General features: G+C 68.4%; 56 protein-coding genes, 4 tRNA genes, 9 pseudogenes and 1 riboswitch (1 of these 70 only partly in view). Of the genes and pseudogenes, 46 read left to right on the forward strand and 23 right to left on the reverse strand.

Features of this window, described 5'->3' with window-relative positions; translation table 11 throughout:
- Positions 1 to 764 precede the first annotated feature (764 nt).
- Positions 765 to 1,094 (forward strand): hypothetical protein, encoded by a 330-nt coding sequence (locus L1066_RS19180; RefSeq protein ID WP_235737804.1) that lies wholly within the window; start codon positions 765 to 767, stop codon positions 1,092 to 1,094.
- A gap of 472 nt (positions 1,095 to 1,566) precedes the next feature.
- On the opposite strand, the gene L1066_RS19185 is transcribed toward L1066_RS19180, so the two are convergent.
- Both L1066_RS19185 and L1066_RS19190 read right to left on the reverse strand, forming a co-directional pair.
- Positions 1,567 to 2,340 (reverse strand): SDR family oxidoreductase, encoded by a 774-nt coding sequence (locus tag L1066_RS19185; protein WP_235737805.1) that lies wholly within the window; start codon positions 2,338 to 2,340, stop codon positions 1,567 to 1,569.
- A 131-nt stretch (positions 2,341 to 2,471) separates the two neighbouring features.
- Positions 2,472 to 2,993, reverse strand: a complete 522-nt coding sequence (locus L1066_RS19190) for a DinB family protein (protein WP_235737806.1) — start codon at positions 2,991 to 2,993, stop codon at positions 2,472 to 2,474.
- Positions 2,994 to 3,098: 105 nt separating this feature from the next.
- Between L1066_RS19190 and L1066_RS19195 the strand changes: the two genes are divergently transcribed.
- From L1066_RS19195 to L1066_RS19220, 6 genes are all read left to right on the forward strand, one after another.
- The gene (locus L1066_RS19195) at positions 3,099 to 4,010 is read left to right on the forward strand and encodes an ECF transporter S component family protein (RefSeq protein WP_235737807.1); all 912 of its coding nucleotides are present in this window, start codon (positions 3,099 to 3,101) and stop codon (positions 4,008 to 4,010) included.
- 30 nt (positions 4,011 to 4,040) lie between these two features.
- Positions 4,041 to 4,568: a hypothetical protein gene (locus L1066_RS19200; protein WP_235737808.1), complete on the forward strand. Its 528-nt coding sequence runs from the start codon at positions 4,041 to 4,043 to the stop codon at positions 4,566 to 4,568.
- Between the two features lie 9 nt (positions 4,569 to 4,577).
- Positions 4,578 to 4,985, forward strand: coding sequence for an HIT family protein (locus L1066_RS19205; protein ID WP_235737809.1), 408 nt, complete (start codon positions 4,578 to 4,580; stop codon positions 4,983 to 4,985).
- A 41-nt stretch (positions 4,986 to 5,026) separates the two neighbouring features.
- Positions 5,027 to 5,797, forward strand: coding sequence for an SDR family NAD(P)-dependent oxidoreductase (locus L1066_RS19210; protein WP_235737810.1), 771 nt, complete (start codon positions 5,027 to 5,029; stop codon positions 5,795 to 5,797).
- A gap of 231 nt (positions 5,798 to 6,028) precedes the next feature.
- Positions 6,029 to 6,205: riboswitch (cyclic di-AMP (ydaO/yuaA leader) on the forward strand.
- A 1-nt stretch (position 6,206) separates the two neighbouring features.
- Complete coding sequence (locus tag L1066_RS19215; RefSeq protein ID WP_235737811.1) at positions 6,207 to 6,794, forward strand: C40 family peptidase; 588 nt, start codon at positions 6,207 to 6,209, stop codon at positions 6,792 to 6,794.
- Positions 6,795 to 6,904: 110 nt separating this feature from the next.
- Complete coding sequence (locus L1066_RS19220; RefSeq protein WP_235737812.1) at positions 6,905 to 7,915, forward strand: DUF3048 domain-containing protein; 1,011 nt, start codon at positions 6,905 to 6,907, stop codon at positions 7,913 to 7,915.
- 61 nt (positions 7,916 to 7,976) lie between these two features.
- Here the strand turns inward: L1066_RS19220 and L1066_RS19225 are convergent, their stop codons facing one another.
- Complete coding sequence (locus L1066_RS19225; RefSeq protein ID WP_235737813.1) at positions 7,977 to 8,660, reverse strand: TetR/AcrR family transcriptional regulator; 684 nt, start codon at positions 8,658 to 8,660, stop codon at positions 7,977 to 7,979.
- A 129-nt stretch (positions 8,661 to 8,789) separates the two neighbouring features.
- Here L1066_RS19225 and L1066_RS19230 point away from each other — a divergent pair, with 129 nt between their 5' ends.
- The 8 genes and pseudogenes from L1066_RS19230 to L1066_RS19260 all read left to right on the forward strand — a co-directional run bounded on the left by L1066_RS19230 (position 8,790) and on the right by L1066_RS19260 (position 14,197).
- Positions 8,790 to 9,314 carry a hypothetical protein gene (locus L1066_RS19230; protein WP_235737814.1) on the forward strand — a complete coding sequence of 175 codons (525 nt, stop codon included), beginning with the start codon at positions 8,790 to 8,792 and terminating at the stop codon, positions 9,312 to 9,314.
- Positions 9,315 to 9,366: 52 nt separating this feature from the next.
- On the forward strand, positions 9,367 to 9,939 hold the full coding sequence (locus L1066_RS19235; protein WP_235737815.1) for a YqgE/AlgH family protein: 573 nt from the start codon (positions 9,367 to 9,369) through the stop codon (positions 9,937 to 9,939).
- A 22-nt stretch (positions 9,940 to 9,961) separates the two neighbouring features.
- Positions 9,962 to 10,207, forward strand: coding sequence for a DUF3039 domain-containing protein (locus L1066_RS19240; protein ID WP_235737857.1), 246 nt, complete (start codon positions 9,962 to 9,964; stop codon positions 10,205 to 10,207).
- Positions 10,204 to 11,992, forward strand: a pseudogene (locus L1066_RS19245) (DEAD/DEAH box helicase). Before L1066_RS19240 ends, L1066_RS19245 begins: the two are co-directional and overlap by 4 nt.
- Positions 11,993 to 12,112: 120 nt before the next feature.
- Positions 12,113 to 12,403 (forward strand): annotated as a pseudogene (locus tag L1066_RS29210) (helix-turn-helix domain-containing protein); the annotation flags it as partial.
- Between the two features lie 139 nt (positions 12,404 to 12,542).
- The gene (locus L1066_RS27030) at positions 12,543 to 12,665 is read left to right on the forward strand and encodes a hypothetical protein (RefSeq protein WP_283095513.1); all 123 of its coding nucleotides are present in this window, start codon (positions 12,543 to 12,545) and stop codon (positions 12,663 to 12,665) included.
- Positions 12,666 to 12,798: 133 nt separating this feature from the next.
- The gene (locus L1066_RS19255; RefSeq protein WP_235737816.1) at positions 12,799 to 13,296 is read left to right on the forward strand and encodes a SigE family RNA polymerase sigma factor; all 498 of its coding nucleotides are present in this window, start codon (positions 12,799 to 12,801) and stop codon (positions 13,294 to 13,296) included.
- Positions 13,289 to 14,197: a hypothetical protein gene (locus L1066_RS19260; protein WP_235737817.1), complete on the forward strand. Its 909-nt coding sequence runs from the start codon at positions 13,289 to 13,291 to the stop codon at positions 14,195 to 14,197. The genes L1066_RS19255 and L1066_RS19260 overlap by 8 nt, the downstream gene beginning before the upstream one ends.
- A gap of 18 nt (positions 14,198 to 14,215) precedes the next feature.
- Here the strand turns inward: L1066_RS19260 and L1066_RS19265 are convergent, their stop codons facing one another.
- Positions 14,216 to 14,695, reverse strand: a complete 480-nt coding sequence (locus L1066_RS19265) for an Lrp/AsnC family transcriptional regulator (protein ID WP_235737818.1) — start codon at positions 14,693 to 14,695, stop codon at positions 14,216 to 14,218.
- An 82-nt stretch (positions 14,696 to 14,777) separates the two neighbouring features.
- Between L1066_RS19265 and hppD the strand changes: the two genes are divergently transcribed.
- Complete coding sequence (gene hppD, locus L1066_RS19270; protein ID WP_235737819.1) at positions 14,778 to 15,986, forward strand: 4-hydroxyphenylpyruvate dioxygenase; 1,209 nt, start codon at positions 14,778 to 14,780, stop codon at positions 15,984 to 15,986.
- 247 nt (positions 15,987 to 16,233) lie between these two features.
- On the forward strand, positions 16,234 to 16,812 hold the full coding sequence (locus L1066_RS19275) for a TMEM165/GDT1 family protein (RefSeq protein ID WP_235737820.1): 579 nt from the start codon (positions 16,234 to 16,236) through the stop codon (positions 16,810 to 16,812).
- Positions 16,813 to 16,881: 69 nt separating this feature from the next.
- Here the strand turns inward: L1066_RS19275 and L1066_RS19280 are convergent, their stop codons facing one another.
- The gene (locus tag L1066_RS19280) at positions 16,882 to 17,166 is read right to left on the reverse strand and encodes a DUF4873 domain-containing protein (RefSeq protein WP_235737821.1); all 285 of its coding nucleotides are present in this window, start codon (positions 17,164 to 17,166) and stop codon (positions 16,882 to 16,884) included.
- Positions 17,163 to 17,855 carry a TetR/AcrR family transcriptional regulator gene (locus L1066_RS19285; protein WP_235737822.1) on the reverse strand — a complete coding sequence of 231 codons (693 nt, stop codon included), beginning with the start codon at positions 17,853 to 17,855 and terminating at the stop codon, positions 17,163 to 17,165. The genes L1066_RS19280 and L1066_RS19285 overlap by 4 nt, the downstream gene beginning before the upstream one ends.
- 70 nt (positions 17,856 to 17,925) lie before the next feature.
- Between L1066_RS19285 and L1066_RS19290 the strand changes: the two genes are divergently transcribed.
- The 3 genes from L1066_RS19290 to L1066_RS19300 are packed head-to-tail and all read left to right on the forward strand — an operon-like array spanning position 17,926 to position 20,192.
- Complete coding sequence (locus tag L1066_RS19290; RefSeq protein WP_235737823.1) at positions 17,926 to 18,810, forward strand: AurF N-oxygenase family protein; 885 nt, start codon at positions 17,926 to 17,928, stop codon at positions 18,808 to 18,810.
- 33 nt (positions 18,811 to 18,843) lie between these two features.
- Complete coding sequence (locus L1066_RS19295) at positions 18,844 to 19,347, forward strand: DUF1697 domain-containing protein (protein WP_235737824.1); 504 nt, start codon at positions 18,844 to 18,846, stop codon at positions 19,345 to 19,347.
- 59 nt (positions 19,348 to 19,406) lie between these two features.
- Complete coding sequence (locus L1066_RS19300; protein ID WP_235737825.1) at positions 19,407 to 20,192, forward strand: enoyl-CoA hydratase; 786 nt, start codon at positions 19,407 to 19,409, stop codon at positions 20,190 to 20,192.
- A 40-nt stretch (positions 20,193 to 20,232) separates the two neighbouring features.
- Here the strand turns inward: L1066_RS19300 and L1066_RS19305 are convergent.
- Positions 20,233 to 20,816 (reverse strand): annotated as a pseudogene (locus tag L1066_RS19305) (isochorismatase family protein).
- Between the two features lie 105 nt (positions 20,817 to 20,921).
- On the opposite strand from L1066_RS19305, the gene L1066_RS19310 reads away from it, so the two are divergent.
- Positions 20,922 to 21,767 (forward strand): TrmH family RNA methyltransferase, encoded by an 846-nt coding sequence (locus tag L1066_RS19310; protein ID WP_235737826.1) that lies wholly within the window; start codon positions 20,922 to 20,924, stop codon positions 21,765 to 21,767.
- 19 nt (positions 21,768 to 21,786) lie between these two features.
- Here the strand turns inward: L1066_RS19310 and L1066_RS19315 are convergent.
- Positions 21,787 to 23,024 (reverse strand): annotated as a pseudogene (locus tag L1066_RS19315) (nicotinate phosphoribosyltransferase).
- A gap of 95 nt (positions 23,025 to 23,119) precedes the next feature.
- Between L1066_RS19315 and clpS the strand changes: the two are divergent.
- On the forward strand, positions 23,120 to 23,404 hold the full coding sequence (gene clpS, locus L1066_RS19320; protein ID WP_235737858.1) for an ATP-dependent Clp protease adapter ClpS: 285 nt from the start codon (positions 23,120 to 23,122) through the stop codon (positions 23,402 to 23,404).
- Positions 23,405 to 23,427: 23 nt separating this feature from the next.
- Positions 23,428 to 24,008: pseudogene (locus tag L1066_RS19325) on the forward strand (DUF2017 domain-containing protein).
- A gap of 108 nt (positions 24,009 to 24,116) precedes the next feature.
- Here L1066_RS19325 and gdhA read toward each other — a convergent pair.
- Complete coding sequence (gdhA, locus tag L1066_RS19330; RefSeq protein WP_235737827.1) at positions 24,117 to 25,463, reverse strand: NADP-specific glutamate dehydrogenase; 1,347 nt, start codon at positions 25,461 to 25,463, stop codon at positions 24,117 to 24,119.
- Between the two features lie 107 nt (positions 25,464 to 25,570).
- On the opposite strand from gdhA, the gene L1066_RS19335 reads away from it, so the two are divergent.
- The 6 genes from L1066_RS19335 (at position 25,571) to L1066_RS19360 (ending at position 28,866) form a co-directional block, all read left to right on the forward strand.
- Positions 25,571 to 25,999, forward strand: a complete 429-nt coding sequence (locus tag L1066_RS19335; protein WP_235737828.1) for a M67 family metallopeptidase — start codon at positions 25,571 to 25,573, stop codon at positions 25,997 to 25,999.
- 62 nt (positions 26,000 to 26,061) lie between these two features.
- Positions 26,062 to 26,340, forward strand: a complete 279-nt coding sequence (locus tag L1066_RS19340; protein ID WP_235737829.1) for a MoaD/ThiS family protein — start codon at positions 26,062 to 26,064, stop codon at positions 26,338 to 26,340.
- A 14-nt stretch (positions 26,341 to 26,354) separates the two neighbouring features.
- The gene (locus tag L1066_RS19345; protein ID WP_235737830.1) at positions 26,355 to 27,305 is read left to right on the forward strand and encodes a PLP-dependent cysteine synthase family protein; all 951 of its coding nucleotides are present in this window, start codon (positions 26,355 to 26,357) and stop codon (positions 27,303 to 27,305) included.
- Between the two features lie 3 nt (positions 27,306 to 27,308).
- Positions 27,309 to 28,109, forward strand: a complete 801-nt coding sequence (gene murI / locus L1066_RS19350; RefSeq protein ID WP_235737831.1) for a glutamate racemase — start codon at positions 27,309 to 27,311, stop codon at positions 28,107 to 28,109.
- Entirely contained in the window at positions 28,106 to 28,372 is a 267-nt protein-coding gene (locus L1066_RS19355) for an MBL fold metallo-hydrolase (protein ID WP_235737832.1), read from the forward strand. Before murI ends, L1066_RS19355 begins: the two co-directional genes overlap by 4 nt.
- Before the next feature lie 5 nt (positions 28,373 to 28,377).
- Complete coding sequence (locus L1066_RS19360; RefSeq protein WP_235737833.1) at positions 28,378 to 28,866, forward strand: MBL fold metallo-hydrolase; 489 nt, start codon at positions 28,378 to 28,380, stop codon at positions 28,864 to 28,866.
- Between the two features lie 123 nt (positions 28,867 to 28,989).
- Here the strand turns inward: L1066_RS19360 and L1066_RS19365 are convergent, their stop codons facing one another.
- A complete protein-coding gene (locus tag L1066_RS19365; RefSeq protein ID WP_312008283.1) occupies positions 28,990 to 29,667 on the reverse strand; it encodes a response regulator in 678 nt (225 codons plus the stop codon).
- Complete coding sequence (locus L1066_RS28005) at positions 29,664 to 30,839, reverse strand: sensor histidine kinase (protein ID WP_235737834.1); 1,176 nt, start codon at positions 30,837 to 30,839, stop codon at positions 29,664 to 29,666. Before L1066_RS28005 ends, L1066_RS19365 begins: the two co-directional genes overlap by 4 nt.
- A gap of 132 nt (positions 30,840 to 30,971) precedes the next feature.
- Here L1066_RS28005 and L1066_RS19375 point away from each other — a divergent pair, with 132 nt between their 5' ends.
- From L1066_RS19375 to rdgB, 4 genes and pseudogenes are all read left to right on the forward strand, one after another.
- The gene (locus L1066_RS19375) at positions 30,972 to 31,886 is read left to right on the forward strand and encodes an ABC transporter ATP-binding protein (RefSeq protein WP_235737835.1); all 915 of its coding nucleotides are present in this window, start codon (positions 30,972 to 30,974) and stop codon (positions 31,884 to 31,886) included.
- On the forward strand, positions 31,883 to 32,662 hold the full coding sequence (locus L1066_RS19380) for a hypothetical protein (RefSeq protein WP_235737836.1): 780 nt from the start codon (positions 31,883 to 31,885) through the stop codon (positions 32,660 to 32,662). Before L1066_RS19375 ends, L1066_RS19380 begins: the two co-directional genes overlap by 4 nt.
- 29 nt (positions 32,663 to 32,691) lie before the next feature.
- Positions 32,692 to 33,402: a ribonuclease PH gene (gene rph, locus L1066_RS19385; RefSeq protein ID WP_235737837.1), complete on the forward strand. Its 711-nt coding sequence runs from the start codon at positions 32,692 to 32,694 to the stop codon at positions 33,400 to 33,402.
- Positions 33,395 to 34,005: pseudogene (gene rdgB / locus L1066_RS19390) on the forward strand (RdgB/HAM1 family non-canonical purine NTP pyrophosphatase). Before rph ends, rdgB begins: the two are co-directional and overlap by 8 nt.
- Before the next feature lie 117 nt (positions 34,006 to 34,122).
- Here rdgB and L1066_RS19395 read toward each other — a convergent pair.
- The 3 genes from L1066_RS19395 to bcp form a co-directional block, all read right to left on the reverse strand.
- Entirely contained in the window at positions 34,123 to 35,082 is a 960-nt protein-coding gene (locus L1066_RS19395; protein ID WP_235737838.1) for a flagellar basal body-associated FliL family protein, read from the reverse strand.
- A 28-nt stretch (positions 35,083 to 35,110) separates the two neighbouring features.
- Positions 35,111 to 35,192: transfer RNA gene (locus L1066_RS19400), tRNA-Leu, on the reverse strand.
- Between the two features lie 57 nt (positions 35,193 to 35,249).
- Positions 35,250 to 35,726, reverse strand: a complete 477-nt coding sequence (bcp, locus tag L1066_RS19405; RefSeq protein ID WP_235737839.1) for a thioredoxin-dependent thiol peroxidase — start codon at positions 35,724 to 35,726, stop codon at positions 35,250 to 35,252.
- Between the two features lie 80 nt (positions 35,727 to 35,806).
- Between bcp and L1066_RS19410 the strand changes: the two genes are divergently transcribed.
- The 4 genes from L1066_RS19410 (at position 35,807) to L1066_RS19425 (ending at position 38,079) form a co-directional block, all read left to right on the forward strand.
- Positions 35,807 to 36,055 (forward strand): DUF3618 domain-containing protein, encoded by a 249-nt coding sequence (locus L1066_RS19410; protein WP_235737840.1) that lies wholly within the window; start codon positions 35,807 to 35,809, stop codon positions 36,053 to 36,055.
- Between the two features lie 32 nt (positions 36,056 to 36,087).
- Positions 36,088 to 36,387 (forward strand): GroES family chaperonin, encoded by a 300-nt coding sequence (locus L1066_RS19415; RefSeq protein ID WP_235737860.1) that lies wholly within the window; start codon positions 36,088 to 36,090, stop codon positions 36,385 to 36,387.
- Between the two features lie 64 nt (positions 36,388 to 36,451).
- Positions 36,452 to 36,524: transfer RNA gene (locus L1066_RS19420), tRNA-Lys, on the forward strand.
- Positions 36,525 to 36,645: 121 nt separating this feature from the next.
- Entirely contained in the window at positions 36,646 to 38,079 is a 1,434-nt protein-coding gene (locus L1066_RS19425; RefSeq protein WP_235737841.1) for an MFS transporter, read from the forward strand.
- Here L1066_RS19425 and L1066_RS28010 read toward each other — a convergent pair.
- The 4 genes and pseudogenes from L1066_RS28010 to L1066_RS19435 form a co-directional block, all read right to left on the reverse strand.
- The gene (locus tag L1066_RS28010; RefSeq protein WP_312008288.1) at positions 38,026 to 38,691 is read right to left on the reverse strand and encodes a phytoene desaturase family protein; all 666 of its coding nucleotides are present in this window, start codon (positions 38,689 to 38,691) and stop codon (positions 38,026 to 38,028) included. The two genes, L1066_RS19425 and L1066_RS28010, sit on opposite strands and share 54 nt — an antisense overlap.
- A 36-nt stretch (positions 38,692 to 38,727) precedes the next feature.
- Positions 38,728 to 38,886: pseudogene (locus tag L1066_RS28875) on the reverse strand (FAD-dependent oxidoreductase); the annotation flags it as partial.
- Between the two features lie 596 nt (positions 38,887 to 39,482).
- Positions 39,483 to 39,572, reverse strand: a pseudogene (locus L1066_RS28880) (FAD-dependent monooxygenase); the annotation flags it as partial.
- A gap of 68 nt (positions 39,573 to 39,640) precedes the next feature.
- Positions 39,641 to 41,029 (reverse strand): lipase family protein, encoded by a 1,389-nt coding sequence (locus L1066_RS19435; protein WP_235737842.1) that lies wholly within the window; start codon positions 41,027 to 41,029, stop codon positions 39,641 to 39,643.
- Between the two features lie 105 nt (positions 41,030 to 41,134).
- Between L1066_RS19435 and L1066_RS19440 the strand changes: the two genes are divergently transcribed.
- The gene (locus tag L1066_RS19440) at positions 41,135 to 41,437 is read left to right on the forward strand and encodes a hypothetical protein (RefSeq protein ID WP_235737843.1); all 303 of its coding nucleotides are present in this window, start codon (positions 41,135 to 41,137) and stop codon (positions 41,435 to 41,437) included.
- A 69-nt stretch (positions 41,438 to 41,506) separates the two neighbouring features.
- Here L1066_RS19440 and L1066_RS19445 read toward each other — a convergent pair.
- Together L1066_RS19445 and orn are read right to left on the reverse strand one after the other, a co-directional pair.
- Positions 41,507 to 41,582 (reverse strand) — tRNA-His (locus L1066_RS19445).
- 63 nt (positions 41,583 to 41,645) lie between these two features.
- Positions 41,646 to 42,230: pseudogene (orn, locus tag L1066_RS19450) on the reverse strand (oligoribonuclease); the annotation flags it as partial.
- A gap of 98 nt (positions 42,231 to 42,328) precedes the next feature.
- On the opposite strand from orn, the gene L1066_RS19455 reads away from it, so the two are divergent.
- From L1066_RS19455 to L1066_RS19470, 4 genes are read left to right on the forward strand one after another with little or no spacing between them, the layout of a single operon-like run.
- Positions 42,329 to 42,811, forward strand: coding sequence for a DoxX family protein (locus L1066_RS19455; protein ID WP_235737844.1), 483 nt, complete (start codon positions 42,329 to 42,331; stop codon positions 42,809 to 42,811).
- The gene (locus tag L1066_RS19460; protein ID WP_235737845.1) at positions 42,808 to 43,518 is read left to right on the forward strand and encodes a DsbA family protein; all 711 of its coding nucleotides are present in this window, start codon (positions 42,808 to 42,810) and stop codon (positions 43,516 to 43,518) included. The genes L1066_RS19455 and L1066_RS19460 overlap by 4 nt, the downstream gene beginning before the upstream one ends.
- 21 nt (positions 43,519 to 43,539) lie before the next feature.
- On the forward strand, positions 43,540 to 44,577 hold the full coding sequence (locus tag L1066_RS19465) for an adenosine deaminase (RefSeq protein ID WP_235737846.1): 1,038 nt from the start codon (positions 43,540 to 43,542) through the stop codon (positions 44,575 to 44,577).
- Between the two features lie 2 nt (positions 44,578 to 44,579).
- Complete coding sequence (locus tag L1066_RS19470) at positions 44,580 to 45,143, forward strand: DapH/DapD/GlmU-related protein (RefSeq protein ID WP_235737847.1); 564 nt, start codon at positions 44,580 to 44,582, stop codon at positions 45,141 to 45,143.
- A 244-nt stretch (positions 45,144 to 45,387) separates the two neighbouring features.
- Here the strand turns inward: L1066_RS19470 and L1066_RS19475 are convergent.
- From L1066_RS19475 to L1066_RS19485, 3 genes are all read right to left on the reverse strand, one after another.
- Positions 45,388 to 45,461: transfer RNA gene (locus tag L1066_RS19475), tRNA-Arg, on the reverse strand.
- Between the two features lie 66 nt (positions 45,462 to 45,527).
- Positions 45,528 to 47,243, reverse strand: coding sequence for a glycoside hydrolase family 13 protein (locus L1066_RS19480; protein ID WP_235737848.1), 1,716 nt, complete (start codon positions 47,241 to 47,243; stop codon positions 45,528 to 45,530).
- On the reverse strand, positions 47,240 to 49,165 hold the full coding sequence (locus L1066_RS19485) for an aminopeptidase P family protein (protein WP_235737849.1): 1,926 nt from the start codon (positions 49,163 to 49,165) through the stop codon (positions 47,240 to 47,242). The genes L1066_RS19480 and L1066_RS19485 overlap by 4 nt, the downstream gene beginning before the upstream one ends.
- 49 nt (positions 49,166 to 49,214) lie before the next feature.
- On the opposite strand from L1066_RS19485, the gene L1066_RS19490 reads away from it, so the two are divergent.
- The 4 genes from L1066_RS19490 to L1066_RS19505 all read left to right on the forward strand — a co-directional run.
- Positions 49,215 to 50,345: a PrsW family intramembrane metalloprotease gene (locus L1066_RS19490; RefSeq protein ID WP_235737850.1), complete on the forward strand. Its 1,131-nt coding sequence runs from the start codon at positions 49,215 to 49,217 to the stop codon at positions 50,343 to 50,345.
- A complete protein-coding gene (locus L1066_RS19495; RefSeq protein ID WP_235737851.1) occupies positions 50,342 to 52,072 on the forward strand; it encodes a GTPase family protein in 1,731 nt (576 codons plus the stop codon). Before L1066_RS19490 ends, L1066_RS19495 begins: the two co-directional genes overlap by 4 nt.
- A 94-nt stretch (positions 52,073 to 52,166) precedes the next feature.
- Positions 52,167 to 53,810 (forward strand): GTPase, encoded by a 1,644-nt coding sequence (locus L1066_RS19500; protein ID WP_235737852.1) that lies wholly within the window; start codon positions 52,167 to 52,169, stop codon positions 53,808 to 53,810.
- Between the two features lie 292 nt (positions 53,811 to 54,102).
- A protein-coding gene (locus L1066_RS19505) for a single-stranded DNA-binding protein (protein ID WP_235737853.1) crosses the window boundary here: on the forward strand, positions 54,103 to 54,465 show its 5' portion. The gene runs 150 nt beyond the window's last position; 363 of the gene's 513 nt are visible here — the first part of the coding sequence; it begins with the start codon at positions 54,103 to 54,105; the stop codon falls past the right edge of the window.

The raw sequence follows: 54,465 nt of genomic DNA on the forward strand, positions 1-54,465 counted from the left end.
AAGTTGGGAACGATATGGTCTTTCGCTGAACCTCGACCAACTTCCTCGGATTATCGACAAGGCCGATATCGTGGTCTGGTGCCGCCTTGCAGGAGAGGTCAACGAGTCCGCGGCTCGTGCTGAGAGCTTCGTCGGTACCCACGTTGAACTGGCCGGCTGGTCGACGGTCCGGGACTTGGTCGAACGGGGGCGCCCCGTTTGGCGCTCGCAACATAGGGCACAACTCTCAGTTGCTCCCGACGACTTGCGCCCGATGGGTGACCTCGACGGGCGGGGCCAGCTCGCTGGCATTCCACCATGGCCGCGGCACGGCAGCGCCGCGATGAAGGATCAATTGTCGTGCGGACACACAGGCTTCGGGGGCTTGTGTTGGGATTGCGAGTGGAACAAAAAGTTCGGCGCGCACGATAGATCCGCGGGTGACGTGCTGTTCTCTCACGGAGCCGCCCGGTACTTGCACGCGGCTTCAAGGTCCGCCGTGGTGAGGGCTCACGGACGATGGCCATTCAGCGCTTTCACCGAGGTTTGTCACATCACCCGCGAGATGCTGACGGCCCCCGTCTGCCATCTGTGTTTTCCGGACGGATGACCTCTGGTCGTCCATTACGATTCTGGTCAGATGGCCCTCGCCCGAGTTGTCCGGATCCGTTGGACAACGTACGGCTCCGCCGGGTTTGCGCCATCGACAGCGGGCACCCGAGGGTGGTTCCGGACCTGAAACACATGCCCCCAGACGAGAAAACCGGCTTGCCGAAGGAGCAGAGATGAACGAGTGGAACGTAGCGGAAGGAACGGGGTGGATCGACATTCTCGACTTCGGGCGCATCAACCCGCGCCGCGACAACGTGGCCGGCGGTAGGTACTTCTTTACGGCCATGACCTCCGGCGAGGGCTACGCAGCGGCCCGTGGGCCTCAGATCACCGAGGGTCCGGAGACTTGGCACTACGAGCCCGATCAGCCGTTCCACGTGCGGGACCCGGCTACCGGGAAGGTCCTCGAGATGACGATCTCGCTCCTTCCGGCGGGCCGCTACGCAGTCAAGTACCGGCCTGGCGAGTGGCCGAATGCGACGTCGGGCGGCGGCTGGGCGTAGGACCTCCCCAATTGGTCCAGTTTAGACAGCCTCTTTCGCTTGACGTTGCGTTCGGGCATTCGCGGTTTCTCCAGTCGGCGAGGCCGGACCGCGGGGCCGAACATTCTTTGTGTCCCACGGAGGACGTCCGTAACCTCACCCAGACCGGAGGGCAGGCCGTGATTGAGGCGGCTGGAAGTCCGGACGTCGAGCTGTAACTGAACGGTCATAGCCAGCGGGAGACGTGCCAGCGGTGGTCATGAGCCTTCGGCTGCGGACGCCGATGTTCCCAAGATTGCTGGAAGGCAATGCAGGCCGTGTGCACAGATCGCGTTCAGCGTGTGCACGAGGGGCTGCAGCGGCTCAACCTGGGTCCAGATTCAGGCGCAAATCGCCATTTCGGGGAAGCCCCCACGCCTCTCTCAAGCCTTGGGGCCCGACGTCTCCGGACGTCGGGCCCCAAGGCGTTGTCGTCCTCCACGCCGAGCGGTTGCTACCAGCCGACCGCGCCGGCAGCGTCGAAGAACGTGCCGGACGGTCCTTCGTCATCAAGGAGGGCTGCGGTGGCGATGATCTGGGCTGCCTCGTCGGCCGTGGTCGGCGCGGCAGCACGGTTGACCGGGCCACCAAGGTCGGTCTGCACCCAGCCGGGGCAGACCGAGTTCACCTTGACTGCCGAGTCTGCGAGCGCCTTCGACAGGGCGATGGTCAGCCCGTTCAGGGCGGCCTTCGAGGTCTGGTACGCCGGCAGGATCATGCCGAAGTACGGCGACTCCGGGTTGACCTGGTCTGACAGCGAGCCCATCGTGCTGGACACGTTGACGATGCGGCCGGCGTCCGAGGCGGTCAGCAGCGGCAGGAACGCCTGTGTGACGGCGACGGCGCCGAGGAGGTTCGTGCTGAGGGTGCGGGTGAACAGGCCCAGATCGAGGGGCTGATCTGCCTCGGGAGCGGTTGCCTCCGGCAGGATCCCTGCGTTGTTGACGAGGATGTCGAGCCGCCCGTGCTCGCGCGCGACGCGGTCGACTGCTTCCGCGATGCTGGCCGGGTCGTTGACGTCGACGTGGAGCGCGTTTGCGTAGATGTTCTCGCTGCGGAGGGCGACGACGGCCTCGTGGGACTGCACCTCGTCGCGTGCGGCGATGATGATGGTTGCTCCCGCTTGTCCGAGGAGCCGTGCGGTGGCGAGCCCCAGTCCGCGGTTTCCTCCGGTGATCAGGGCCACCTTGGTTGCGGTCGTGGTCACGTCTGCCGTGGTCGTTGTCATGGGGCCAGCGTGTCCGCTCCACCCATGAACTTCTGGCGAGAAACGGACGTCGCGTTGCCTTGGAACACAGCGGCAGAAAGGTGTCGCTCGGTGACACCTTGCTGCCGCTGTCTCGGCAGGGCGCTGGCACGTTACTGCCCGGCGCGACCGTCGATGCACTCCCGCACGAGATCAGCGTGTCCGCAGTGACGGGCATACTCCTCGATCATGTGGACGACGATGTCCCGCACCTCGGTCGGGATGCCGTCCACCTCGACGAGCGCATCCAGGTCGGCGTGGTCGAGGACATCGCGGGCATGGGCGATCTCGCTGCGCCACTGGGACCACGCGTCGGCCACCAGCGCCTGGTCGGCCTCGCCGGGCCAGCTGAACCCGGCGTCCGCCTCGTCGCCCGCGTGGAGGCGGCTGAGCTCCGTCCGTCCCTCGATCATCCGGCGGAACCAGTGATGCTCCACCCGGGCCAGGTGCCGGACCAGCCCGATCAACGAGAGGGAGGACGGCGGCACCGACCGGGTGCCCAGCTGCTCCGGCGTCAAGCCGTCACACTTGAGCTCCAGGGTCGTCCGGTAGGCCTCGAGATAGCCCACGAGCGTCTCGCGCTCGCCCCTGCTGGGTGCGTCCGCTGCGCGCGGGTCCTGCTCGGGGGAAGCCACATGCCGTTGAATCCTCGATCGGTCATGGAACCAGCCAAGCACCCGAGCAAGGGTGAACTGCACGAACCCGGGGTGGCTGTCGGGCCGATCTCCTAGAATCGGGCGGTGGTCGAGCACGTTGGAGAGTCGGGTGAGGCGTCCTACTGGGACCGTCTCGTCGAGCGCCTCCAACTGCTCCGCGAGCGTGCCGGCAACCCCAGCTACGGAGACATCGCCCAGCGCGTCAGTGTGCTGCGTGAGGGCACGGGCATGTCGGCCCATGCCGCGCGAGTGGCCCGCACCACGGTCTACGACTCCTTCCGGCTCGGTCGCTCCCGGCTCAACCTCGACCTCTACCGCGACACAGCCAAGGTGCTGGGCGCCACGGACGACGACGTCGACAGCTGGTTGCTCGAGTGTCGCGATCCGGTCCTGGCCCAAGAGCCGGAGCCGGTGCCCGAACCCAGTGCCCGGCAGGTGTGTCGAGTCATCCTCGGTTGCCTCCTGCTCAACATCGTGGGCCGTGAGGTGGTCGACTTCCTCCATCTGCCGATCTATCTCGACATGGTCGGCACGGCGATCGCAGCGATCGCGCTGGGGCCGTGGTTCGGGGCGCTGGTCGGTGGTGGCACCAACCTCCTCGGCTCTCTCGGCAGTGGCTCGGTCTCGCTGCCCTTCGCCCTCGTCAACATCGTCGGTGCGCTGGTCTGGGGCTACGGGGTACGCCGCTTCGGCTGGGGCCTGACGCTGCCACGCTTCTTCTGGCTCAATGCCCTGTGTGCTGTCGTCTGCTCGTTGATCGCGGTGCCGATCCTGATGATCGCCTATGGCGGTTCGGTCGGCGCCGGTCAGGACAACATCACCGCGACCGTCAGCGAGATGACCTCCTACCTGCTCGTCGCGGTCAGCGCCTCCAACATCGTCACGTCGCTGGGTGACAAGATCATCAGCGGTTTCGTCGCACTCGTGGTGATCACCGTGCTCCCGTTGCCGGTCCGTCGGGGCAGCCGGCTCGTGGTCGCCGACCCCGAGGTCTGACCGGTCCGGTGGGGTGGGACGATCTGGCCCGTGGATCTCCTCTACCTGGTGCAGTGGCTCGGCTGCCTGGCGGCCCTCTTCGGGGGTACGGCGGTGCTGTGGTTCTCCGACGAGCTGCCTGTCCGCAGGGAGCCGGTGCGGTGGGTGGCGACCACGCTGGGGGTCCTGTTGCTCGTCTGCGTGCTGGTGCTGTGGCTCGCCTCGACCGGCAATGCGTCGCGTCCCACGTTGGAGAACAGGGCGACGCGTCTGGCCGATGCGGTCCAGCTCGTCTCCCTCACGTTCCTCGTGCTGTTCCACACCATGGCCGGGCAGGGCACCCTGCACCGGTGGTACTCGCGGGGCGCCACGCTGCTGGCGATCGGTTTCGGCGTGGTGCTCAGTGCTGGAGCCCAGGTCTCGTTCCCGGCAGTGGCCTGGTCCGAGTCGTCCTGGCTGCAGCTCGGATTCTTCGTCGTTGCCGGCGGGGCGATGCACTGCGCCCTCGTCTCGCGGGACCCGTTCGAGGGCGGACGATCCACCAGCGGGCAGAGCCGAACCAACGGCGACGCCCACTAGCGTGGGGGAATGGACTGCATCTTCTGCGCGATCGTCGCCGGCGCGACCGAGGCCGAGATCGTCCTGGACGAACCCGACCTGCTCGGCTTCCTCGATCGCCGTCCGGTCTTCAAGGGACATGTCCTGCTGGTGCCGAAGCAGCACGTCGCGACCCTGCCGGACCTTCCCGCCGCGCTGCGTGATCCGTTCCTCGAAGCAGCCCAACGGCTGGCCTCCGCGGTCGTCGACGGGTTGGGTGCCCAGGGCTCATTCGTGGCCATGAACAACGTCGTCTCCCAGTCGGTGCCACACCTGCATCTGCATGTCGTGCCCCGCACCAAGGGAGACGGCCTGCGGGGCTTCTTCTGGCCCCGACACCCCTACGGGGAAGGCGAAGCGGCGACCTACGCGGAGCGGCTCCGCAGGGCTTTGGTTTGATGTGGTGGATCACACCGACGAAAAACTGAGGAGAGATTCAGATGGGTCGTTACGACGGACGCGTTGCAGTCGTCACCGGAGCCGCGCGCGGACTCGGCTTCGCCACCGCTGAGCGGTTTGCACAAGAAGGCGCGGCGGTAGCGATCGTCGACCTCGACGAGAGCTCGGCTGCCGACGCGGCGACCCGGATCTCCGACAGCGTCTCCGGCGCGCGGGCCATCGGCATCGGGGCCAACGTCAGTGACGCCGCTTCCGTCGAGGCCGCCATCGAGCGGGTCGTCACGGAGCTCGGTGGCATCCACGTGCTGGTCAACAACGCCGGCATCACCCGCGACAACCTCCTCTTCAAGATGACCGAGGACGACTGGGACCTCGTCATGGGTGTCCACCTCAAGGGTGCGTTCCTCATGACCCGGGCCGCCCAGAAGCACTTCGTCGAGCAGAAGTACGGAAAGGTCCTCAACCTCTCCAGCACGTCGGCCCTCGGCAACCGAGGTCAGGCGAACTACTCGGCCGCGAAGATGGGGGTCCAGGGCCTCACCCGCACCCTCGGCATCGAGCTGGGCCCCTTCGGCATCAACGTCAACGCCGTCGCCCCGGGCTTCATCGCCACCGAGATGACCGACGCCACGGCAGTGCGCCTCAAGATGAGCGTCGAGGACTTCCGTCAGGCCAACGCCGACGCCAACCCGGTCCGACGCTTTGGTGAACCCGGCGACATCGCCGCTGCCATCGCCTTCCTCTGCAGTGATGAGGCCTCCTACATCACGGGTCAGACCTTGTACGTCGACGGCGGCTTCACGCTGGGCTGACCGGCAACGATGGAGCAGGGAATCGAGTGATCCGGGCCACGTACAAAACGTATTTTCCCGGACAGAACGGGTGTGGCGGCGTACGTCACACCCGTTCTGCTCTTCTTGAGTTTTGAATTTGCCGCCTCGGGCGCCTAGCGTCCCGGCTCGTCCCGCGCAACGAAGCGCGGCCACCCACAACTGAACATCCGCGACCACGGTTCCGCCGAGTCCTGCCCGCCGAGGGTCGCGTCCAGTGAATCGACTCAAGACGGGCAGGAGTGGGGGACCCACACGTTCCGCGCGGCCAGGTCGGGAAACCGACCGAGGCCGCTTGGGGTGAAGCAGTCCATCGCAGCAGCGAGGACGGCAGGGCACTTTCCGGCCCCAACCCGACAGCTCACCTCACAGGCGTAGGAAAGGACCCTCCATGTTCGCGACTTCGCGACTCCTGGTGCTGCCTGCCCGCGTGTTGGTCAGCATCCTGCTCGTCAGCCTGGCCTTCCTTGCGGCTGCTCCCGCCGACGCTGCTCCGGCCGTCGACGAGACCCCGACCGACACCGCTCCCGAAACCCCTCGGGCGGTCAAGAAGGCGACCGCGGGCGGCGCCAAGCCCGGCAAGCTCGGCATCCGCAAGCAGAAGAAGACGACGGCGACCCAGCGTGCCCTCGCCGTCGCCCGCAAGCAGCTCGGTGACCCCTATCGCTACGGTGCTGCCGGTCCCAACGCCTTCGACTGCTCCGGGCTGCTCCACTTCAGCTTCCGCGCAGCGGGCTTCAAGAAGATGCCGCGCACCTCCGGCGCGCAGGCATCCTTCGCTCGGCGGATCCCTCGCTCGGCCCTGCGACCGGGCGACCTGATGTTCTTCACCGGCAGTGGTGGCGTCTACCACGCGGGCATCTTCGCGGGCCGCAAGAACGGCAAGATCGTCATGCTGCACGCTCCCAGCAGTGGCAAGCGGGTCTCCTACGCTGCGCCGTGGACCAACTCCTGGTTCGCTGCGACGTTGCGACGCTGACCGACAGGTCGCGACTGTGGAGTGTGTCGGGCGCGCCTCCGCGTTCCTGCGGCGTCGCGGCTGCACACTTCAAGGCGAAACTTCCCCCTGCGAACTCCTGAGGAGATCCCGTGCGTGCCTTCCGTCCCACCATTGCTGCCGTCGCCCTTGCGAGTCTGGTGTTGGCCGGTTGCGGCGGGGGCGATGACTCCGGTGGCGGCGACGGCGAGAAGAGCAACCCTAAGGGACAGGGCGACGAGCAGGTGCTGGCCAGCACCTGGCCGCTGACCGGCCTCGAGGTGAAGAAGGGCGACTCGTCGACACTCGACCACCCGGTGCTCGTCGCCAAGATCGACAACACCAGCAACAGTGCTCCGCAGATCGGGTTGAGCAAGGCAGACCTGGTCGTCGAGGAACTGGTCGAAGGTGGGCTCACCCGCCTTGCGGTCTTCTACTACTCCGAGCTGCCGGAGGTGGCGGGGCCGATCCGGTCGATGCGTGCCTCCGACATCGGCATCGTGAAGCCGGTCAATGGAGAGATGGTGACCAGCGGTGCTGCTGGTCAGACGATCGCCCGACTCAACAACGCCGGTGTGAAGTTCCACCAGGAAGGGACCGCCGGGCTCTACCGCGACAGTTCCCGTTCCGGCGTCTACAGCGTCATGGCCAATCTCAAGGAGATCGCCGCCAACACGAAGGCCGGCGGTGACCGCCCCAAGGACTACCTGCCCTGGGGCGAGGCCGACGATCTCCCGAAGGGGCAGCCGGCCACCTCCATCTCGGCGAGCTTCGGCAGCCACACGACGACGTGGGCGTTCGAGGACGGGCACTACGTCAACAAGAACACCTACGCCGCTGCCGACGACCAGTTCCTGGCCGACTCGGTGCTGGTGCTCGAGGTCGAGATCGGTGACGCCGGATATCTCGACCCGGGCAACAACCCGGTGCCGGAGACGAAGCTCGAGGGCAAGGGGCCGGCGACCCTCTTCCACGACGGTCGCGCCATCCGCGGCACCTTCGTGAAGAAGGGCCTCTCGGGTGTGATCACCCTGAAGACCAAGAACGGCCAGCTCAAGGTGCCAGCTGGCAACACCTGGGTCGAGCTCGTCCCCAACGACCGCGGCGGGGTCACCTTCGACTGATCTGCGCCTACCTCGGCCCTGCCCCCGCTGACGGGGAGCAGGGCCTTGGTGTCTGCTGGCGTCAGGAGTCCTGACCGGTGGGCAGCTCCAGGTCGGCTCCCTGGTCGACGAGGGAGCGCAGGCCCGTCAGGATCAACCCGATGGCCGCCTCGACGCGGGCGCTGGCCGCTTCGCGGTCGCTGGCGGTGGCGACGTTCTCGCCCGCGCTGTTGAGGGCACCGTGGAAGATGCTGGCGAAGGTGTCGACCATGGGTTCATCGAGCTCCCAGTCGCCGGCCCGGAGCACGTTGCGCACGATGTCGAGCACGATCGCGTAGGACGAGCGCTGTTCCTGCTCGCGATAGCGCTCATGGCCGAGCACGGCTGGGCCCTCCTGCATCACGACGCGGCGGTAGCCGGGCTCCTGCACGGCCTCGAGGAAGGCACGCAGGCCGGCGCTCGCCTTCTCCCACGGATCCTTCGAGCCGCGTACGGCGCGCGTGATGGTCTTGGACGCGGCCTGCTCCACCTGCTCGAAGACCGCCTCGAAGAGTGCCTGCTTGCCGCTGTAGTGATGGTAGAGGGCACCTTTGGTGACCTTGGCCTGCGACACGATCGCGTCGAGAGAGGTGGCGGCATAGCCACGTTCGGTGAAGAGCTCACGAGCGGCTTCCACGAGGGCCCTGCGCGTGGAGGCCGAGTACTGCTGCCGACGGCTTGCTCCCGGGATCTCGGACAGCAGTCGTTTGGCCGTGGCTTTGCTCATGGGGCGCAGTCTAGATCGGGCCATACCGCCGGTGTGCCAGAGGTCACGTGCGGCGCGTTTGGATACCGTCGGTATGTGTCCGTACTCTGAGTACGTACTGGCGGTATGTGAACGGAGAGGAAGAACACCATGACCTGGCAGACCTTTCACCGCCGCGGCGACGTGCTGCGCGCCATCGTGAGCGAGGCGAACCTCCGCTGCGACGGCACCATCCCCGACGACGTCCCCGGTGTCCGCGAGAGCTTCGATGACGACCTCGACCTGATCGGCGCCCTCCAGCTGCGTTGGCACACGGCCTTGGCCGGCCACCTCGAGTCCGCCCTGGACGCAGAACCGCATGACCTCGGTGCCGCGGTCGTGCGTGGCTGGCGGGAGACGGCCGACCTGCTGCCCGGCGTCCGCGCCATCCTCGATGCCCGCCGTGCGGAACCCGGCAGTGCCCCGATCGCAGCGGCCATGCTGACCGCAACGGCCAAGGAGCACCAGATGCTTGCGCTCATGGCCGGCCGTGCCTCCCGTCTCGACGTGGAGGAGCGGGGTGCTCGTGTCGGCGCCCAGATCGAGCAGGCCGCCCGGGAGGGCCACGCGCTACGTGCCCACGTGACGCCCGGCAAGAGCCTCCTCAGTCGGCTCCGGGCCCACCTCGTCGCCTGACCCGACCTCGGGCTCCCTGCGCGCCGCCGGGCTCCGACCTATCCTTGACGGCATGGATCCCCGCCCCGGAGCACTGCTCGTCGCCTCGGCGGAGTTGCTCGACCCCCACTTTGCGGGCTCGGTCGTGCTCCTGCTCGACACCGACGACGACGGTGCCCTCGGTGTGGTCCTCACGCAGCCGACGCCGGCTCGTCTCGGCGACGTCCTGCCAGGCTGGCACGGTCCCCTCGGAGCGTCGGTGGTGCATCGCGGTGGACCGGTGGGGACGGACGGGGCGCTCGGCCTGGGGCGGCTCGTGGACCCCGACGCCGCGCCGCCCGGATGGCGGCCCTGCTTCGACGACGTCGGTCTGGTCGACCTCGATTCGCCCGTGGAGGTGGTCAGCGATGCCTTGGCCGACTTCCGGGTCTTCGCGGGCTACGCCGGCTGGAGTGCGCACCAGTTGCGCGACGAGATCGCCGAGGGCAGCTGGTACGTCGTCCCCTCCCTGCCCGGAGACTCCTTCCGCCTCGACGTGAGTCACCTGCGGCGCGACGTCCTGCGCCGCCAGCCGGGGAGCTGGCGTGGGTCACCACACGCCCGGCGGACCCGCACCAGAACTGAAACTCGTCCGTCCCTGGCGTAGAGTGTGACCCGTGAGCACCCCCATCGGATTCGGCCAGACGGACGTCCTCGAGGACCGGAAGACGGTCCCGACCGACGAAGGTGACCACGAGCGGTTCTCGCACTACGCGCCGAAGGACAAGGTCACCGAGGCGATGGTGATGGGCACTCCCGTGACCGCCCTCTGCGGCAAGGTCTGGGTCCCCAACCGATCGCCGGAGAAGTACCCGGTGTGCCCGGAGTGCAAGGAGATCTACGAAAGCCTGCCGCTCGGCGGGGACGGCGAGTGACGGGACGGCCCGAGGCCGCGCCACCCAGTGCACTCACCCCGGCTTGGCCGGATCGTGCTGCTTGGGGCACGGCCCAATCGCTGCGCGCCTGGCAGGCGGCGGCGATGGAGAAGTACCTGACCGAGCAGCCGCGTGACTTCCTCGCGGTGGCGACCCCGGGCGCCGGCAAGACCACCTTCGCGCTGACGGTGGCCGCCGAGCTGCTGGGGCGCCGCATCATCGACCGCATCACCATCGTCGCGCCCACCGAACACCTCAAGGTGCAGTGGGCCGAGGCAGCCGGACGTGCAGGCATCCCGATCGACCCCGCCTACGCCGCAGGGCAGGGCAAGACGTCGAAGGACTTCGTTGGCATCGCGGTCACCTACGCGGGCGTCGCGGTCAATCCGCTGGCCTTCCGGCTGCGTACCGAGCGCTTCAAGACCTTGGTGATCCTCGATGAGGTGCACCACGCAGGTGATGCCCTCTCCTGGGGCGACGGCATCCGCGAGGCCTTCGACCCCGCGCACCGTCGGCTGGCGCTGACCGGCACCCCGTTCCGCTCCGACACCAACCCGATCCCGTTCGTGCGCTACCTGCCTGACGGTGACGGTGTCCCGCGCTCCGAGGCCGACTTCACCTACGGCTATGCGCACGCGCTCGCCGACCACGTCGTCCGTCCGGTGCTGTTCATGGCCTACTCGGGTGAGATGCAGTGGCGCACCCGAGCCGGTGACGAGATCGTCGCGCGTCTGGGCGAGCCGCTCACCAAGGACATGCACGCCCACGCGCTGCGCACCGCGCTCGACCCCCAGGGTGCGTGGATCCCTTCGGTGCTGCAGGCCGCCGACAAGCGACTCTCGGAGGTACGCCGGCACGTGCCGGATGCGGGCGGGCTCGTCATCGCGACCGATCAGACCAGTGCTCGTGCCTATGCCAAGATCCTGCGCTCGCTCACGGGGAGGCGCCCACTGTGGTCCTTTCCGACGAGAAGGCGTCCTCGAAGAAGATCTCCGCGTTCTCCGAGGACGACTCGCGCTGGATGGTCGCGGTGCGCATGGTGTCGGAGGGGTCGATGTCCCGCGACTGGCCGTCGGCGTCTATGCGACGACCACCTCGACCCCGCTCTTCTTCGCCCAGGCCATCGGCCGCTTCGTGCGCGCCCGCAAGCGCGGTGAGACGGCTTCGGTCTTCTTGCCGTCGGTGCCGCACCTGCTCGAGCATGCCTCCGAGATGGAGGTGGAGCGCGACCATGCGCTCGGTCGACCGGTGCGCGACGAGGACGACATCTTCGCGGCCGAGCAGAACCTGATCGACCAGGCCAACGCTGGAGAGGGTGCTGCCGACGACCTGCTCGGGAACTTCGAGGCCCTGGGCAGCCAGGCGACGTTCGACCGGGTGCTCTACGACGGTGGTGAGTTCGGCCACTCCGGTGAGGTGCACGTGGGGTCGGAGGAGGAGATGGACTTCCTCGGCATCCCGGGCCTCCTGGAGCCCGACCAGGTGCGGGACCTGCTGCGGACGCGACAGTCCGAGCGCGCTGCCAAGCAGAAGGCCACGGCTGCCGGTGCGCCGCGTGCCGACACGGTCGAGCAGGTGACCACCCATGAGCAGTTGGCGGTGCTCCGCCGCGAGCTCAACGGCCTGGTCGCCGCCTGGCACCACCGCACCGGGCAGGCGCACGGCATCACGCATGCTGCCCTCCGAAAGGAGTGCGGTGGTCCGGCTGCGGCCGTCGCGACGGCCGACCAGCTGCGCAAGCGGATCGACACGATCCGTGACTGGGCCGTACGACGTACCTCCTGATCGTGCGCTCACTCGGCTCGGCTCCACTACGCTGAGCGCGTGCCCGCCGAGACGTCGCAGACCCTGGATCGGGGGCTGCGTGTGCTCCGGCGGCTGGCGGAGGCGCCGGCCGGACTCACGATGACGGAGCTGGCAGCGTCGATCGGGGTCAACCGCACCGTGGTCTACCGCTTGGTGACCACCTTGGAGACCCACGCGCTGGTGCGTCGCGACCGCGCCGGACGCCTTCATGTCGGTCTGGGTGTGCTCCAACTGGGGGCCGGTCTCCAACCGCACCTGCGCGCGGCAGCGTCTCCGGTGCTGCGCGACCTCGCCGAGGCGACCGGGTGCACGGCACATCTGACCGTCGCCGACGGTGAGGAGGCGATGGCCCTGGCCGTGGTGGAACCCACCTGGACCGACTTCCACGTCTCCTACCGGGTCGGCGCGCGGCACCTGCTCACCCTGGGGGCGGCCGGTCGCGCGATCCTGCTCGGGCGGTCCGGTGAGGCGGGGAGTACGCCGTCACCACCGGCGAGCTGCAGCCGGGGGCCAAGGCCTGGCGGCGCCGGTGGTCGGCATCCCCGGGCTGGAGGCCTCGGTCGGCATCGTCACCCTCGGCCCCCTCGACGTCGAGGGCATCGCCCCCGCGATCACCCGTGCCGCCCGGGACCTCGCCACGCGCCTCACCTGACCTCGCCGAAAGCGCCCGGATCGTCGCCGAAAGCGCCCGGATTGCCGTCGAGGGCGCGAGAATGCACCGAGAAGTCTCGACTGCTTCGCAACAGAGCGGCACCGAGCAGCGTTCCCAGGGTATGGAGGTGGTGGTGGAACGCGAGCGTACGGCGCCGGTTGACTTCGATACCTGGGTGGCGGCCCGCGGCCCCGGCCTGCTCCGGTTGGCCCGCAGGCTGGCGGCAGACCCGGCCGACGCCGACGACGTGGTGCAGGAGGCACTCTCCCGAGCCCTGGTTCGTTGGGAGCGGATCGGGCGGTTGGAGGACGTCGATGCCTACGTCAAGCGGATGGTGGTCAACGCCCACACCTCCTGGTGGCGCCGGTTCCGGCGACGGGAGCATCCCACCGCGGCGGTGTTCGAGGAAACGGCCCCCGAAGGCTTCGCGTTCCACGAGCGCGACCGGATGCGCGACGCGGTACGTCGGCTGCCTGCCGACCAGCGTGTTGCCGTGGTGCTGCGCTACTACGAGCAACTGGACTATCCGGAGATCGCGACGTTGACAGGGGTGCGTGAGGGCACGGTGCGTTCGCGGGTCTCTCGTGGACTGGCGGTGCTCCGTACGGAGTGGGGTGAGCGGGATGAGTGATTTCGAACGGCAGTTGGGCGATGCCCTCCACGACGACACGGGGGAGCGTGACCGCGCGGCGGGGCTGGCAGCCGGCGCGCGACGCCGGGCCCGGGTGCGACGTACTCGACGACGTGCGACGTTGGGTGTCTTCGCGGCCTCGACGGCGGCAATCGTCGTGGTCGGCGGTCAGGTGTGGTCGCACAACGAGGTCGGGGAAGACCCCGGGGCCGGCGGGGACGATCCGTCGGCGGTACTGGATCCTCTGGTCACCTGCGGCGGAGCCGACTCGTGGCCGGTCTCGGCGATGGCGCAGGGAGCTGTCCGGCCGACGGCAGAGGAGGACACGCGGATTCGTGATTCCTTCGCGCAGCTGCGGCGTGAGATGCCGATGGACGCCCCTGCTGAGCTCCTGGAGAGAGGAGCGCTGCGGGCCGAGTACGTCGTGCTCGTCGACGGTCCTCGCGAGCTCGTGCTCGGGTTGGGGGAGTGGAGCGAGCAGGGACCGGGGCCGAGGGCGTCGGTGCTGACGCTTGCGCGCGACGGAGACGCATGGGACGCAGAGGGGTGGGGTGACTGCCAACTCCAGATCGCGGACCAGCCGGGACGCGACCGGGTCGAGGTGACGGCGCCGAAGGGCGGTGTGGACCGCGAGACTCGCATCATCACGGTGCTGGCCACGGAACGCGAGTGCACCAGCGGACGCGATGCGACGCCGTACCTCTCGGAGCCGGAGGTCGAGGAGACCGATCGGCAGGTGAGCGTGCTGCTGACCTCCGAGGCGGTCGAGGGAAGTGCGCTCTGCGTCGGCAACCGGCCGGTCGAGGTCGAGATCGAGTTGGCGGAGCCGCTGGGCGATCGAGAACTGCTCGATGCTGGTGCATGGCCACCGGTGCCGGTGCAGGCGGCCGAGCAGCCCTGAATCCGCGGAGTCGGAACCTCAGTCGACGATGCTGGCGCGGGCCAGCGGCCGCGTTCGGCGAGGAACCTGGGTGGCCAGCGCGATCACCGTCGTGGAGCGCACGATCGCGGACTCCGCGAGCACCTTGTCGATCACACGTTGGAGGTCGGCGTTGGTGCGCGCGACCACGCGGCACCACAGGTCCCCGGCGCCGGTGATGGTGCACGCCTCGATGACCTCCGGAACAGCGGCCAGATGACCTGCGACCCGGTCGTGGCCACTGCCGGGGGCGTCCTCACCCTGCCGGATCTCGAGGGTGAGGAAGGCAGTCACCGGATAACCCAGCGCGCCGGGGTCGAGGTCAGGACCCCAGCCGGTGACGATGCCGGCGGCAGCAAGCCGGTCGAGGCGTGCTTGGACGGTACCGCGGGCCACGCCGAGGCGGCGAGACGCCTCGAGGACGCCGACGCGCGGCTCCTCGGCGAAGAGATCGATCAAGGTGACGTCCAGCTGGTCCATCCCCGGGCCTCTCGCTGAGCAGATTGCACACTCTATTTAGAGAGTGTTGCACAGATTGTCGTATGTGGTCAGGATCACAAGCATGACCGAGTTGCGCACTGCTCTGACCGAGGACGAACGCCGGGCCCACCTCTCCGCGGAGGAGCTTCGGGAGCTGATCGGCCTGGTCGACCATGACTCCAGCCACGACCCCTTCCCCGTCAACGGGCTCGACGCGGTCTGCTTCGTGGTCGGCAACGCCACTCAGGCTGCCTCCTTCTACCAACTCGCGCTCGGCATGGACCTCGAGGCCTACCGCGGGCCGGAGACCGGACACCGTGACTCCAGGAGCTTCGTGCTCCGCTCGGGTTCGGCACGGTTCGTGCTCACCGGCGGGGTCGCGCCCGACAGCCCCCTGCTCGATCATCACCGGCGCCACGGTGACGGGGTCGTCGACCTGGCCCTCGACGTCCCCGACGTCGACGCATGCATCGCGCACGCCCGCGAGCAGGGGGCGACCGTGCTCGACGAACCGCACGACACGAGCGACGAGCACGGCACCGTGCGTACCGCCGCCATCGCGACCTACGGCGAGACGCGCCACACCCTCGTCGACCGGAGCCGCTACTCAGGTCCCTATCTGCCGGGATATGTCGCCCGCTCGAGCACTGCCGTACGCCCCGAGGGTGCGCCGAAGCGGCTCTTCCAAGCCGTCGACCACTGCGTCGGCAACGTGGAGCTCGGGCACATGGACGAGTGGGTGGACTTCTACAACCGGGTGCTGGGCTTCACCAACATGGCCGAGTTCGTCGGCGACGACATTGCCACGGAGTACTCGGCCCTGATGAGCAAGGTGGTCGCAAGTGGCAACCACCGGGTGAAGTTCCCGCTCAACGAGCCGGCGATTGCGAAGAAGAAGTCGCAGATCGACGAGTACCTCGAGTTCTACGACGGCGCTGGGTGCCAACACATCGCGCTGGCCACCGGCGACCTGCTGCGCACCGTCGACGTGCTCCGTGACCGGGGCGTCGAGTTCTTGGCCACCCCCGACTCCTACTACGACGATCCCGAGCTGCGGGCCCGCATCGGCGAGGTTCGGGTCCCCGTCAAGGAGCTGAAGAAGCGCTCCATCCTGGTCGACCGTGACGAGGACGGCTATCTGCTGCAGATCTTCACCAAGCCGTTCGGGGACCGGCCGACGGTCTTCTACGAGTTCATCGAGCGCCACGGCTCGCTCGGCTTCGGCAAGGGCAACTTCAAGGCGCTCTTCGAGGCGATCGAGCGGGAACAGGACGCACGCGGCAACCTCTGACGGTGTCGTCGGTCACCCCGGCTGGCCTTCGCGGGGTGGGGGTGCGTAGGGTGGCCTGTTGAAAGGGAGTAGTCCCCAACAGTCGTGTCGACACACTGACCTCCGGGTCCGGTACGACGGGCCATCCTCGGATGGCGGACGAGACTTTCGACCATGTGCGCATCCCCATGAACGGACGCGCCCGGTCGAAGGTGCGTCCCCTGCGGATCGTTCTTCTTCGGCCGGGCCGAAGGAGAAGAAGACCAGCATGTATGCCTTTCTGCTGAGCACCGCCGTGATCTTCGTGGCCGAGCTCGGTGACAAGAGTCAGTTGATGGCGATGACGTTCGCCGCCCGCTACCGCGTCCGTGATGTGCTCATCGGCATCACCGCAGCCACTGCGATCGTCCACCTCGCCTCGGTGGGCATCGGCTACTGGGTCGGCGACGCCTTCGCCGACAGCCAGGACACGATCGCGATCATCGCCGGCCTGGCCTTCCTCGGCTTCGCGGCGTGGACCCTCCGCGGTGACGAACTCACCGAGGAGGAGGCGGCCAAGGCGCGCAACAGCACCGGCTTCGCGATCCTCGCCGTCGGTGTCGCCTTCTTCCTCGCCGAGCTCGGTGACAAGACGATGCTGGCCACCATCACGTTGGCCACCCAAGAGGGTTGGTTCGGCACCTGGATCGGCAGCACCGTGGGCATGGTCGCCGCCGACGCCCTCGCCATCGTGGTGGGCGCGATGCTCGGCAAGCGCCTGCCCGAGAAGACGATCAAGTACGGCGCCGCCGCCCTCTTCGCCCTCTTCGGCCTGCTGCTGGTCGCGGAGGGGCTCGGCGCCTTCTGATTCGGGTAGTCCCTGACGAATTCGTAGTGAAATCGCCCGCGAGGCGACAAGTTTGTCCGGGACTACCCCTCAGAAGGGCGGGCGACCGGTGCCGGTGATGCGGAAGCGGCGCCAGGGGTCGAGGTCGGAGAGCTTGGCCTCGGCCGTGCCGTGGGGCGTGGTCAGGGTCGCCATCGCACCGGAGCGTACGTCGTCCAGTGCGTCGGTCGCGGTGACGCGGCCGTACCAGTGGAAGCGGCCGTCGATCGGCTGGAAGGCGCCCCGCAGGGTGACCTCGACCGGCACCTGCCGGTCGTCGACGGACAAGGTGGCGGGGCCGTCGTACTCGTCGGCGGGAAGCGTTTCGTCGTTCATGAGTCGTTCCTCCGCAGCTCGGTGACGGTGGCGGCCGTGGCCCGGGTGGCGAGCTCCTCGAGATCGATGCCGTGTTCGGCAGCGATGCCGGCGAATCCGTGCCAGATGAAGTCGGTCAGGTAGGTTCCGACGGCTGCGCGGGACATGGTCTCCCGGGTGAGCCACCACTCGCCGGTGCTCAGTCCGAAGCCGACCAGGCCGTGGGCCCAGGGTTCCGCGCCGCCCGCGTCGAGTCCCAGCGCACGCATGCCGTCGCCGATGAATCGGGCGAAGGTGGCGCTGATGCGGTGGCTGCCTGGCGGCATCAGGGCACCGTCGGTGCCGCGGTGGCGCAGCACGAGCCGGAAGACGTTGGGGTGTTCGGTGAGCAGGCCCAGATAGGCGTCGACGGCGTTGCCGATGCGGCGGCGGATCGCTCCGGGCTCGGCGAGTGCCGGGGCGATCCGGTCCACCACCTGTTCGGCCGCCCAGGTGATGACCCGGTCATGGAGCTCCTGCTTGTGATCGAAGTAGCGGTAGAGGACCGGCTTGCTGACCCCGGCCGCTTCGGCGACCCGGGCGATGCCGGCGTCGGGGCCGAACTGCTCGATGGCGGTGACGGCGGCGAGCACCAGTTCGCCGCGGCGTTCTTCGCGATGGTCGTCCCAGCGGCTGCTGCGGCCGTCGGGATCCTTGACGGGGGATGTCATGCGAGCCACACTAGCGGATAGGTGTTACCGGCAGTAACAGTTAATCCGCGATCTGCAAGGAGCCCGTTCCGTGACCATCAGTGACCCGCTCGCCGACCGACTGCTGAAGTCGGCGGCCCGCCAGAGCTATGACCCCGAGGTCGACATCGACTGGGAGGCAGAAGTCCTCCCCGGGTTGCACTACATGGTCCCGGAGCGCCTGTCGTTGTGGGGCACGCCGACCTACGACAGGCTCACTCCCGAGCAGCAGATCGAGCTCTCCAAGCACGAGATCGGCTCCGTCGCGAGCGTCGGTCTCTGGTTCGAGATCATCCTCATGCAGATGCTGTTGCGCGACGTCTACCGCAGCGACCCGCGCTCGGAACGCACCCACTTCGAACTCACCGAGATCGCCGACGAGTGCCGGCACTCGCTGATGTTCGGCAAGGCCCTGGGGCGACTGGGGGTGCCGGCGTACGGTCCGCCGCCGTTGATCCACCGCTTCGCGCCGATCTACCCAACGATCAGCCGTGGCGCCGCGGCCTACGCCTCGATCCTGATCGGTGAGGAGCCCGTCGACCGGTTGCAGCGCGAGCTCATGCACGACGAGCGGGTGCAGCCGATCGTGCGGCAGGTCTCGCGGATCCACGTGATCGAGGAGGCACGGCACGTCAGCTTCGCCCGTGACGAGTTGCAGAAGGCGGTGCGCCAGATGTCGCGCGCAGAACGCGTGTTCGCGCAGACCGTCACCGCGCAGGGGGCATTCATCATGATGAGGTCGCTGATCAACCCCCAGGTGTATGCGAGCGTCGGACTCGACCCGCGTGAGGCCCGCAAGGTTGCGCTGGGCAACGAGCACTACCGTGCGACGATCGCATGGATGGGTGAGAAGGTGATGCCCTTCCTGGAGGAGTGCGACATGGTCGGGGGACCGCGCAACCGTCGCGCGTGGCGGGCCTCCTTCCTGCTGCCCTGAGCGGTTGTCGGGCCGTGCTGCCAGACTGGTGGCATGGCGACCCGGCTTGCGTTCCTTCGCGCGATCAACCTCGGTGCGAAGCGGAAGTTCCCGAAGGACGACATCCGCGCGAGTGTCGAAGGTGCGGGTTTCACCGACGTGGCCACCTACATCAACACCGGCAACGTGCGCTTCGAGACCCGAATGCGCTCGCGGGCGCGGATCGAGGCCACTCTGGAGCAGGCGTTCCGTGCCGACCGTGGGTTCGAGGTGCCCACGATCGTCTTCACCCGATCGGAGTTCGCCCGGATCGGAACCGACTCCGAGGAGCTCCACGAGGACCACCTCGCTCGCCACTACGTCTGGCTGCTCAAGGAGGAGCTCGATGACGCCCTACGTGAGCAGGTCGAAGGGCTCTCCACCGAGCACCACCGGGTCATCGTGCGGGGAGGGCCGCCCATCTCCTCCTCGGGGAGGGGTACGAGCAGGGAGCGGTCGATCCGTTGCGCGCGGAGCGATTCCTCGGCGTGGTCACCAACCGCAACCACAACGTGGTGACCACGCTCGCCCGGCAGTGGTGTTGATCCCCGCCCTCCTGCTGGCGCTAACCTCCGGGCATGACCACACAGCAGAGCACTCCCGGGCTCGTCGTCACCGAGACGGACGGGGTCCTGACCCTGCGCTTCGATCGCCCCGAGGTGTTCAACGCCCTCAACGGCGAGATCGTGCATGCCTGTTGCTCGCTGCTCGAGCGAGCTTCGACCCGTGATGACGTCCGCGTCGTCGTGCTGACCGGCACGGGTGCGGCCTTCAGCACCGGTGCCGACATCGGCGACGGTGCCCACGCGCGCCTCGACATACGTGCCATGGATGCCGCCAACCGGCTGATCCGGGCGATCGTCAACTGTGACAAGCCGGTCGTGGCCGGCGTCAACGGCGTCGCAGCGGGAGTCGGCCTCAGCGCCGCCTTGGCGTGCGACCTTGCCGTGGCGAAGGAGTCAGCTGCGTTCCTGCTCGCCTTTGCCCGGGTGGGCCTGATGCCCGACGGCGGAGCTCCGGCGACGGTGACCGCGGCGATCGGGCGTGCCCGCGCGATGAGGATGGCGCTGCTCGCCGAACCCCTGCCGGCCGCTGACGCCCACGAGGCCGGCCTGGTCTCGCACTGCGTCCCCGACGAGGAGTACGACGCCACCTTGGCGGGCGTGACACGTCGCCTCGCGCTCGGCGCACCGTTGGGGCAGGCCGCGACGAAGCGGGCCATCAACGCGATGGCGTTGCCGGGCCTGGAGGAGACGCTCGAGTTCGAGCGCACGAGCCAGACCCTTCTGCTGCGCACCGCCGACGCGAAGGAGGGCATGGCTGCCTTCGCGCAGAAGCGTCACCCCGACTTCACGGGCGCCTGAGCGGTCGGGGAATGCCGTCGCCCGGCTGGGCGGCGAGACGTCAGGCGGCTGTGACCCCGGCTGCCTGCATCGCGGCGAGTGCGGTGGCGGTGGTCTCGGGGGCGACGCCGGCGCACAGGTCCACGAGCAGCCGCACCTCGAAACCTTCGTTGCGGGCATCGAGGGCAGTGGCTCGGACGCAGTGGTCGGTGGCCAGCCCGCACACGTCGACCTCGGTGACGCCGCGTGTACGCAGCCAGTCGGCCAACCCGATGCCCTCGGCGGTGGCTCCCTCGAAGCCGGAATAGGCGGCAGCGTGCTGCCCCTTGAGGAAGACCGCCTCGAACGGAGCGGGGTCCAGGTTGGGATGGAACGCCTCGCCCTCGGTGCCCACCTTGCAGTGCACGGGCCACGAGGTGCGGTAGTCGGGCTCGGTGCCGCGGGGCGCCCAGTGGGCACCCGGGTCGATGTGGTGGTCCTTGGTGGCCACGACGTGGGCGTAGTCGGGAGCCCCTTGCCACCGTTGCGCCACGCTCGCAACAGGTCGGCCACGTCATGGGCGACGGTCGCACCGCCCGGCACGGCCAGCGAGCCGCCTTCACAGAAGTCGTTCTGCACATCCACCACGATCAGTGCGCGAGTCATGCCTCCAGCGTAGGCCGTGGCCTCAATGAGCCCGGCCATGACACGATCCGACGGGCGCTCGCGACGCACGAGCCTCAGCAGACCAGGAAGAGGGACCCGGAACAGATGTCATCGCAACACCGTCCGCGGCGCGTGCAGGCAGTCACCACGCGCAATGCCACGTTCCAGCGCTGGCAGACCCTCCTCTCCAACCGCACCAAGCGCAACCGCGCCGGCGAGATGGTCGTGCAAGGGGTCCGGGCGATCACGCTCGCCCTCGATTCGGACCTGGAGGTCCGTGCGGTGCTCGCCACCCGCTCCGAGCCGAGGTCGCGGTGGGCGGACGAGGCGCTCGCATCGGCAGAGCAGGCGGGTGCGGAGTGCTACCTCGTCTCCGCCGAGTTGATGCAGGAACTCGGTGAGAAGGAGCACGATGCGCCGGAGCTCCTTCTCGTGGTCGCCATCCCGCCCGATGACCTGTCTCGCCTCGTGACGCCACGCGACGCGCTGTACGTCGCCCTCGACCGGCCGAGCTCGCCGGGCAACATCGGGTCGATCGTGCGGTCCGTCGACGCCCTCGGCGGGAACGGTGTCATCGTGACCGGGCATGCAGCCGATCCCTACGATCCCAAGGCGTTGCGCGCCTCGACCGGATCGACGATCATGACGCCGACCGTGCGGGCGCCGAGCGTGCCGCCAGTGCTCGACTGGGTCGCCCGGACCCGGGCTGCCGGCGTCGACATCCAGGTCGTCGGGACCGACGAGGGCGCGAGCCGAGACGTCTGGGACGTCGACCTCACGCGACCGACGCTGATCGTCACCGGCAACGAGCACTCCGGCATGTCGGCGGCGTGGCGTGAGGCCTGCGACGTGTTGACCCGCATCCCCATGGGCGGCCACGCCTCGTCCCTCAACGCGGCCAACGCCACTGCCGTGATCCTCTACGAGGCAGCCCGCCAGCGCAGGGGCTGACCCAGGCCCGTTCCAGGTGTCACTCGAAGACGGTCGGAATCACCGGGTCACCGGCAGACATCATCTCGATCGCACGGGGGAGTTCGGCAAGCGCTGCGCGATGCCGCTCCCGCGCGGTCTCCAGCGACTCGCGACCGACGACCTCGCCCTCACGCACCAGCGGAACCAACAGTGGTCGGTCGTTGGAGTCGCCCGTCGGCGGCGTACCGATGCCCACCACCTCGGTCTGCGCGACGTCACGCGAGGAGAGCCTGCGCAGCGCGTACTTGCGGCCGCCCACGGAGATCTTGTCCTTCGACTTCTTCGCCACCGACACCATCTCGCCGTCAGCACCGACGCGCGCGACCAGCTTGTAGACGAAGCCGCAGGTGGGATGGCCGGACCCGGTGACCAGCTTGGTGCCCACCCCGTAGCCGTCCACGGGAGCAGCGGCCAGGGCGGCGATCGCATGTTCGTCGAGGTCGGAGGTCACGATGATCTTGGTCGACGTCGCCCCCAGCGAGTCGAGCTGTGCTCGCACCTCTCGGGCCAGGGAGCCCAGATCGCCGGAGTCGAGTCGAACCGCGCCGAGCTCGGATCCGGCGAGCTCCACGCCCAGTCGCACCGCCTCCGCCACGTCGTAGGTGTCGACGAGCAGCGTCGTACCCCGCCCTTGGGCCGCGACCTGGGCCTTGAAGGCGTCGGCCTCGGAGTCGTGCAGCAACGTGAAGGAGTGGGCCGACGTACCGGCCGTCGGAACGCCGTAGCGGGCCCGGGCCATCAGGTTGGAGGAACTGGTGAAACCAGCGATGTAGGCCGCCCGCGCGGCTGCGACGGCCGCCTCCTCGTGGGTACGTCGCGAGCCCATCTCGATGCAGGGCCGATCGCCCGCGACCATCGTCATGCGTGAGGCGGCGGAGGCGATCGCCGAGTCATGGTTGTAGATCGACAAGAGCACGGTCTCGAGGAGGACCGCCTCGGCGAAGGTTCCCTCGACGACGACGAGCGGGGAGTAGGGAAAGTAGGCCTCACCCTCGGCGTACCCCCAGATGTCACCGGCGAACCGGTAGTCGGCCAACCACGACTGGGTCTTGTCGTCGACGACGCCGTCGAGCGCGGCGATGGTGTCGTCGTCGAAGCGGAAGGCCTCAAGGGCGTCCAGGGCCCGGCCGACACCGGCGACGACCCCGTAGCGCCGACCACCGGGCAGGCGCCGGGGAAGAGCTCGAAGACCGAGCGGCGACCTGCTGTGCCGACCCGCAGCGCGGCCTCCAGCATGGTCAGCTCGTAGTGGTCGGTGAGCAGGGCGGTGGACGGCGTGGCCGGTGCAGGAGTCACGTGGGCAACTGTGCCACGATGGGCGGGTGAGCCCGATCCACGCCGAACCGGAGGCCACGCAACTTCTGGACGAGATCACCTTCCTGGCCAAGCCGTGGGTGACCATCGTGTGGAACGACCCGGTCAACCTGATGTCCTACGTCTCCTACGTCTTCCGCAGCTACTTCGGCTACGACAAGGCGAAGGCCGAGAAGCTGATGCTCGAGGTCCACAACGACGGCAAGTCGGTGGTCTCGAGCGGCAGCCGCGAGGAGATGGAGCGCGACGTGCAGGCGATGCACGAGTACGGCCTCTGGGCGACGATGGAACAGGCCAGCTGAGTGCGAGCGGACAGAGGAGAGCAGTGACGGGATTCGAGCGGCACCGGCGCAGCGGGCGGATCATCGCCAACTTCACCGGTTTCGAGGCCGACCTGCTGCGTTCGCTGGCGAGCCAGCTCGTCGAACTGCTCCGCGACGAAGTGGCAGCGCCGACCGCGAGCGACCCGCTGGAGGCGATGTTCGACTTCACGGGTCCCACCACGGCACCCGAGGACCCGGTGCTGGCTCGACTGTTCCCGGACGCCTACCACGGCGACGAGGAGGCGGCGGGGAGTTCCGGCGTTTCACCGAGGGCACCCTGCGCAGCAGCAAGGCGGACGCGGCCATCGCGATCATCGATGATCTCGAGGAGGCGGGCCTACCGCCGGAGCTGACGGAGGACGGCCTCCACCTCGACGTGGAGCTCGACCAGGCGCGGGCGATCAAGTGGATGCGTTCCTTCACCGACGTCCGGTTGGCCCTGGCGACCCGCCTCGGGGTCGAGGACGGCGACGAGGCCCGCTGGGCGGCTCTCCCTGACGACGACCCGGTCAGCCAGGCCCACGACATCTACGAGTGGGTCGGTTATCTCCAGGAGACCCTCGTCGAGGCACTTGACGACTGAGTGGCGAGAAGCGGCCGGGGTTGAGGGAAATGCACAACGCCCTCGGAAGCCGAGGCCTCCGAGGGCGTTGCCGTGACGGGGGTACGCCGCGTCCGGACGGGTGCTGCGTCAGATGACGCCGAGGGCCAGCATGGCGTCGGCGACCTGGACGAAGCTGGAGATGTTGGCTCCGGCGACGTAGTTGCCCGGCTCGCCGAACGTGTCGGCTGCCGTGGCGCAGCGGTCGTGCAGATCGATCATGATCTGGTCGAGCCGCTCCTCGGTGTGGCTGAAGTGCCACGAGTCGCGCGACGCGTTCTGCTGCATCTCCAGTGCGCTGGTGGCGACGCCGCCGGCGTTGGCGGCCTTGCCCGGCGCGAAGAGCACGTCGTTGTCGGCGAAGATCGCGACGGCATCGGGCGTGCACGGCATGTTGGCGCCCTCGGCGACGGCCAGCACGCCGTTGGCGACCAGCGACTTCGCGTCCTCGGCGTGCAACTCGTTCTGGGTGGCGCAGGGGAGGGCGATCTCACAGGGCACCGACCAGACGGAGCCCTCGGCGTGGTGGGTCGCGTTGGGCCGCTGGGCGGCGTAGTCGGTGAGGCGACCGCGCTCGACCTCCTTGATCTGCTTGAGCAGATCGAGGTCGAGACCGTCCTCGTCGACGACGTAGCCGCCGGAGTCGGAGCAGGCCACGACCTGGGCGCCGAGCTGCGTCGCCTTCTGTGCGGCGTAGATGGCGACGTTGCCGGAACCGGACACGATGACACGGCGGCCGGAGAGGCTGCGGTTCTTCGTGGCGAGCATCTCGCGGGTGAAGAAGACCGTGCCGTAGCCGGTGGCCTCGGTGCGCACCTGCGAGCCGCCGTACGCCAGGCCCTTGCCGGTGAGGACGCCGGACTCGTAGCGGTTGGTGATCCGCTTGTACTGGCCGAAGAGATAGCCGATCTCGCGGCCGCCGACGCCGATGTCGCCGGCCGGCACGTCGGTGTATTCACCGATGTGGCGGTAGAGCTCGGTCATGAAGGACTGGCAGAAACGCATGATCTCGGCGTCGCTGCGGCCCTTGGGGTCGAAGTCGGAACCACCCTTGCCGCCGCCGATGGGCAGGCCGGTGAGGGCGTTCTTGAAGATCTGCTCGAAGCCGAGGAACTTCACGATGCCGAGGTTCACCGTGGGGTGGAAGCGCAGGCCGCCCTTGTAGGGGCCGAGGGCGGAGTTGAACTCCACGCGGAAGCCGCGGTTGATGTGGACGTTGCCCTTGTCGTCGGTCCACGGCACCCGGAACATGAGCTGGCGCTCAGGCTCGCAGAGGCGCTCAATGATGCTGCCGGCCGCGTATTCCGGGCGGGCTGCAACCACGCGGTTCAGGGAGTCGAGGACCTCACGCACCGCCTGGTGGAACTCGGCTTCGCCGGGGTTCCGGTCCAGAACGGTGCGGTACGCACGGTCCAGGGTGGGATCGAGTTCAGACATGAGCGCAGCCTAAACGACGACCACTTTCCGGGCCGATTCGTCTCACCATCCACCGGTTGGGACGGCGCCCGTCCGGGGCTCGGGACGGCTCAACTAGGCTGTCTCCCGTGTTGACCATCGACCAGGCCGCTTACGACGCCATCGTCGCGCACGCCAAGCGTGATCACCCCGACGAGGCATGTGGCATCGTCGCCGGTCCCGAGGGCAGCGACCGGCCGGAGCGGGTCGTCGAGATGGTCAACGCCGCGGGCTCTCCCACGTTCTACGAGTTCGACTCCACCGAGCTCCTGGCTCTCTACAAGGAGATGTGGGACCGCGACGAGGAGCCGGTGATCGTCTACCACTCCCACACCGCGACCGAGGCCTACCCGAGCCGCACCGACATCGGTCTGGCGAGCGAGCCCGGCGCCCACTACGTGCTCGTCTCCACGCGCGAGCACGGGAATAACGACGGACCGGTGGAGTTCAGGTCCTACAGGATCGTCGACGGCGAAGTGACCGAGGAAGAGGTCACCGTCGTCCCCGAGCTCGCCTGACCAGAGCTTTCCTCACCAGCGTGTGAAGCGGCACGCGTTCAACCACGACAAGGAGCACTCCCATGGCCATCGAGGTCCGGATCCCGACCATCCTGCGCACCTACACCGACGGCGAGAAGGCGGTGACCGCCGAAGGCGCCACCCTCGCCGCCCTGATCGACGACCTCGAGGCGAACCACGCCGGCATCAAGGACCGTCTCATCGACAACGGCGACCTGCGTCGCTTCGTCAACGTCTACATCAACGACGAGGACGTCCGCTTCATCGGTGGCCTCGAGGCCAAGCTGTCCGACGGTGACCAGGTCGTGGTGCTTCCGGCCGTCGCCGGCGGCGCCAACTGAGCCACGTCACCCTCATGGCCCGTTTCGACAATCTCCTCGCCTCCGTCGGGGGCACGCCGCTCGTTGGCCTGCCCCGGCTCTCTCCCAGTCCGGATGTCCGGATCTGGGCGAAGTTGGAGGACCGCAACCCGACCGGCTCCATCAAGGACCGGCCGGCCCTGCGGATGGTCGAGCAGGCCGAGAAGGACGGACTGCTCCGGCCCGGCTGCACCATCTTGGAGCCGACGTCGGGCAACACCGGCATCTCGCTGGCCATGGCGGCCAAGCTCAAGGGCTACCGCTTGGTCTGCGTGATGCCGGAGAACACCTCGGAGGAGCGGCGCCAGCTGCTGCGCATGTGGGGAGCCGAGATCATCTCCTCGCCTGCAGCCGGCGGCTCCAACGAGGCCGTGCGGGTGGCCAAGCAGATGGCAGCCGAGCACCCCGACTGGGTGATGCTCTACCAGTACGGCAATGCCGGGAACGCCCTTGCGCACGAGGAGGGCACCGGCCCCGAGCTGTTGGCCGACCTTCCTGAGATCACGCACTTCGTGGCGGGCCTGGGCACCACGGGCACGCTCATGGGTGTCTCCCGTTTCTTCCGCAAGGCCAAGCCCGACGTGCGCATCGTCGCTGCCGAGCCGCGCTACGGCGAGCTGGTCTATGGCCTGCGCAACCTCGATGAGGGATTCGTTCCCGAGCTGTACGACGCCTCGCTCATCGACTCGCGCTTCTCGGTGGGGCCGCGGGACGCCGTACGCCGGGTGCGTGACCTCCTCGAACTCGAGGGCATCTTCGCCGGCATCTCGACCGGAGCGATCCTGCACGCAGCCATTGGCCAGGCCGTGAAGGCCGCCAAGGCGGGTGAGCGGGCCGACATCGCCTTCGTCGTCGCCGACGGCGGCTGGAAGTATCTCTCCACCGGCGCCTACGAGGGCACCATGGACGAGGCCGAGGCTCGCCTCGAGGGTCAGCTCTGGGCCTGAGCCGTGACGGACGAACCCATCGGCATCTTCGACTCGGGCTTCGGCGGACTGACCGTCGTGCGCTCGGTCATCGACCAGTTGCCGCACGAGTCCGTGCTCTACCTGGGTGACACCGCCCGCCAGCCCTACGGCCCCAAGCCGATCGGACAGGTGCGTGAGTATGCCCTTGAATGCCTCGACCACCTGGTCGACCAGGGCGTGAAGGCACTCGTCATCGCCTGCAACTCGGCCAGCGCTGCCATGCTGCGCGACGCCCGCGAGCGTTACGACGTGCCTGTCATCGAGGTGATCCTGCCAGCGACCCGGCGTGCCGTTGCGGCGAGCCGCACCGGCCGCATCGGGGTGATCTGCACGCGTGCCACCGCCGAGTCGATGGCCTACGACGACGCCTTCGCTGCCGCGCCGCACGTCGAACTCCACACCCAGTCGTGCCCGACGTTCGTGGACTTCGTCGAGCAGGGCATCACCGGCGGTGACGAGCTCCTCGCCGCTGCCCACGACTACCTCGACCCGTTGACGTCGGCGGGCGTCGACACGCTGATCCTCGGATGCACTCACTATCCTCTCTTGACTGGTGTGATCTCCTACGTGATGGGAGACCAAGTGACGCTGGTGAGCAGTGCCGAGGAGTGTGCGAAAGACGTCTACCGCACGCTGGTCAGGGGGAGCATGATGCGAAGCGAGGGGACGCCGGAGCACCGGTTCCTGACCACGGGCGCGCCGGAGGAGTTCGAGCGCATCGGCCGCCGCTTCCTCGGTCCCGAGCTCTCAGCAGCCCACCAGTACGTCGGGGGTCTGGTGTGAAGCTCACCGTCGTCGGTTGCTCGGGTTCCTACCCCGGCCCGGACTCGCCCGCCAGCTGTTATCTGTTGGAGGAGGAGTTCGCAGGCCGCACCTGGCGGGTGCTGCTCGACCTCGGCAGCGGTGCGCTGGGCAGCCTGCACAACTTCGTCGATCCGCTCGCGATCGACGGTGTCTTCCTCAGCCACCTGCATGCCGATCACTGCCTCGATCTCTGCGGCTACTACGTGTTGCGTCGCTATCATCCCAGTGGCCACGCCCCCTGATTCCCGTGTGGGGGCCTCCCGGCACCGACGCGCGGTTGGCAGGCGCCTATGACCTGGCCCCGGAGCCCGGCATGCACGAGGAGTTCGAGTTCCGGCTCTATCCCGAGCATGCCTTCAGGTTCGGCCCGTTCACGGTGGAGGCCTTTGACGTCGTGCACCCGGTGCCGGCCTACTCGCTGCGGGTGACCGATCCAGCCGGGAGGGTGCTCGCCTACTCCGGTGACTGTGGGCCTTGCGAGGGTCTCGAACGGGCCGTGGCCGGTGCCGACCTGATGCTGGCGGAAGCTGCATTCTGCGATGGCGACGACAACCCCGAGGACCTGCACCTCACCGGCGTCGAGGTCGGTGACCTGGCCACCCGTGCCGGGGTCGGCCGCCTCGTGCTCACCCACATCCCGCCGTGGCACGAGAAGCAGCGTGCCTATGACGAGGCGCGCACCCGTTGGGACGGCCAGCTCGATCTGGCCGAGGTCGGCGCGGTCTACGAAATCTGACCCGAACCTTCACTCAGAACACGCCAACCCTCACTCAGAACACGCCAACCTGCAGTTGGTGTACGAACCTGGTGGTTCGTTCATTCCGAGTGAAGGTTCGCGTGTTCTGAGTGAAGGTTCGCGTCAGACGAGACCGGCGTCGTGCATGCAGATCGCGATCTGCACGCGGTTGGTCGCCTGGAGCTTGTCGAAGATCCGGGAGACATGGGCCTTCACCGTCGGCAACGACAAGAAGAGCTCCCGGGCGATCTCCGCGTTGCTCAGTCCGCGCCCGACTGCCAGGGCCACGTCGCGCTCCCGGTCGGTGAGCCGGTCGGCTCGGGCCAGGGCTGCCGACGTACGGTCCGGGGCGTCGTTGCGCACCTGGCGGATCAGTGAGGCGGTGGCCGACGGGGAGAGCATCGGATCGCCGGCGACGACGGAACGGACCGCCTGCACGATGTCGCCGGGCGGAGTGTCCTTGACGAGGAACCCCTCGGCACCGGCGGCGACAGCGGAGACGACGTAGTCGTCGGCCTCGAACGTGGTGAGCACGATGACCCGTGGGGGATCGGGCCGCTCGTGAAGGACCCTCGTCGCCTCGAGCCCGTCCATGCCGGGCATCCGGATGTCCATGAGGACGACGTCGGGCGTGTGCTGGGTGACTGCCGCGATCCCCGCGGCGCCGTCACCTGCCTCGGCCACGACGTCGATGTCGCTCTGCCCTCCGAGCATCAGGGTGAGGGCCGAGCGCACCAGCGGGTCGTCGTCGACGATCACCAGACGGATCGGTTCGGTGGCTGCGTCGAGGGCGGGAGTCACGGGGACCACGGTAGCCACACCTGGACGACGAAGTCGTCTCCGTTTCGTCCGTGCTCGAGGGTGCCGCCGATGAGGACAGCCCGTTCGGTGAGGCCGACCAGCCCGAGTCCGGCGCCCGGAGCAACGCCGCGGACGAAGCCGATCGGGTTGCGCACGACGAGGTGGAGCCCTTCCTCGGGGCCGCCGGTGGCGAGCAGGTGCACGGTGGCGCTCGGGGCATGCTTGCGGGCGTTGGTGATCGCCTCCTGCACCGTCCGGTACGCCGCTCGGCCCGTCGTCGCCGCCATGGATCCGGGGTCCACGACCCGGTCGTCGACGAAGATCTGGTCGCCGGACAGGCGTGCCTCGGCGATCAGGTCGGGCAGGTCGCCCCACGTGGGCTGCGGACGGTCCAGGAGCTCTCCGCTCTCTCGGTCGCGGAGCACGCCGAGCACCGCCCTCAGGTCGTCGAGGGCAGCGTTGGACTGGGTCTGGATGAGGCCGGCGTGCTCGCGCATCTGCTCAGCAGTGAGGTCGGTACGGAAGGAGAGTGCTCCCGAGAGCATCGAGACCTGGCTGATCCGGTGCGCCAGCACGTCGTGCATCTCGCGGGCGATGCGGGCACGTTCGTCGCCCTTGGCCTTCGCGGCACGCAGCTCCTGCTCGGCCTCGGCTCGGGCGAGGCGGTCGTGGAGGTTGTGGAGCAGCTCGCGGCGGGAACCGATGTACATGCCCCACGCCATCATCGCGGCGACGAAGGCGATGTTGACGCTGAGGTCGAGGAGGTAGCTGGTCGTCTCGACCTGCATGTAGCTGGCGAAGCCGAGCGCCGACCCGAGGCTGATCAGGCCGATCACGAGGATCTGCGGGACGTTCCGCCTGGTCGCGACCGACACGGCGGCCAGGGTTGCCGGGCCAGCCGCGGCGGCGGAGAAGCAGGCGATCACGGCGGTGAGGACGGCCACCGGCACCGGGTGGCGGCGCCGCAGGTGCACGACGGCGAAGGCGACGATGCCGAGCAGCATGTCGACGACGAAGACACCCGGGTGGTCTTCCTGGAACTCCGCGACGGTGATCCAGAGAGCCCCGCTGATCAGCACGCACCCGACATAGCGGGCAACGCTCGCCCGGCGACTGATCCTGGCGGTCTCCCACGGGCGTGCGGGGACCTGCCAGCGCAGGTAGGTCTTCACCCCGGCAGCGTAGTGAGCCGTGCCGCCGCCCGGCAGTGGGCGTCGGTAGGAGTCAGGAACCGACTTTGGTAGGGGGTGTGTCGAGCCCGCAGGACGGTGTGCGTGACGGAGGTTTGCGGCAGGGTGGTGGGCATGATCAAGGTTGAGAACCTCTCCAAGAAGTACGGCGACTTCCTCGCCGTCGACAGGATCAGTTTCACCGCCCAACCGGGTCGGGTCACTGGCTTCCTCGGACCCAACGGGGCCGGAAAGTCCACGACGATGCGCATGATGGTCGGCCTCACGCGGCCCGACGCAGGTGTCGTCACCGTCGGTGGACACGACTACCTGGACATCCCCAACCCGGGCTGCCACGTCGGCGTACTGCTCGACGCCTCGGCCCAGCACGCCGGCCGGACCGGTCGTGAGGTACTGGCGCTGAGCGCGGCGACGATGGGCCTGCCCAAGAAGCGCGTCGACGAGATGCTTGCCCTGGTGTCACTCTCCGAGTCCGAGTCCAAGCGCCGGGTGCGCAACTACTCACTCGGCATGCGGCAGCGGCTCGGCATCGCCAATGCGTTGATGGGTGACCCGCAGGTGCTGATCCTCGACGAGCCCGCGAACGGGCTCGACCCGGCGGGCATCCGCTGGATGCGCGGTCTCCTGAAGGGGTACGCCGACCGTGGCGGCACGGTGCTCCTCTCCAGTCACCTGCTCCACGAGGTGCAGCAGATCGCTGATGACCTGGTGATGATCGGCCGCGGTGCCATCGTCGCCCAGGGCACGCCCCAGGAACTGCTCCAGGACTCCGGCACCTACTTCCGTGCCGTCGAGCAGGAGCGTCTCCTCGAGGCCCTGCGGGCGCAGGGCGTCGAGCCGGTCGCCGTCGCCGACGGCTTCCGGGCCGACGTCGAGAGCGTTCGGATCGGAGAGGTTGCGTCCGCACAGGGAATCACCCTCATCGAGCTCCGGCCCGCCGACGGCGGTCTCGAAGACCTCTTCCTCGAACTCACCGCTGAGACCCAGCGCGAGGGCTACACCGACAACACGGCAGGAGACCGGGCATGAGTGCCAACACCGCCCTTGAACCGGGCATGATCGACATCTCGGCCAGCAGCCGCCCGTCGTTGGTGAAGCTGATCGGCGTCGAGATCCGCAAGATGACCGACACCCGGGCCGGCATGTGGCTGCTGATCGCGATCGCAGCGATCACCGTGGTGGTCAACGCACTGTTCCTGATCTTCTCCAAGGACGACCTCCCGTTCCTGGCGTTCCTACAGTTCTCCGCGATGCCACAGGGGATCCTGCTGCCGATTCTCGCGGTGTTGCTGGTCACCCAGGAGTGGGGCCAGCGCACCGGGTTGGTGACCTTCGCGCTGGTGCCGCACCGCGGCCGGGTGATGCTCGCGAAGTTCGCCGCCGCCGTGGTCTTCGTGGTGGCCGCCTACCTCATTGCGATTGCCATCGCCCTGGTGCTCACCCCGATCGCTGGCGCCTCCGACCCGTGGGAAGACGTCAGCGGGCCCTTCCTGATCCGGATCCTGCTGGCCCTGCTGCTCGGAGCCATCTGGGGCTGGGCCTTCGGCATCGCCCTGCTCAACAGCGCGTTTGCCATCGTGGCCTACTTCGCGGTGCCGACCCTGATCAGCATCGTCACGGCGATCTGGACCGCGGCCCAGGACGCACTACTGTGGTTCGACCTGACCACCTCCTCATCGATGCTCTTCGAGCCTGACGGCATCAGTGGCAAGGAATGGGCCCAGATCGGCACGGGCACGCTGATCTGGATCGTCGTGCCGCTCGTCATCGGCTTCATCCGGGTCAACAAGGCCGAGATCAAGTAGTCGAGTGAGGGCGTCGTAGGGTCGTGGCCATGAGCAACCGAGCTGACGGCCGCACCGACGACGCCCTCCGAGACATCAAACTGACCCGCAACTGGTTGGACCATCCGGCCGGCTCCGTCCTCGTCGAGTTCGGACGCACCCGGGTGCTGTGTGCCGCCTCGGCGTCCGAAGGGGTGCCGCGGTGGCGCAAGGGCTCGGGGCTCGGCTGGGTGACCGCCGAATACGCCATGCTGCCGGCATCGACCAACACCCGCTCCGACCGTGAGTCGGTCAAGGGGCGCATCGGTGGCCGCACCCATGAGATCTCCCGTCTGATCGGCCGCTCGCTGCGGGCGGTCATCGACTACAAGGCGCTGGGGGAGAACACCATCCAGATCGACTGCGACGTGCTGCAGGCCGACGGTGGCACGCGTACGGCGGCCATCACCGGGGCGTACGTCGCCCTGGCAGACGCCTGCCGCCACCTGGGCGTCGAGAAGGCGCTCACCGGCTCCGTTGCGGCGGTCTCGGTCGGCATCATCGACGGCACCCCGCGACTCGACCTGCCCTACGAGGAGGACGTGCGCGCGGAGACCGACATGAACGTCGTGATGACCGGCGCCGGCTCCTTCGTCGAGGTGCAGGGCACCGCTGAGGGCGCTGCCTTCGACCGCGCCGAACTCGATGCGCTGCTCGACCTGGCGACCAAGGGTTGCGCCGACCTCACCCTGCGGCAGTTGCAGGCACTCGCCGATGGCTGAGGCCGTCATCTTCCTGGCTTCACGCAACCGCAAGAAGCTGGAGGAGATGGAGCGGATCCTCGCGCCGCTGGTCCCCGGTGTCCGGGTGCTGGGGATCGATGACGTCGAGGCCTACGACGAGCCCGTCGAGGACCAGCCCGACTTCGCTGGCAACGCGCTGCTCAAGGCACGCGCGGGTGCTGCCGTCACGGGCCTGCCCTCGCTTGCCGACGACTCCGGCCTGTGCGTGGACGCGCTCAACGGGATGCCGGGCGTGCTCTCCGCGCGATGGTCGGGGCCGCCGAAGTCAGACGAGCGGAACAATGCGTTGTTGCTGGCCCAGCTCGAGGACGTGCCTGACGAACGTCGTGGTGCCTACTTCACCTGTGCGGTTGCGCTGTGTCTGCCCGACGGCACCGAGCACGTCGTGCACGGCCGCATGAACGGCCGGATCATCCGGACGACCCGGGGAGCGGGGGCTTCGGCTACGACGTGCTCTTCTGTGCCGCCGGCCACGAGCTGACCAGCGCCGAGCTCACCCGCGAGGAGAAGGACGCGATCTCGCACCGAGGCAAGGCCATGGCCGAGATCGCTCCCGTGGTGGCGGCGGCGCTCGACTCCTGAGCCTGCTCGTCGGCACCGGTCGACACCTGCAACGCAACGAGGCCCATCACCTGCACAGGTGATGGGCCTCGTGCCTGCCGTGGCCGGCCGACCAGGGGGCCGGCGTACGGCGTCAACTCACTGGAAGTCCCAGCTGGAGATGATCTCGTCGAACTGATCGGCGACGTCGGACTCGTCGTTGGGCTGGAAGCTCAAGGTGATGGCGTAGGCCGTGTCACCGCTGACCAGCAGGTGGGCGATCTGCACGATGTCGACGCCCTGACCGTTGTCACGCTCGAAGCGGACCCCGATGCTCTCCTGGCCGTCGACCGTGATCGACGCGGTGTCCTGCGGAGTGGCCCCGCCGGTGGCCTGCGTCATCGTCTGCACCCAGGTGTCCTTGAGGTCCTCCGGGCTGCTGGCACCGCCGGCAGCCTGGGTCTCGACGATCATGTTGGCGCGGCTGCCCTGGAGTTGGCTGCCCCAGGCAATGACGGTGTCGATGGTCGGCGTGCCCGCGGCGCTCGGGTCGTCGCTCGCGTCGATCCATCCCTCGGGCAGCGCGTAGGTGTATCCCTGACCGGAGACGGAGTCGCCGTTGGTGTCCGGCCCGTCGGACGTCGGGTCGTCGGTGGTCGGGTCGTCCGTCGGGTCCTCCGTGGTCGGGTCGTCCGTCGGGTCCTCGGTGGGGTCCGTGGTCTCGCTGGTGTTCTCGTCGGCCTTCTTGTCGTCATCGTCGTCACCGGTGAACACGATGGCGGCGGCGATGCCACCACCGATCAGCACCAGGACGGCCACGACGATGCCGATGATCAGACCGGTCTTCTTCTTCGGCGGTTCGCCGCCACCGGCAGGACCGGACTGCCCGAACTGTCCGGGCGGCTGCTGGCCGCCCCACTGGCCCGGTTGCGGCTGCTGTGCGGCGAACTGCTGGGTGGGCTGCTGCTGACCCCACTGCTGCGGCGCCTGCTGGGTGGGCTGGTCACCGGGCTGCTGGCCCCACGGCTGTTCGCCGGGCTGCTGACCGCCGGGCTGCTGACCCCACGGCTGGTCGCCGGGCTGCTGGCCCCACGGCTGGTTGGGCGGCTGGTTGTTCACGAAGACTCCTCGTGGGTGTGGATGGTTGTGCCGAAGGAGGGACTCGAACCCTCATGCCCAAAGGCACAGGTACCTAAAACCTGCGTGTCTGCCAGTTCCACCACTTCGGCGTGACGGGAGTTGCCATTCTCGACCGCTGAACCCCGCCGTTCAACGGTGCACGCCGATCAGTCCAGGCCGAGATCCCGGCGCAACTTGGCGACGTGGCCGGTCGCGCGCACGTTGTACTGCGCCACCACGACCGTGCCGGCCTCGTCGAGCACGATCGTGCTGCGGATCACACCTTGGACGAGCTTGCCGTAGAGCTTCTTCTCCCCGAAGGCGCCCCAAGCCGTCATCACGGCCTTGTCGGTGTCGGAGAGCAGCGTGATCGTCAACGAGTCGCGCTCGCGGAACTTCGCGAGCTTCTCGGGCTTGTCGGGCGAGATGCCGAGCACCTCATATCCGGCTGCCTTCAGGGAGTCGAGCGACTCAGTGAAGTCGCACGCCTGCTTGGTGCAGCCCGGCGTCATCGCTGCCGGGTAGAAGTAGACGATCACCTTGCGGCCCCGCAGGTCGGACAACGTCACCTCGTTGCCGTCGTCGCTGGGGAGGGTGAAGTCGGGGGCGAGGTCGCCAGCGGAGAGGCGTGTCTGCTCGGTCACATCGGGTCCTTCGTCGTCGGAGACTCGTGGCGACCGTATCGCGGCGCCCATGATGGTTGCCTGCTTGGTAGCCTTCGCGGGTGAGCAACGAGATGAACGCCCTGGAAGCGGAGATGGAGGCGACCCGCGAGCGGCTCGCCGCGACCATCGACCAGCTGGTCCACCGGACCAGCCCCAAGACGATCGCCAACCGGCAGGTGGCCAGCGTGAAGGCCCACTTCGTCGACACGGAGACTGGTCAGCCGCGCACCGACAACATCCTCAAGGTCGTCGGTGGCGTCGTCGGCACCATCGTGGTGCTGCGCATCATCCGCAAGATCGTCAGCTGATCCCTCCTGTGAGCGACAAGACGCCCATCAAGATGCTCCATGACCGGATCATGGTCGAGATCGACCGTGAGTCCGGCGAACGCCGCTCGTCAGGCGGCATCGTCATTCCGGCGACCGCGGCCATGGGCGGACGCCGCCTCGCATGGTCACGGGTGGTGGCGATCGGCCCGCACGTGCGGGCTGTCGAGGCCGGTGACCGGGTCCTCTTCGACCCCGAGGACAAGTCCGAGGTCGAGGTGAACGGCGACGTCTACGTCGTGATGCGTGAACGTGACGTGCATGCGGTCGCTGCCGACCGTCTGGGTGAGGCATCGGCGGGCCTCTATCTGTGACCGCAGGGCAGTGGCCCGATTTCGCGCGGTCATGTCTCCGGTGCTAATGTTTTCCACGTCGCAAGCGCCATTAGCTCAATTGGCAGAGCAGCTGACTCTTAATCAGCGGGTTCGGGGTTCGAGTCCCTGATGGCGTACCGATGGAAGCCCCCAGCATCACGCTGGGGGCTTTCTTGTTGTTCCCGTTCAGTCGAAGCAGAGGTGATGTGACCATCATCTCTGTGTAATGTGCACATGGCGTGGATAGGAGGAGGCCGGATGGCTGATTCGGTCACCCCACCCCGGGGTCTGTTGGTGGTGCTGTGCAGCGCCGGCATCGTCGTTTCGATGATGCACACGGTGATCGTGCCCCTGGTGCCCCAGCTTCCGGTGCTCCTCGAGACCGATCCTGCCCATGCCTACTGGGCCGTCACCGTGACTCTCCTGGCCGCTGCGGTGCTCACCCCGATCGCTGGGCGGCTGGGCGACATGTTCGGCAAGAAGCGGATCCTGATCTGCACTCTGCTCTGCTTGACCGCGGGGGCGGTGGTCAGCGCGCTGGCCGACTCGATCCTCACGATGGTGATCGGCCGCGGTCTGCAAGGAGCTGCCTCCGGGGCCGTCGCGCTCGGCATCAGCATCCTGCGCGACGAGCTCCCCAAGGAGCGGGTGGGTCCCGCAATCGCCCTGATGAGCTCGAGCATGGGCCTGGGTGGTGCGATCGGGCTCCCGATCGCTGCGGTCATCGCCGACGCCACCAACTGGCACGCACTCTTCTGGATCGCCGGGGCAATGAGCCTCCTCTGCCTCGTCGCGGTGATCTGGCTGGTGCCAGAGTCGCCCGTGAAGTCGCCGGGACGCTTCGACGTGGTCGGCTCGATCGGTCTGGCCGCCGGTCTGGTCTGCCTGATGCTCGGCACCACGCGCGGCAACCAGGAGGGCTGGACGAGTCCCCTCATCATCGGACTGTTCGCGGCTGCGGTGGTCATCTTCCCGATCTGGGGCTGGCACCAGCTGCGTCAACGCGAGCCCCTGGTCGACCTCCGGGTCTCGGCACGGCCGCAGGTGCTCTTCACCAACATCGCCTCAATCGCGGTCGGATTCACGATGTACGGCACGTCGTTGATCTGCACCCAGATCCTGATGGCACCGGAGGAGAGCGGCTACGGGCTCGGGCTGAGCATGGTGGAGACCGGTCTCGTGACGGCGCCGGGTGGCGTCATGATGTTCATCTTCTCCCGGATCGGCGCGAAGGTGTCCGCGGCCCGCGGTCCACGGACCTCCTTGCTGGCCGGCACCGTGATCATCGGCCTCGGCTATGCGCTCGCCGTCGTGACCCACACCCACCTGGCCACGGTGGTGATGATCGCGGTCCTCGTCAGTGCCGGCATCGGCATGGCCTTCGCCGCGATGCCTGCACTCATCATGGGGGCCGTGCCGGTCACGGAGACCGCGGCGGCAAACGGCCTCAACTCGTTGATGCGTTCGCTCGGAACCACGAGCTCGGCCGCAGTGCTCTCCGCCGTACTGTCGGCATCCACGGTCGTGGTCGCCGGTGACCAGATGGCGTCGGGTTCGGCCATCACCCGCAGCTTCGTGGTGTGTCTGGGCGCCTCGGTGCTCGCCCTGGCACTCAGCTCCCTGATCCCGCGTCGTGGTTCAGCCGAGCAGCTCGAGCACGGCCCGAGCGGCGTCGTGGCCGCCAAGTCCTGACACAGCGCCGCCTCGACGGGCACCTGAACCACAGACGAGCAGGTGGGGCACGTCGGTCTCGACGCCCCAGCGCTGTGCTGGCGTCTCGAGGGGTTCGCCCGCGGTCGCCCACGGCCACGCCAGGTCACCGTGGAAGATGTGGCCGCCAGGCATGGCCAGGTCGGCTTCGATGTCTTGCGGCACCTTCGCCTCGATGCAGGGATCGCCGTGGACGTCGCGCGCCATGCACGACTCAAGGGGTTCGGCCAGATGGGCGTCGATCGCGGCCACGGCGCGGCGTACGGCCTCGTCCTTGGCGCCGGGCCGGTCGAACAGCGGTGCCGGAGTGTGCAACCCGAAGTAGGTGAGCGTGTGACCCGGGTGGCCACCCATGATCGACCGGTCGGTCAGGGAGTGGCAGTAGATCTCGCCGGGCATCGGATCGGGGACCTGACCGGCTGCCGCCCGGGTGTGGGCCCGCTGCAGGAGGCTGAACTCCTCGGCCACGTGCAGCGTGCCGGCGAGAGCGATCTCGGGGTCGGCACCGGACTTCAGGCGTGGAAGACGGTCGAGCAGGAAGTTGATCTTGAGCTGGGCACCGATAGGCTTTGCCGCGTGGGCATCACTGCCCAACAACCGCTGCAGCACCCACGGCGCGACGCCGCTGAGCACCACCCGGGCCCGAGCGCGGTGTCGGGTGCCGCCTTGGGCCCACTCCACCTCTGCGCCATCGTCCGCGACGACGACGCGGCGTACGTCGGCACTCGTCCGGATGTCGGCACCTGCGGTACTGGCTGCCCGGGCAAGGGCGTCGGTGACGGCACCCATTCCGCCGACGGGCACCCGCCACTCGCCGGTGCCGTTGCCGATGAGGTGGTAGAGGAAGCAGCGGTTCTGCACCAAGGAGGGGAGTCGAGATCGGCGAAGGTGCCGATCAGCGCGTCGGTGGCGACCACGCCCCGGACGGTGTCGTCGGTGAAGCTTTGACGGATGACCTCGCCGAGCGGACGCTCGATGAGGCTCGCCCAGACGCCGGGGTCGACCTGGTCGGAGAGGCTCCGGACGCGGGGCAGGGGGTCGAGCAGCGTCGGGGCCACCGCGTCAGCGACCGTGGCAACGTCGGCATAGAAGCGTTGCCACGCGCCGTACTCCGCATCGCTCCCGGTGAGCGCCCGGAAGGAGGCGGCCGTGGCCGGTCCCTCGGGGCGCTCGACCAGTAGGCCGCCGTGGCGGCCGGCGCGCGTCCACGGGGTGTAGGACGCGACGGAGCGGGAGGCGAGGCGGAGGTTGAGGTCGAGATCGGCCATGAGCGCTTCGGGCATGAGCGACACGAGGTAGGAGTAGCGCGACAGCCGTGGCGGCAGGCCGGGGAAGGCCTGGGCCGAGACGGCCGCACCACCGGTGTGGGGGAGCCGCTCGAGCAGCACCACGTCGAGTCCGGCTCGGGCAAGAAGAGCGGCGGAGGTGAGGCCGTTGTGGCCACCGCCGACGATCACCACGTCATGGGAGCTCATGGTCGAGACGTTAGCGGTCAGCTCCGACCGACGTCACGGACACGGACCCAGACAGAAGGCACTGCCGGTCAGCGGCTCTTGACGAACTTCAGCTTCTTGAGTGGGTTGCCCTTGGCGATCGAGCCACAGTTGTCGGGGGCCGCCCGATCACCGAAGCGGGAGAGCAGCCAGGTGTAGGCCTCGGGCAGCCAGACCGCGATCGACGTGAAGTGAGTGAGCTTGTATTCGCGGTACTGCACGTCGACGCCGGCCTTGCAGTAGCGGCGAGCCATCGTGCGCACGTCGCCGGCGATCATCACACCGTCGCCCTTGCCGATGCCTGGCTTGTCTCCCTTGGTGCCCTCACCCTCGCCCCACGTGCCCTGGCCGATGAACATCGGGCCACTCGGCGTGCCGTGGGTGGAGAGGATCAGCTTGTTGGCGATCTTGACGAACGGCCTGACCTTCTCGGGCCGGTCGTAGCGGGGCTTCACCATGTCCTTCCACATCAAGCCCTTGTATTTTCCGAGGACCTTGCTGATCGGGGCCTTGCGCATCTCCTTGAAGATCTGTCGACCACGCTTGTTGAGGTAGGGCGTCAGGTCGATGCCCTCGGCCCGGCTGACCCCGATGATCGCCATCGGCATCACGCCTGCCCAGGTACTGGAACCCTCGACGTAACGGAGGTTCCGGCCCGGGTGCACCAGCACCCCACCCATGGCGGTGCCGACGATGCGTCGGGCGATGGCGGGAGCGTAGGTCGCGGCGAGCTCTGCTGCCCAGCCGGACCCGATGGCACCTCCTGAGTAGCCGAACAGGCCGATGGGGGTCCTCTTGCCCACGCCCGTCAGCGGTGTCCGGTGCAGCGCACGCAGCGAGTCGAGGGTGGTGTAGCCGTACTCGGGCCCGGCCGCGAAGTTGGCGGTCTGCCCCTGGGTGTCGGGGATGTTGACCGTGTAGCCCGCGAGCAGGGCGGGCGCGATCAACAGCGTCTCGACGTTGACGATCGCCGGACCCAGCCCCTTGCCTCCGGCGATGGAGGTGGAGGGTTGGTCGGCGGGATTCAGCGAGTCGTAGAACGACTGGTAGGAGATCACCTTCGACGTGCCGAGGGGCACCACCGGGCGGACGACCGTGGTGGCGTTGACGACCTTCCGGCGCTTGAAGTCACGAGTGACGTAGAGGATCTGCACCGCTCGCAGCGGCAGTTTGAGCCCCTGGATGCTGTAGGGGACGGTTCGGGTCCTCAGCACGGTGCCCGGCTTCACCTTCGTGAGTGACTTCCGCCACCTGTAGAAGGGATCGTCGAGAGTGCCCGGTCCGCTCGCCGCCTTGGCTGCAGCCGGGGTGGGAGCGACCGCAGCGACGTACGACGTCCCTCCTGCCGCGCTGGTCGCGCTGGTCGGCGCGGTCAGCATCCCGAGGCCGAGCGCGACGGCCGTGAGCGTCGTCCCGATACGGCGAACTCGTGTCTTCATGTTGGCAACCACGTCAGCTTGCAACGAGCCGGGGGCGTGGGTCGTTACGCGGACCAACGCCGAGGCCCGGCGGGGGTGGGGCTACGGTGCGTGGGCATGCGTCACATGCCTTCATCTGAGATGGTCAGCCTCATCTCGTTCCTGGCGGTCCTGCTGATCTTCTTCAGCATCGACATCCGCAGCCGCGAGCCGAGCGACGACGACCCGTGGCATGCGCAACTCTTCGAGTGGACGTCGCGGATCGGCGGGGTCTCGACCGCTGTCGCGCTGACGCTCGGCTGGATCGATCTCTTCCTGCCCGACGAGGGCAGCCCGATCCATGTTGCGTTGGTGGCGGGCCCCGGGTCGGTGGGTGTCATCTGTGCCGTCGTGCTCGGGCTGGAGATGCTCTGGCAGCGGGAGCGGTGATCGAGCGGCGACGAGCTTCGGGAGAACGACGACAGCGGGCCGGGAGAATCTCCCGGCCCGCTGTTCACCTGGGGTGAGTAACGGGACTCGAACCCGCGACATTCGCCACCACAAGGCGACGCTCTACCAGCTGAGCTATACCCACCATGCCGGTTGCTTGCGCCAACCGGACGGAGAGATTGTAGCCATAGTCAGGGGTGGAAGGCGAATCGGGGTCGGCCAGGCCAGTCACGGAGCCGGCGTACTTCTGACCGATCGCCTTGGCGGTCTCGGAGTCGGGACCGGGAGCGGGCACGAAGACAGCCTCACGGTAGTAGCGCAGCTCCTCGATGCTCTCGCCGATGTCGGCCAGGGCGCGGTGGTTGCCGCGCTTCTCGGGGGACTGGAAGTAGGCGCGCGGGTACCAGCGGCGCGACAGCTCCTTGATGGAGGAGACGTCGACGATGCGGTAGTGGAGGAACGATTCCAGCTCGGGCATGTCACGGGCCAGGAAGGCGCGGTCGGTGGCGACGGTGTTGCCGGCCAGTGGGGGCCTGGATCCGGCGGGGCAGTGTTCCTGGAGGTAGGCGAGGACCTGTTGCTCGGCCTCGGCCAAGGTGATGCCCCCGGCGAGCTCGGGGAGGAGACCCGAGGTGGTGTGCATGTCACGGACGAAGTCGCCCATCTGCTCCAACGCCTCGGCCGGCGGCTTGATGATCAGGTCGATCCCCTCGCCCAGCACGTTGAGCTCGAAGTCGGTCACCAGGGCCGCCACCTCGATCAGCGCGTCAGCGCCGAGGTCGAGGCCAGTCATCTCGCAGTCGATCCACACCAGTCTGTCGTTCACGGCAACGACCCTACTCGCAGCCACCGACTCAGGTTGGTCTCAGGCTGTCCGCCTAGGCTCAGCCCATGCGCGAGTGGGTGGGAACCGTTCTTCGGCTGGTGACGGGCGGTGTCTGGATCGTCGCCGGCGCGATGAAGTTGCCGGATCCGGCAGCCAGTGTGCGGGCCGTCCGGGCCTACGACCTGCTGCCGGAAGCGATCGTGCCCACTGTCGGTCACCTGCTCCCGGTGCTGGAGGTGGCAGTCGGTGCGTGCCTCATCCTCGGCCTGCTGGTGCGTGGCATGTCGGTGATCTCCGCATTGCTCTTCCTGGCCTTCATCATCGGCATCGCCTCGGCCTGGAGCCGTGGCCTCCAGATCGACTGCGGTTGCTTCGGCGGGGGTGGCTTCGACCCTGATGCGTCGGACGCCTATCCGCGCGACATCGCCCGCGACGTCGCGCTGATGGCGGCATCCCTGTGGTTGGTGTGGCGCCCGCGCACGCGTTTCGGTCTCGACAATGTCGTCTTCGGTGACCAACAGGTCGCCCCGGAAATGGAGAATCGATGAACAACGCAGCTCCCGGTCGCCGCAACCTGGCCGTCGCAGGGGTGATCGTCGCCGTACTCGCCCTGGTGGTGGGCATCGGTTGGGCGGTGCAGTCGAGCCGTGACAGCACCGGCGACGCCGCCAAGAACCCCGGCGAGTCGGCGACCGAGGGCGCAACCTCGGCGCCGGTGACTGCTGTCGACACCTACGGGATCGGCGTCGGCTCAGCGGATGCCAAGGCGAAGGTGGAGATCTTCGAGGACTTCCGGTGCCCCCACTGTGCCGACTTCGAGGCGGCGTCGCGAGACTCCCTGCGGGGGCTGGCCGGGGACGGTGCCGCACTTGTCGTCTACCGCCCGATGGCCTTCCTCAACAAGTACTCGGTGCTGGCGATGAACGCCGTGGGCGCGGTCATGGACTCCGGGGACATGGAAGCAGCGCTGGACCTGCACGACCTCTTCTTCGAGCAGCAGCCGGAGGGTGACGACGTTCCGTCGGCCGACTGGTTCATCGAGCAGGCCGCCTCGGTGGGCGCCGACTCGCCTGAGGTCGAGGCTGCCATCCGGGACAATGAGTTCGAGCAGTGGGTGGTCAACGGCACCGACGACGCCTCCAAGCGTGGCGTCACGGGCACCCCGACTGTTTTCGTCAACGGCGAGCAGGTCCTCGGTGCCAGCATCGAGGAGCTCGCCGCCGAGACGGTGAAGGCGATCGAGGCTGCGCAGTAGGCGGTGGCAGACTGACCCGTTGTGAGTGACCTGACTGCCTTCATCGCGGGCCTGCCCAAGGCTGAGTTGCACGTGCACCACGTGGGGTCCGCCTCCCCGCGGATCGTGTCGGAGCTGGCCGAGCGCCACCCCGGAGTGGTGCCGAGCGACGCTCAAGCCCTGGCCGACTTCTTCACCTTCCGCGACTTCGCACACTTCATCGAGGTCTACCTCGCCGTCGTCGACCTGATCCGCACGCCTGAAGACGTCGAGCTGCTCACCTACGAGGTGGCACGTGAGATGCGTGAAGGGCAGAACCTGAGGTACGCCGAACTCACCTGCACGCCCTACACATCGGTCATCCGGGGCATCCCCATCGAGGCCTACACCGAGGCGATCGAGTCGGCACGCGAACGGGCCGAGCGTGACTTCGGTCTGACCCTGCGCTGGATCTATGACATCCCCGGCGAAAGTGGACTCCCGGCTGCCGACGCCACGCTCGACTACGTCTTGAAGCATCGGGTCGACGCGTTGGTCGGATTCGGTCTGGGCGGTCCGGAGATCGGGGTGCCCCGTCCGCAGTTCCAGCGCCACTTCGATGCGGCGCGTACGGCGGGACTCAGGTCCGTGCCCCACGCCGGCGAGACGACGGGGCCCGAGACGGTGTGGGACGCCGTACGTCTGTTGGGCGCGGAGCGCATCGGCCACGGCACCAGCAGCGCCGAGGACCCGGAGCTGCTGGCGCACCTCGCCGAGCGTGGCATCGCACTGGAGGTGTGTCCGTCGTCCAACATCGCCACCCGGGCCGTGGAGTCACTCGCCGTGCACCCGCTCAGGGCCTTCCGCGACGCGGGGGTGGTGGTGACGATCAACTCCGACGACCCGCCGATGTTCGGCACGGACCTGAACTCGGAATACGCGATCGCAGCCGAGTTGCTTGAACTGGACGAGGCCGGGGTGGCGGAGCTGGCCGTCGCTGCCGTCGACGCCTCCTTCGCGCCCGAAGCGGTGAAGGCCGACCTCCGCACCGAGATCGCAACCCACTTGGCAACCAGCTGGTCCGCCGAAGGAGACAACTGAGCATGGTCGACATCAAGATCACCACGATGCGCCAGCGCATGGTCGACGGTGAACCGTTCCGGCACGACGACCGCGGCCTGCGCGCTGCTCAGGAGGTCGCCGAGGAGCGATGCCGCGCTTTCAACGACGCGGCCTCGACCGAGCGGCCGCTCAAACTGGCCAACCTGGTCGCCGAGTTGGGGGAGGAGACCCTCGTCAGGGCTCCGCTGCACGTGGAGTTCGGAGTCCGGGTGAAGATCGGCGCACGTTGTGTCATCGGGCCCGGACTGGTGGTGCAGGACCACGGCGACGTCACCATCGGAGACGACGTGCAGATCGGTGCTGGAGTCCAGCTCCTCACGCTCACACTGCCCGTGCAGGCAGCGCCGCGCCGCGACAAGTGGGCAGCTGCCTCACCTGTGACGGTCGGCGACAACGTCTCCCTCGGCGCGGGCGTCATCGTCAATCCGGGCGTCACGATCGGCAACGACACCGTCGTCGGTGCCGGCTCGGTCGTGATCGACGACCTCCCCGCCGGTGTGCTCGCCGTGGGCAACCCCGCCAAGGTCATCGGCAAGGTCGGCTAACCCAACCCCGTCGCTCGCCCGTTGCCCGGCCCCGCCCGTTGGTCGAGCCAACCCGTTGCCCGAGCCAACCCGTTGGTCGAGCCTGTCGAGACCCCCATTCGTCTGACGTGGGCGACGAGGACGTGGTCCGCGCAGGGTCCCGAGGCTCCCCGGTTGGCACGCTCTCGGCGAGGGACGCCGTGTGGGGCAGTGCCGGCTCGACGCTGCCCCATTCCTGCCCCACGCGGCGCCCATTTTTCACTTGCGCCCCCGGCAGGATTCGAACCTGCGACCGTCGGATTAGAAGGCCGATGCTCTATCCAGCTGAGCTACGGAGGCATGGTCGCTGAGGACCGGCGTGGATTCTATCGGGCGAAGCCGTGTGTCTGGTCATCCGGCAGGTGCTCAGGTTGGCGGACCCCCGGCGGGCGAGCGAGAGTCAGGGATCGCCCACACGGTGACGTCGGCGCCGACGGCCGGGCCCGCGGGGAGTTGGTCGTCGGTGCTCAGCACCACCCGCATCCCCTTGGGCACGGGCACGGGCTGGTCGCCCAGGTTGGTGAGGACCAAGATCTCGCCAGCGGGCGTCGTACGTCGCAGCGCCACCACACGCTCATTGCCGAGCGTCGTGTCCCACGTGAGTTCGCCGAGTCCCAGGGCGAGCTCACGTCGTAGCCGCAGGGCTGCTCGGTAGAGCTCGAGCGTGGAACCGGCCACACCGGCCTGCCGGTCTGCGGCCAACTCACCGTACGACGGGGGTTGTGGCAGCCACGTGGCCCCGGTGGTGTTGAACCCGAACGCCGGGGCATCCGCGTGCCAGGGGATCGGCACCCGGCAGCCGTCACGCCCGACCAAGCCGCCGTCGGTGCGGAACCAGGTCGGGTCCTGACGGGCCTCGTCGGGCAACGTCGTGTGCTCGGGCAGGCCGAGCTCCTCACCCTGGTAGAGATAGGCGGATCCCGGGAGCGCCAGCATGAGTGCGCTCGCTGCCCGCGCTCGTCGCAGGCCGAGTGTGGCGTCGGGCTGCGGGTCGCGCGGACCGATGCCGATCCCGATGTGGTCACCTGGTCGAGCCGTGGCGAACCGGGTGGCGTGGCGGACCACGTCGTGGTTGCTGAGCACCCACGTGGTCGGCGCGCCGACCGCGTGGTTCGCGGTGATCGAGCGTTCGACGGCCTGCCGCAAGGAATCGGCCTCCCACGAGGCGCCGAGATAGTTGAAGTTGAAGGCTTGGTGCATCTCGTCGCCGCGCACGTAGCGGGCCAGCCGCGTGGGTGGCTCCACCCACGCTTCGGCCACCAGGATTCGCGAGCCGGCGGGATCGTAGGAGTCGACGACGTCACGCCACGTCCGATAGATCTCATGCACCTCGTCCTGGTCCCACATCGGCGGGACGGGCGCGTCCTCGGCACCGAACTTCTCCAACGCCGCGATCGGATCCCAATCGGGGAGGCCCTCCTGCTTGACCAGTGCGTTGGCGACATCGACCCGGAAACCGTCGACTCCGCGGTCGAGCCAGAAGCGGAGGATGTCGAGGAACTCGGCACGGACCTGCGGATGCTGCCAGTTGAGATCTGGTTGCCTGCTGTCGAAGAGGTGCAGGTACCACTGCCCAGGGGTGTGGTCCGCCTCGTTCACCCGAGTCCAGGCAGGCCCACCGAACATGCTGGACCAGTTGTTGGGAGGCTCCTCCCCGCGCGGCCCGCGGCCGTCGCGGAAGACGTAGCGTTCCCGCTCCGGGCTCAGGGGAGACGCGGCCAGCGCCGCTCGGAACCACGCGTGCTCGTCGGAGGTGTGGTTGGGCACCAGATCGACCAGCACCCGCAACCCGAGATCGTGGGCTCGTGCGACCAGCCTCTCGGCGTCGCCCAGGTCGCCGAAGACCGGATCGACCTCGCGGTAGTCGGCGACGTCGTAGCCGGCATCGGCCATGGGGGAGCGATAGAACGGTGAGAGCCAGATGGCGTCGACGCCGAGGGCCGCCACGTGCTCCAACCGTGCTGTGACCCCGGGCAGGTCGCCCACTCCGTCGCCGTTCGCGTCGGCGAACGAACGCGGATAGATCTGGTAGATGACGGCGTCGCGCCACCACGCAGCGGCCGTCGACGGGTCAGGTGTCATGGCAGCATCCTGCACTGCCCTGCCATCACCCCGGCTGCGACTGCTCGTCTCGGCGAGGCGGCATCGCGGTGATGGCGCGCTGGGTGAGGAGCGCGATCATCCGGGCAAGCCGCTTGCGCTTCTTCTCCGGCATGGCGTCCCAGCTGCCGGCCTTGCGTTGTTCGGCCAAGCCGCGTGCGCCGGCCTCCGCGGCTGCGACGAGCTCCTCGATGGAGAAGGTCGGCTGACCGCCCGGAGTGGGGCGCTCGGGAAGTGCCGTGAGCGCAGGAAGCACCATTTCGCCCGCGGCAGCCTTGAGCTGGTACTTCTTGAACTTCGCGAGTTGTGCCCAGTCGTCCTTGCCCTTGCGGCGCCGCCACGGAACCTTGCGGGCGAGGAACAGCTCCAGCGCGATCGCATCGACGGCGACGGTCATCTCGTGTTCGGTGAACTGCACGCAGAGAGTCTCTCCCATGGCCGCGTCCGGTGCCGAGTCGCCGGCGGATCTCAGCGGCCGCTGAGTTCACCCATCCACGCCTCGACGTCGTCGGCGGAGCGAGGAGGGCCTCGGAGAGGTTGTGGTTGCCGTCGTCGGTGACCACGATGTCGTCCTCGATGCGGATGCCGATGCCACGCAGCTCCTCGGGCACGAGCAGGTCATCTGCCTGGAAGTAGAGGCCGGGCTCGACGGTGAGCACCATGCCCGGGGCGAGGTCGGCGTGCGTGTAGGCCTCCGGAGCCGCGGCACCGCAGTCGTGCACGTCCATGCCGAGCATGTGACTGGTGCCGTGCAGGGTCCAGCGGGAGTAGACCTTCGAGTCGGGGTCGAGTGCCTCTTCGGCCGACACCGGGAGCAGGCCCATGTCGTCGAGGCCGTGGGCAAGCACCTCCATCGCGGCCTGGTGGGCGGCGAGGAACTTCGCCCCCGGCTGCACGGCGGCGATACCCGCCTCCTGGGCGTGGAAGACCAGCGAGTAGAGATCGCGCTGCAAGGGAGTGAAGGTGCCGTCGACCGGCAGGGTGCGGGTCACGTCGGCCGTGTAGAGGTGGTGGCCCTCGACACCCATGTCGAGCAGCACCAGTTCGCCCGGAGTGATCGGGCCGGTGTTGTCGATCCAGTGCAGCGTCGTGGCATGCGAGCCGCCGCCCACGATCGAGTCGTAGCCGATGTCGTTGCCCATGGCCCGTGCGCGTCGGAAGAAGGTGCCCTCGATCCACCGCTCGCCGTACTTCAGCACGTTGTCCCACTCCCGCACCGAGTCCTCGAAGCCGAGGGTGGTGGCATCGCACGCAGCAGCGAGCTCGCCGAGCTCCCAGTCGTCCTTCACCAGACGCAGCTCCGAGGCGATGCGGCCCAGCTCGCGATCGCGCTCGGCATCGGCGAGCGCGAGAGCATCGACGCGCGGATCGATGCCACGCAGCACCCTGGTCTTGGGAGCCGAGAGGAGCCGGTCGGCCAACTCGTCGACGTGGCGGCACTCGATGCCGAACGTGGTGGAGAGCTCCAGCAGCGAGGGACGCTCGCCCGCCCACAACGCGCCGTAGTCACGGTCGCGGAAGAACTCGTCCGTGTCGCGTCCCGAACGGGGACGCACGTAGAGCACCGACTCTCCACTGGGCTCGATGACCAGGACCGCGTCGGAGGTCTGGTTGCCCGAGAAGTAGGCGTGCGCGGTGTCAGCACGGAAGCGGTAGTTGGTGTCGTGGGCGCGCACCTTGTAGCCGCCGGCGGGGAGGACCAGCGTCTCGCCCGGCAGAGCCTCGGCCAGGGCCTGACGGCGTCGGGCTGCCGGGGCGGCCACCGGGCTCGCCGGCTTGGTGGAGTCTCGGTCGGCCCAACCCTGACGCATGAATGCCGACCACGCCTGGGGGACCGAAGGGTCGTGCGTCTCCGTCTTGACCTTGTTGCCGTTGCCTGTCTGGGTGCCCTGCTGCTCGTTCACGCCTCCCACCATACGCGCGCGACCCGAGCCGGCAGATACCCTTCTGCCCATGCCAGCCCACCGGTCAGAGAGCCTCGTCTTCACCGTCGTGGTCTCGGTGATCGCGCTGCTGGCAGCGATCCCCATCGCGCTGCTACTGGCACTCTCCGGAGAGCCGGGGACGCTGGCGCTGGCAGCCGTGCTGGCCTTCATCCCGGTCGGGCCCTTGGTCGCCGCCTATCTCTGGCTCGACCGCTATGAACCGGAACCGCGCAGCCTGCTGGCGGCGGCTCTGGCGTGGGGCGCCTTCGTGGCGACTCTCGGCGCCCTCGTCGTGCAGGGGCTGGGCGGCTTCGTGGCCGGCTTCTCCGAGCAGGCATCGCTGGCGATCGTTGCGCCGTTCGCCGAGGAGGCGACCAAGGGCCTCTTCCTGCTCCTGCTGCTCATCTGGCGTCGCCAGGAGTTGGACGGCGTTCTCGACGGCATCGTCTATGCAGGCATGGTCGGCATCGGCTTCGCCTTCACCGAGAACATCCTCTACCTCGCGGCGGCGTACGGCGGCACCTCCGCCGAGCAGCCCGGCGGGCTGGGCAGCCTCGGCGCGACCTTCGTCGTACGTTGTCTCGCCAGTCCGTTCGCCCACCCGTTCTTCACCGCGTTCTTCGGCATCGGTGTGGGACTTGCGATCGCCAGCACGAGCCGGACTGTCCGTTGGCTTGCGCCGGTGGTCGGCTATCTCTGTGCAGTCGGCCTGCACGCGGCCTGGAACGGGTCGACGCTCCTTGCCGAGGGGGTCGGGTTCTTCGGTGTCTACTTCCTGGTGATGGCGCCTCTCTTCGCCCTGATGATCCTGCTCGCGGTCTGGGTCCGCAGCCGTGAGCGGCTGTTGCTGACGGCAGCACTGGACGACGCATCGAGGAGGGGCCTGATTCCCGCGGAGGACATCCCGCACGTCGTGGATCTGGGTGCTCGTCGGCGCGCCCGTAGGTTCGCGAAGCAGCGCGGCGGCGTGCACGGGGTCACGTTGATGCGGGACTACCAACAGGCCGCCGTGGAACTGGGATACCTTCATCACCGTGTGCTTCGGGGGACGGCGCCCCCGAAGCACGTGGAGCGCGGCCAACGCTTCGTCGACCAGATGCACCACGCCCGGGGCCAGATCGCTTTCCCCGTCACGCCCGCAGGAGGCCACCACCGATGACCGAGTCCAACCGGATGCTCACCTCACTCGTGCAGCTGCACAGCGCACTGCAGGAGGCGACGCTCCCACTGGACCTCCCCGGCGTCGACGCGCATCGGGAGAGCCGCACCGAGATGGTCGACCAGCTCGAGGACTACATGATCCCTCGACTGACGACGATCGACGCACCCATGCTGGCGGTGGTCGGAGGGTCGACCGGCGCCGGCAAGTCCACTCTCGTCAACACGATGGTGGGGAGCCCCGTCACCCAGTCCGGACTGCTCCGGCCGACGACCATGTCGCCGGTCCTGGTGCACCACCCCGACGACGCGCGCTGGTTTGGCCAGGACCGGATCCTGCCGGACCTCGCGAGGGTGAAGGTGCCCACCATCGACCCGCGTTCGCTGCAGCTCGTCGCGTCCGCCAACGTCCCGCGGGGTCTGGCGATCCTCGACGCTCCCGATGTCGACTCGGTGGAGGAGGCCAACCGCACGCTCGCCGCGCAGCTGCTGGCTGCCGCCGACCTGTGGTTGTTCGTGACTTCCGCCGCCCGCTATGCCGACCAGGTGCCGTGGGACTTCCTGAAGCAGGCCGCCGATCGAGGCACGGCCGTCGCGATCGTGCTCGACCGGACACCGCAGGAGGCCGTCGATCCGGTGGCCACCCACCTGGCGCGGATGCTGGCCAGCCGCGGTCTGAAGGATTCGCCGCTCTTCATCGTCAAGGAGAGCCCCGTCGACGACAACGGCCTGTTGCCGCCGGTCAACGTCGCCGACATCCGCGGCTGGTTGCAGTCGCTCGCTGCCGACAGCGAGGCGCGCGACGCCGTCGTACGCCAGACGCTCAGCGGCGCGATCCGCAGCGTCTCCGGCCGGGCCTACACGATCGCTGATGCTGCGGCCGAGCAGGCCGATGCGGTCAACGGGCTCCGCGACGACGTCGCAGCGGCCTACGACAGGGCACGCGCCGACGTCCACACCGCCACCGCGGACGGCACCTTGATGCGTGGTGAGGTGCTCGCCCGCTGGCAGGAGTTCGTCGGCACCGGGGAGCTGCTCCGCTCCTTGGAGACCCAGGTCGGTCGGATCCGCGATCGCCTGGTCAACGCCATCAAGGGCAAGCCGCAGCAGGCCGACCGGGTCCAGGTGGCTGTCGAGTCAGGCCTTGAGAAGCTCCTGCTCGAGCACGCCGAGAAGGCCGCCGAGAAGGCTGCGGCCTCGTGGCGTTCGACCGCCCAGGGCAAGGCGTTGATCGCCTCCAGCGAGGCCGACGTCACGCGTGCCTCCCGGGAGTTCCGCCGCCAGGCGGAGCAGGCTGTCCGCGAATGGCAGCAGGGCGTGCTCGCGATGGTGAGGGCCGAGGGGGCCGACAAGCGCACCAGCGCCCGTTTCATGGCGTTCGGTGTCAACGGGCTCGCTGTCGCGCTGATGATGGTGGTCTTCGTGCACACCGGCGGTGTCACGGGCGCCGAGGCCGGGGTCGCAGGAGGCAGCGCGGTACTGGGCCAGAAGCTTCTCGAGGCAGTCTTCGGTGACCAGGCCGTGCGTTCCCTTGCCGCACGCGCCCGTGAAGACCTCGATCGCCGTACGTCGGTGTTGCTGTCGGCCGAGCAGGACCGCTTCGTGCGGCTGGTCGATGCCCTCGGTGTGAACGACGAGGCATCGGGTCGGCTGCGCCAGGCTGCTCGCCGGGTGACCGACGAGCGGTTTGCGCAGCAGCAGCACGCGCCGGGTGATCACTCGGCGTGAGTTCCGCTGAGGTGACGCCGAATCGTTGCGCCACCTCCGTGGCACTAGAGTTGGAGCAACCGAGGTTGGATCGCAGAGGGAGAAGATGACGTCGATGCTCGATGGAGCCAAGCGGTTGGTTGCCGGTGGCTCTGACCTCGGACCGCGGGTCGCCGGACTGGAGACCGCTGTGGGACACGCTCGGGGTCGTCTCGACGACGAGCTCGTCGAGTCTGCCGAGGAGATGGTGGAGCGTACCCTCGCCCGCCTGCGTCTGTCGGCCGAGCACACCGTCATCGCGATCGCCGGAGCCACGGGATCCGGCAAGTCGTCGACCTTCAACGCCGTCACTGGCCTCGAGCTCTCGGCCGTCGGGGTCCGCCGTCCGACCACGTCCTGGGCGACCGCCTGTGTATGGGGTGATGACGGCGCCGGCGAACTGCTCGAGTACCTCGGCATACCGGCGCGCCACCAGACCACGCGTGATTCGATCGTCGACACGGGCAAGGAGGACCGCCGCTTTCACGGCACCGTCCTGCTCGACCTGCCCGACCACGACTCCACGGAGCTCTCCCACCACCTCGAGGTCGACCGGCTGGTGAAGCTGGCCGACGTGCTCGTGTGGATCGTGGACCCGCAGAAGTACGCCGACGCCGCACTCCACGAGCGTTACCTGCGCAAGCTCGCGCGGCACGCCTCGGTCATGGTCGTCGCGCTCAACCACATCGACACGGTGCCGCTCGAACAGCGCGACGCGATGCTGGCCGACGTGCGCCGCCTCATGGACAACGACGGTCTCTCCGAGGTGCCGGTGCTCGCGATCAGCGCGCGCTTCGGCGACGGCATGGATGAGTTGAAGGACGAGCTGGCCGCTCGCGTCGCCTCCAAGAAGGCCACTCGCACCCGCCTCGAGGCCGACATCCGCGCCGCTGCGGGCGCGCTGGCAGCCGAATCCGGCACCGGTCGTCCCCAGGCCCCGCCGCGGGAGCGTCTCGACGAGCTCGAGACCGCCTTCGCCGACGCTGCGGGTGTGCCCGTCGTCGTGGAGGCAGTCGCTGACTCCACCCGGGTGCGGGCCCGGCGGGCCACTGGCTGGCCGCTCACCTCCTGGGTCTCCAGGCTGAGGACCGATCCTCTCAAGAAGCTCCACCTCGACCTGGGCGGCGACGCCAAGGAGATCAGCGGAACCAGGGTCCGGGTGCCCGAGGTGGGGCCCGTCCAGGGGGCCCGCATCGATTCCGCCGTGCGCTCGCTCGCCGACGAGGTCAGCGCCCTCATGACGCCGCCGTGGCGCACCAGCATTCGCGCCGCTGCCACCTCACGCAGCGACGAGGTCACCAGCGAGCTCGACCGCGCACTCTCCTCGGTCGACCTGGGCGCCCGTGGCCTGCCGTGGTGGGCGCACCTGGTGCGGCTCCTCCAGTGGCTGTTGATCCTGGCTGCCGTCGCCGGCGGGATCTGGCTGGTCATGGGCGCGGTCTCCTCGGCCGAGTCCGGTCCGTGGGTCGACCCCGCAGACGTTGCCGGCGTACCGCTGCCGTTGCTCTTGTTGATCGCAGGCCTCGGCCTCGGGTTGGTGCTCGCGGTCGTCTCCCGCTTGGTCGTCGGCTGGGCAGCCCGCTCCAGGGCGCGCGCCGCCGATCGGGCACTGCGCGCTGCCATCCGCGAAGTCTCCGACACCCTCGTCGTGCAGCCCATCGAGGCCGAGCTCGCCTCCTACGAGGCTGTTCGCACCGGGCTCAACGACGCCCTTCGCTGAATCGTTCACGTTCTGGGAATTCCCCGCCCGGGCGGGGAATTGCCTTCTTGGTGTGCGTAGCCACAGCCACCAGGTGTGCAATTTCCTCGGCAGGTGAGACGGCTGAGGCCGCTGAGGTGTGTACGTCGCCCCGCACGATCGCGTCGCTGCCCACCTGAGCGGGGTGGTCCGCTCTCGGCGAGGCACGCTGTGGACGACGCAGTGTCTCCACAGGATCCGTCGGCGCGCTGCCGGATGTCGCGGTGACAGCGCACCCTGATCGGTGTCCACACCCCCGATCCAGGAGCAGTCCATGAACGAGAGCTACGTCAACATCTGCGGCTATCTCGGCAACGAGGTCGAGACCCGCATGGTGGGAGAGCTGAACAGCGTCGCCACCTTTCGAGTGGCCTCCACCCCGCGCCGCTGGAGCGCCAAGGAGCGGGAGTGGGTCGACGCTGCGACCAACTGGTACACCGTCAATGCCTGGCGCACGTTGGGCCGCAACTGCGCTGACTCGCTCAAGAAGGGTGACGCCGTCACCATCTACGGCAAGCTCAGCACCCAGGTCTGGCGAGACGAGAACGGCAACGACCGCCAGACCATGGTGGTCGACGCCGCCTATGTCGGTCACGACCTCAATCGGGGCTGCAGCACCTTCGTGCGCAGCACCGCG

Origin of the sequence: Nocardioides alcanivorans, assembly GCF_021555175.1 — a bacterium.
GTDB lineage: Bacteria > Actinomycetota > Actinomycetes > Propionibacteriales > Nocardioidaceae > Nocardioides > Nocardioides alcanivorans.

Excerpts from the sequence above, each read along its gene's own strand:
- L1066_RS19180 (WP_235737804.1), top strand. The coding sequence starts at position 765 with ATGAACGAGTGGAACGTAGCGGAAGGAACGGGGTGGATCGACATTCTC.
- L1066_RS19185 (WP_235737805.1), bottom strand. The coding sequence starts at position 2,340 with ATGACAACGACCACGGCAGACGTGACCACGACCGCAACCAAGGTGGCC.
- L1066_RS19205 (WP_235737809.1), top strand. The coding sequence starts at position 4,578 with ATGGACTGCATCTTCTGCGCGATCGTCGCCGGCGCGACCGAGGCCGAG.
- L1066_RS19210 (WP_235737810.1), top strand. The coding sequence starts at position 5,027 with ATGGGTCGTTACGACGGACGCGTTGCAGTCGTCACCGGAGCCGCGCGC.
- L1066_RS19215 (WP_235737811.1), top strand. The coding sequence starts at position 6,207 with ATGTTCGCGACTTCGCGACTCCTGGTGCTGCCTGCCCGCGTGTTGGTC.
- L1066_RS19225 (WP_235737813.1), bottom strand. The coding sequence starts at position 8,660 with ATGAGCAAAGCCACGGCCAAACGACTGCTGTCCGAGATCCCGGGAGCA.
- L1066_RS19230 (WP_235737814.1), top strand. The coding sequence starts at position 8,790 with ATGACCTGGCAGACCTTTCACCGCCGCGGCGACGTGCTGCGCGCCATC.
- L1066_RS19235 (WP_235737815.1), top strand. The coding sequence starts at position 9,367 with ATGGATCCCCGCCCCGGAGCACTGCTCGTCGCCTCGGCGGAGTTGCTC.
- L1066_RS19260 (WP_235737817.1), top strand. The coding sequence starts at position 13,289 with ATGAGTGATTTCGAACGGCAGTTGGGCGATGCCCTCCACGACGACACG.
- L1066_RS19265 (WP_235737818.1), bottom strand. The coding sequence starts at position 14,695 with ATGGACCAGCTGGACGTCACCTTGATCGATCTCTTCGCCGAGGAGCCG.
- hppD (WP_235737819.1), top strand. The coding sequence starts at position 14,778 with ATGACCGAGTTGCGCACTGCTCTGACCGAGGACGAACGCCGGGCCCAC.
- L1066_RS19275 (WP_235737820.1), top strand. The coding sequence starts at position 16,234 with ATGTATGCCTTTCTGCTGAGCACCGCCGTGATCTTCGTGGCCGAGCTC.
- L1066_RS19280 (WP_235737821.1), bottom strand. The coding sequence starts at position 17,166 with ATGAACGACGAAACGCTTCCCGCCGACGAGTACGACGGCCCCGCCACC.
- L1066_RS19285 (WP_235737822.1), bottom strand. The coding sequence starts at position 17,855 with ATGACATCCCCCGTCAAGGATCCCGACGGCCGCAGCAGCCGCTGGGAC.
- L1066_RS19295 (WP_235737824.1), top strand. The coding sequence starts at position 18,844 with ATGGCGACCCGGCTTGCGTTCCTTCGCGCGATCAACCTCGGTGCGAAG.
- L1066_RS19300 (WP_235737825.1), top strand. The coding sequence starts at position 19,407 with ATGACCACACAGCAGAGCACTCCCGGGCTCGTCGTCACCGAGACGGAC.
- L1066_RS19310 (WP_235737826.1), top strand. The coding sequence starts at position 20,922 with ATGTCATCGCAACACCGTCCGCGGCGCGTGCAGGCAGTCACCACGCGC.
- gdhA (WP_235737827.1), bottom strand. The coding sequence starts at position 25,463 with ATGTCTGAACTCGATCCCACCCTGGACCGTGCGTACCGCACCGTTCTG.
- L1066_RS19340 (WP_235737829.1), top strand. The coding sequence starts at position 26,062 with ATGGCCATCGAGGTCCGGATCCCGACCATCCTGCGCACCTACACCGAC.
- L1066_RS19345 (WP_235737830.1), top strand. The coding sequence starts at position 26,355 with ATGGCCCGTTTCGACAATCTCCTCGCCTCCGTCGGGGGCACGCCGCTC.
- L1066_RS19375 (WP_235737835.1), top strand. The coding sequence starts at position 30,972 with ATGATCAAGGTTGAGAACCTCTCCAAGAAGTACGGCGACTTCCTCGCC.
- L1066_RS19380 (WP_235737836.1), top strand. The coding sequence starts at position 31,883 with ATGAGTGCCAACACCGCCCTTGAACCGGGCATGATCGACATCTCGGCC.
- rph (WP_235737837.1), top strand. The coding sequence starts at position 32,692 with ATGAGCAACCGAGCTGACGGCCGCACCGACGACGCCCTCCGAGACATC.
- L1066_RS19415 (WP_235737860.1), top strand. The coding sequence starts at position 36,088 with ATGCTCCATGACCGGATCATGGTCGAGATCGACCGTGAGTCCGGCGAA.
- L1066_RS19425 (WP_235737841.1), top strand. The coding sequence starts at position 36,646 with ATGGCTGATTCGGTCACCCCACCCCGGGGTCTGTTGGTGGTGCTGTGC.
- L1066_RS19435 (WP_235737842.1), bottom strand. The coding sequence starts at position 41,029 with ATGAAGACACGAGTTCGCCGTATCGGGACGACGCTCACGGCCGTCGCG.
- L1066_RS19440 (WP_235737843.1), top strand. The coding sequence starts at position 41,135 with ATGCCTTCATCTGAGATGGTCAGCCTCATCTCGTTCCTGGCGGTCCTG.
- L1066_RS19455 (WP_235737844.1), top strand. The coding sequence starts at position 42,329 with ATGCGCGAGTGGGTGGGAACCGTTCTTCGGCTGGTGACGGGCGGTGTC.
- L1066_RS19460 (WP_235737845.1), top strand. The coding sequence starts at position 42,808 with ATGAACAACGCAGCTCCCGGTCGCCGCAACCTGGCCGTCGCAGGGGTG.
- L1066_RS19470 (WP_235737847.1), top strand. The coding sequence starts at position 44,580 with ATGGTCGACATCAAGATCACCACGATGCGCCAGCGCATGGTCGACGGT.
- L1066_RS19480 (WP_235737848.1), bottom strand. The coding sequence starts at position 47,243 with ATGACACCTGACCCGTCGACGGCCGCTGCGTGGTGGCGCGACGCCGTC.
- L1066_RS19490 (WP_235737850.1), top strand. The coding sequence starts at position 49,215 with ATGCCAGCCCACCGGTCAGAGAGCCTCGTCTTCACCGTCGTGGTCTCG.
- L1066_RS19495 (WP_235737851.1), top strand. The coding sequence starts at position 50,342 with ATGACCGAGTCCAACCGGATGCTCACCTCACTCGTGCAGCTGCACAGC.
- L1066_RS19500 (WP_235737852.1), top strand. The coding sequence starts at position 52,167 with ATGCTCGATGGAGCCAAGCGGTTGGTTGCCGGTGGCTCTGACCTCGGA.